The organism is Streptomyces sp. NPDC051041 (assembly GCF_044456065.1).
Lineage (GTDB): Bacteria > Actinomycetota > Actinomycetes > Streptomycetales > Streptomycetaceae > Streptomyces > Streptomyces glaucus.
Genome location: NZ_JBITFM010000006.1, coordinates 57,672 through 115,342 on the forward strand (window position 1 = coordinate 57,672; position 57,671 = coordinate 115,342).

A 57,671-nucleotide genomic window follows, 5' to 3' on the forward strand; every position below is an offset into this window, starting at 1 on the left:
GGTCCGGGTGGAAGACGGCCCCGGGCTCAGTGGTGGACCACGGTCCGCTGGTCGGCGGGCACGGAACCCGCGACGACCGCGCCGGGTGCGTTGTCGCGCCGTTCGAGAGCGGCCGAGAGGACGGCCAGGACCAGCGCGGCCGCGGCGAGGACGGCACCGACCCAGTTCGGGGCGGTGTAGCCGAGACCGGCGGCGATGACGAGGCCGCCGAGCCAGGCGGACAGCGCGTTGCCGAGGTTGAAGGCGCCGATGTTCACGGCCGAGGCCAGCGTCGGGGCACCGTGCGCCTGGTCGAGGACGCGCTTCTGCAGCGGCGGGACGGTGGCGAAGCCGAGGGCGCCGATCAGCGCGATGGACACGGCTGACGCGATCTTGTCGTGTGCGGTGACGGTGAAGAGCGCGAGCACGAGGGCGAGGGCGCCGAGGGAGACGTACAGCATGGGCATCAGGGCACGGTCGGCGAACCGGCCGCCGACGAGGTTGCCGCCGACCATGCCGAGCCCGAAGAGGACCAGCAGCCAGGTGACCGAGCCGTCGGCGAAGCCGGCGACGTGGGTCATCATCGGCGCGATGTAGGTGATGGCCGCGAAGACACCACCGAAGCCGAGCACGGTCATCGCCATGGCCAGCAGGACCTGGACGTTCTTGAAGGCGGCCAGTTCGTGCCGCAGTCGCACGCCCTCCGGCTTGGGCATGTCGGGGACCAGCTTGGCGATGCCCGCCAGGCCGATGACGCCGAGGGCCGCGACGATGCCGAAGGTGACGCGCCAGCCGACGGACTGTCCGACGAGCGTGCCCAGCGGCACACCGACGACATTGGCGACGGTCAGGCCGGTGAACATCATGGCGATCGCGCCGGCCTTCTTGTCCGGGGCGACCAGCTCGGCCGCGACGACCGAGCCGATGCCGAAGAAGGCGCCGTGGGCGAGGGAGGCGACCACGCGGCCGATCAGCATGACGGCGAAGGCCGGGGCGAGGGCGGACAGCAGATTGCCCGCGATGAACAGACCCATCAGCAGCATCAGCATCCGCTTGCGGGAGATCTTGGTGCCGAGCACGGTCATCAGCGGGGCACCGAACATGACGCCGAGCGCATAACCGGTCACCAGGAAGCCGGCAGTGGGAATGGAGACCCCGAAGTCACCCGCGACCTCGGGCAGCAAGCCCATGATCACGAACTCGGTCGTTCCGATCCCGAAGGCCCCGATCGCGAGGGCCAGAAGCGCGAGAGGCATAGGGGGTACACCTTCCCAAACGATTGCAGTAGCTCTTTTGCTGCGCCAACAATAGTTGCAGACGCGGGATACATGCAACCACAGACTATTGCGCCCCTGCTCTATCCTGGTATCAGCTGCCCCGGGACGGAGGAAACGCCAATGACAGCGACGGACCCCGCGCTCACCGCCCTCGCCCAGGGCTGGTGCGCCCTCTCCCTGCTGCACGGGAGGATCGAGGCCCACATCGAGCGCGCCCTGCAGGCGAAGCACGACCTGAGCGTGCGCGAGTACTCCCTGCTGGACGTGCTCAGCCGCCAGCACGACGGTGACGGGGGCCATCTGCAGATGAAGCAGGTCGCCGACGCGGTCGTTCTCAGCCAGAGCGCCACGACACGCCTGGTCACCCGGCTCGAGGACCGGGGCCTGCTGGAGCGCTACCTGTGCCCCACCGATCGCCGCGGCATCTACACCAACGTCACCGAGACGGGCCTGAAGCTCCTGGCGGAGGCACGGCCCACTAACGACACCGCCCTGCGGGAAGCCCTCGACGAGGCCGCCAAGAACCCCGACCTGGCCCCGCTGGTCCGAGCCGTGGAGACGTTGAAGGCGCCGATGCCCGCGTAGGGTGCGGACATGGACGATCTTGAGATACGCGCAGCCGTCGCCGACGATCTTCCCGCGATCGTCGGCATGCTCGCTGACGACCCCTTGGGCGCACAGCGCGAGTCACCGGACGACCTCACCCCGTACCTGGCCGCACTGGAGCGGATCGACGCCGACCCGAACCAGCATCTGGTCGTCGCGGTCCGTGCCGGCCGCGTCGTCGGCACCCTCCAGCTCACGATCGTCCCCGGGCTGTCCCGGCGCGGCGCCACCAGATCGATCATCGAAGGGGTGCGGATTCACGCCGATGAGCGTGGCAGCGGCCTGGGAACACGGCTGATCAGGTGGGCGATCGACGAATCCCGGCGTCACGAGTGCCAACTGGTCCAGCTGACCTCGGACAACACGCGCACCGACGCCCACCGCTTCTACGAACGACTCGGTTTCACACCGTCGCACGTCGGCTTCAAACTCCCGCTGTGAGTATGCGTACGGGTCTCCGTTTCACGTGAAACGGAGACCCGTACGCATACCGCTGTCTAACCGATACCGCGCCACCCCTCGGGATCGACCCCACCCGGTACAGGCGCTCCCTCGTCGTACGGCTGACGTGTGAGCACGAACGACCCGAGGTCGAGATGGCTCACGGTCCCGTCCGGGTGCCGTACGGCCTGCAGCAGCTCTCCGGCGTAGTAGCCCTCCAGACCGGTCCAGGTGCCGTCGCCGTTCGCCCGGAAGCGCGAACGCCGGCCGTTCCCGGACAGGGGCTCCAGCGACAGACCTCCGTCGGCCGTCAGCCGCAGTCCGAACGCGTACGTCCCCCAGTACCACTGCCCGGCCAGCTCCAGAACGGATGGATCGACTGCGGGCAGCGGTCGCCATGGCTCCGGAATCCGCGGCTCGGCCTCGGCGACGATGCGGACCAGATCGGCGCTCACCGCCGACACCGGAGGCCCCGAGGTGCAGTTGACCAGCACCACCGCAGCCACATCGTCCGCCACGCTGATGGTGAGGCCGGCCAGAAAGCCCGGCAGCGACCCGGAGTGCCCCACGAGCAGCCGCCCGTCCCGGTGCTGGATCTGCAGCCCGAGGCCGTAGGACACCCCGTCCGCGACATCCGCCGCCTCGGCCGGCGCCGCGGGCGCCCTCATCTCCCGTACCGTCTCCACGCCGAGCACCCGGTCGTCGCCGTGCGTCAGGAAGACGGCGAACCGCGCCAGGTCGCCGGTCGTGGACCAGAGCTGGCCGGCGGAAGCCATCCGTCCCAGGTCCTCCGCCGGCTCGGGCAGCAGCACATCGGCCCACGGATGCACCGCCCAGCCATCGGCGTGCGGTGCCTGCGGCCGCGGACTCGTACGGTTCAGGCCCAGGGGGTCCAGTACTTCCCGGCGCAGGACATCCTCCCAGGGCGCGCCGCGCAGCCGCTCGACCAACGCCCCCAGCAGCGCATAACCGGGATTCGAGTAATGGAAGCGGCGGCCCACCGGGTGCAGCCGAGGCTGCTTGCCCAGTACGTCGGCGAGTTCCGGGCGCAGTGCCCCCGGGGTCCGCTCCCACCACGGCGCGGGCGACTCGGCCGCCAGCCCTCCGGTGTGTGCGAGCAGTTCCGCGATGGTCGCCTCGCCCACACCGGTGCCCGGCAGATGCTTCTCCAACGGGTCACCGAGGTCGAGCACCCCCTCGTCCCGGAGCCTCAGCACGAGAACGGCCGTGAAGGTCTTGGTGATCGAGCCGATCCGGTACTGCACGTTCTCGTCCGGTCCGTGTCCGTCCACCGAGGTACGGGCTCCCTGCCACACGGTCCGTCCGTCCCGTACGACCGCGGCGGCCAGCGACGGCGCGCGCCCTTCGGCCTGGGCGACGGCGATCCGGTGCAGCAGCGCGCGGCGGGTGCTCGGCAGCAGCTCTTCCTGAGGTGTCGTCATGATCCCAGTCCACCCGGCCGTGCGTCCCTCGTCGAGCCGTTTTCCCGCAGGCGGCGGTCGAGTCGCTCAGGTCTGCGCCATGTCCACGAACCGCGAGTAGTGTCCCTGGAAGGCGACCGTGATCGTCGCCGTCGGGCCGTTCCGGTGCTTGGCGACGATCAGGTCGGCCTCACCCGCGCGCGGCGACTCCTTCTCGTAGGCATCCTCGCGGTGCAACAGGATGACCATGTCGGCGTCCTGTTCGATGGAGCCGGACTCACGCAGATCGGAGACCATCGGCTTCTTGTCGGTGCGCTGCTCGGGGCCGCGGTTCAGCTGTGAGAGCGCGATGACCGGGATCTCCAGCTCCTTGGCGAGCAGCTTGAGGTTACGGGACATGTCCGAGACCTCCTGCTGGCGGCTCTCGGCGCGCTTGGAGCCGCCGGACTGCATCAGCTGGAGGTAGTCGATGACCACCAGTTTCAGGTCGTTGCGCTGCTTGAGCCGGCGGCACTTGGCGCGGATCTCCATCATCGACAGGTTCGGGGAGTCGTCGATGTAGAGCGGCGCGGCCGAGACGTCCGGCATCCGGCGGGCCAGGCGCGTCCAGTCCTCGTCGGTCATCGTGCCGGACCGCATGTGGTGCAGGGCGACCCGCGCCTCGGCGGACAGCAGACGCATCGCGATCTCGTTGCGCCCCATTTCGAGCGAGAAGATGACGCTCGGCAGATTGTGCTTGATCGCCGCTGCTCGCGCGAAGTCCAGCGCGAGCGTCGACTTGCCCATGGCGGGACGCGCGGCGATGACGATCATCTGGCCCGGGTGCAGGCCGTTGGTGAGCGAGTCGAAGTCCGTGAAACCGGTGGGCACACCGGTCATCTCGCCGCTGCGCGAGCCGATCGCCTCGATCTCGTCGAGAGCGCCCTCCATGATGTCGCCGAGCGGCAGGTAGTCCTCGCTGGTGCGCTGCTCGGTGACCGCGTAGATCTCGGCCTGGGCGCGGTTGACGATCTCGTCGACGTCGTCGTCCGCCGCGTATCCCATCTGCGTGATGCGCGTGCCCGCCTCGACCAGGCGGCGCAGGATGGCACGCTCATGGACGATCTCGGCGTAGTACGCCGCGTTCGCCGCCGTCGGAACGGTCTGGACGAGCGTGTGCAGATACGCCGCGCCGCCGACCTTGTTGATCTCGCCGCGCTTGGTCAGCTCGGCGGCGATGGTGATGGGGTCGGCCGGCTCGCCCCTGGCGTACACGTCGAGGATCGCCTGGTAGATCGTCTCGTGGGCCGGCTTGTAGAAGTCGTGGCCCTTGAGGATCTCCACGACGTCGGCGATCGCGTCCTTGGACAGGAGCATGCCACCGAGGACGGACTGTTCGGCCTCGATGTCCTGCGGCGGTACCCGCTCGAACGACGGGCCGGCGCCGTCCCACGCGCCGCTGTCCGGACCCCGGTCGTGCTGTTCGTCACGGCTTCGGGTCCCGTTGCCGCGCCACCGGGAGGCGGGCAGACGATCACTGGGCCCACTGTCGGCCCACGGCTCGTCCAAGGGCTCGGAAATGCTCACCGAGCCACCTCCTCCCGTCCGCCGAGCGGACCTCGCCGTGCCCTCTTTTCTACGGCACGGCACTGACAACCAAGAGGCCCAACTCCGCTTGCGGCACGTCGGTTTTGCGGTGGCTTCAGAGCCTGTGCAGGGAGCGGGCGCCGGACCACGGTAGGCCCGTCGGCACCGTCAGCCAATCTGGTTATCCACAGGCCGTGTGGACAACGGCCCAGATGCTGTGGAGAACCCCGCGAAACCTGTGCACAAGCCAGTGGACAGCCCTGTGAACAAGACCTCGATCTCTCCTGGACAACCACTCTGAGCTGCTGGTTTACCATCCACTGTCTGTGCAGAAGAAAAACTTTCCCAGTCGGCTCAAGATCGCTGTGGACAACACGCGGAAGCATCCGCAGCAAGACAGGAAGTAAGAGTCAAAAAGGCTTTGCACTTCTTACCTGTGGACGACTAGATTGGTGGTCATGACACAGGCTCCCGCGCGCTCCCGGTCCGTACGTCGGCGGCACGACCGAGAGATCGTCGCGCTGGCCGTCCCGGCCTTCGGCGCACTCGTCGCCGAGCCCCTCTTCGTCCTGGCCGACAGCGCGATCGTCGGCCATCTCGGCACCGCGCAGCTCGCCGGACTCGGCGTCGCCTCGGCCCTGCTGACAACAGCCGTCAGCATCTTCGTCTTCCTCGCCTACGCCACCACCGCGGCCGTCGCCCGGCGCGTCGGCGCGGGCGAGCTGCAGGCCGCCATCCGTCAAGGAATGGACGGCATCTGGCTCGCCCTCCTGCTCGGCGCCGCCGTCATCGCCGTCGTCCTCCCCACGGCGCCGGCCCTGGTGAGCCTCTTCGGCACCTCGGACACCGCGACCCCCTACGCCACGACCTATCTGCGGATCTCCGCGCTCGGCATTCCGGCCATGCTCGTCGTGCTCGCTGCCACAGGCGTCCTGCGCGGGCTTCAGAACACGAGGACACCGCTCTACGTCGCGGTGGCGGGCTTCATCACCAACGCCGCCCTCAACGCCGGGCTCGTCTACGGCGCCGGTCTCGGCATCGCCGGTTCCGCCTGGGGCACGGTCATCGCCCAGTGCGGCATGGCTGCCGTCTATCTCGTGGTGGTGGTCCGCGGAGCACGCCGGCACGGTGCCTCTCTGCGGCCCGACACCGCCGGGATCAAGGCCTCCGCCCAGGCCGGTGTGCCGCTGCTGGTCCGTACCCTCTCGCTCCGGGCGATCCTGATGATCGCAACGGCTGTCGCGGCCCGCCTCGGCGACGCCGACGTCGCCGCACACCAGATCATTCTGTCGCTGTGGAGTCTGCTCGCCTTCGCCCTCGATGCCATCGCCATCGCGGGACAGGCCATCATCGGCCGCTGTCTGGGAGCGGGCGACGCGCAGGGCGCGCGGGACGCCTGTCGCCGCATGGTGGAATGGGGCACAGCGGTCGGAGTCGTACTCGGCGCCCTGGTCGTGGTGGCCCGTCCGGTCTTCCTGCCGCTCTTCACGAGCGACTCCCTGGTGAAGGACGCAGCCCTCCCCGCACTGATCGTGGTGGCGCTCTCCCAGCCGATCTCCGGCGTCGTCTTTGTTCTGGACGGCGTTCTGATGGGTGCGGGCGACGGACCGTACCTCGCCTGGGCGATGCTGCTCACCCTGGCCGTCTTCACCCCCGTGGCACTGATTGTCCCGACGCTCGGCGGCGGACTCACCGCGCTCTGGGCGGCCATGGCGCTGATGATGGCGGTGCGCCTGCTGACCCTGTGGTTGCGCGCACGCTCGGGCCGCTGGATCGTCACGGGTGCGACGCGCTGACCGTTCCACGTGAAACAGGCGTCCCGCCCGGAGTAGGAGGGGCGGCATCCGCACGGAACAGAAGGCCCTTCACGGGCCGTGCGGACCGGTACCCGGCACACCCGCCTCCCCACGGGCGTCGCCCGTCCGGCGAGCACGCGAAAAGGGGCCGCACACCAGTGGGTGCGGCCCCTTCTCACAGCAGTTCCAGCCGAGTTCCCCCGGCCGTTCCAGCCGAGCGCTGCGTCAGGCGGCGACGACCTCGATGTTGACCTTGGCGGCAACCTCGGGGTGCAGACGCACGGACGTCTCGTGGGCGCCCAGGGTCTTGATCGGCGTGGCGACCTCGATGCGGCGCTTGTCGACCTCGGGGCCACCGGCGTCCTTGATCGCCGAGGCGATGTCGGCCGGGGTGACGGAACCGAAGAGACGACCGGCGTCGCCGGCGCGGACGGCCAGGCGGACCTTGACGCCCTCGAGCTGGGCCTTGATCTGGTTGGCCTGCTCGATGGTCTGGATCTCGTGGATCTTGCGAGCACGACGGATCTGCTCGACGTCCTTCTCGCCGCCCTTGGTCCAGCGGATCGCGAACTTCCGCGGGATCAGGTAGTTGCGAGCGTAGCCGTCCTTGACCTCGACGACGTCGCCCGCAGCGCCGAGGCCGGAGACCTCGTGGGTGAGGATGATCTTCATGAGTCGGTCACCCTTCCCTTAGCGCGCGGTGGAGGTGTAGGGCAGCAGCGCCATCTCACGGCTGTTCTTCACGGCCGTGGCGACGTCACGCTGGTGCTGGGTGCAGTTGCCGGTCACGCGGCGGGCACGGATCTTGCCGCGGTCGGAAATGAACTTCCGCAGCATGTTCGTGTCCTTATAGTCCACGTACGTGACCTTGTCCTTGCAGAACGCGCAGACCTTCTTCTTCGGCTTGCGCACAGGCGGCTTCGCCATGGTGTTTCTCCTGTGTGATCAAGAAGTTGGGGTGCGCCCCGCTCCCGACCCGGCCGGACCCGAGGGCCCGGCTCGAGGGCCTAGAAGGGGGGCTCGTCCGAGTAGCCGCCACCGCCGCCGGAGCCGCCGCCCCAGCCGCCGCCCTGGTTGCCGCCGGCAGGAGCGCCGGTCGCCCACGGGTCGTCGGCGGGGGCACCGCCCTGCTGGCCACCGCCGGAGCCGCCGCCCCAGCCGCCGCCCTGGTTGCCGCCGCCGCCGTAACCGCCCTGGCCACCGCGACCGGTGGTCTTGGTGACCTTGGCCGTGGCGTTGCGCAGGCTGGGGCCGACTTCCTCAACGTCCAGCTCGTAGACCGTGCGCTTGACGCCCTCACGGTCCTCGTAGGACCGCTGCTTCAGCCGGCCCTGCACGATGACGCGCATGCCTCGCTGGAGCGACTCGGCGACGTTCTCCGCCGCCTGGCGCCAGACCGAGCAGGTCAGGAAGAGGCTCTCGCCGTCCTTCCACTCATTGGTCTGGCGGTCGAAGGTGCGGGGGGTGGACGCGACACGGAACTTCGCGACGGCCGCACCGGACGGGGTGAAGCGCAGCTCGGGGTCGTCGACAAGATTGCCGATGACCGTGATGACGGTCTCGCCTGCCATGGGGGAACCTCTCGGCGGGTTTGCTGCTGGCTGCTGGTGGTGCTACTCGAGTCCCGGGATCAGCTGAGCGGAAGGGCTCAGTGGGTCTCGGGACGGAGGACCTTGGTCCGGAGAACCGACTCGTTCAGGTTCATCTGGCGGTCGAGCTCCTTGACGACCGCAGGCTCGGCCTGCAGGTCGATGACCGAGTAGATGCCCTCGGGCTTCTTCTTGATCTCGTACGCGAGACGACGACGGCCCCAGGTGTCGACCTTCTCGACCTTTCCGCCACCGTCACGGACGACGGAAAGGAAGTTCTCGATCAGCGGGGAGACAGCGCGCTCCTCGAGATCGGGGTCGAGGATGACCATCACCTCGTAGTGACGCATGTGGAACCCACCTCCTTTGGACTCAGCGGCCACGGTCGTTCCGTGGCAGGAGGGTTGTGATGCGTACGCAACGGTATCGGCCGCCACTGACAATCGGGGTCGGTCGGCGGTTTCCCCAGGTGGCCCGGAAGGGTTCCGGCCCTCTCCCGACCACGCCCGGGCAGACACCGGTGCAGACGGTACAGAGTACCCGCACGGCGGCTTCCGGTTGAAATCCGGTCGCGAAGGCCGTCAATCTGTACGCATCGGGTGTGTACGGCGCTACGATGCGCCGCCTCTCGCAGGAGGTGCCCTATGGCACAGGCAATGCGACCCAATGCCGCCGGCGGCCTTTTCGCCACGGACGGCAAACCCCACCCCCTCCAGGACACCCTGCTCGCGGTGACCCTGGTCCTGGGCATCACGGCGTTCGTCACGGCACTGGTCGACGACGGCCTGCACCTGCTGAGCTCCTGGACCGGCCTGGTGGGCATCGTCACCGGCGCGTACGGCCAGTGGATCTCGGAGACGACCCGCGAACGCTTCGGCCTGATCCTGGGTCTGGGCGCCGCGGGGGTCGGCTTCTTCCTGGGCATGGCGCACGGCGGCCTCTTCGGTGGGCTCGTCGACTGACGCCACGGACACCGTCCTTCCCGCACCGTCCACAGCACCGCGCAACGCCCCGGCCACCGGCGGGCCGGGGCGTAAGGTGCCGTACGCCCAGTCGGGGCGCCCGCGAGGCGCAGTAGGCTTCGGCGCGAGAGCCGGAGCCCCTGTATCCATGGGGACACACCAGCCCGAGGAGCGCCCCGAATGAGCCTGACCCTGAGGACCATCAGTCGCGAGCAGCATCTGGCCTACATCCAGAGCCTGCCGTCGGCGAGCCACATGCAGGTCCCGGCCTGGGCGGACGTCAAGGCGGAATGGCGCTCGGAGAACCTCGGCTGGTTCGACGACCGGACCGGCGAGCTGGTCGGTGTGGGTCTGGTCCTCTACCGCCAGCTGCCCAAGATCAAGCGCTATCTCGCGTACCTGCCCGAGGGCCCGGTCATCAACTGGTTCGCGCCGAACCTCCAGGAGTGGATCGAGCCGATGCTGGCGCACCTCAAGCAGCAGGGCGCCTTCTCGGTCAAGATGGGCCCGCCGGTGATCATCCGGCGCTGGGAGGCCAACACCATCAAGAAGGGCATCCAGGACCCGGACGTGAAGCGTCTGCGCGACCTGGAGGCCGACTTCATCGAGCCCCGCGCCTTCGAGGTGGCCGACAAGCTGCGCCGTATGGGCTGGCAGCAGGGCGAGGACGGCGGTGCCGGCTTCGGCGACGTCCAGCCCCGCTACGTCTACCAGGTGCCGCTGGCCAACCGCTCCCTGGAAGAGGTCCACAAGAACTTCAACCAGCTGTGGCGCCGCAACATCAAGAAGGCCGAGAAGGCCGGCGTCGAGGTCGTCCAGGGCGGCTACCAGGACCTGGCGGAATGGCAGCGGCTGTACGAGATCACGGCGGTGCGCGACCAGTTCCGGCCCCGCCCGCTGTCGTACTTCCAGCGCATGTGGACGGCCCTCAACAGCGAGGACCCCAACCGCATGCGGCTGTACTTCGCCCGCCACAACGGCGTGAACCTGTCGGCGGCGACGATGCTGATCGTCGGCGGGCACGTCTGGTACTCCTACGGCGCCTCCGACAACATCGGCCGGGAGGTCCGCCCCTCGAACGCGATGCAGTGGCGGATGCTGCGCGACGCCTACGCGCTCGGCGCCACCGTCTACGACCTGCGCGGCATCTCCGACTCGCTGGACGAGACCGATCACCTCTTCGGCCTGATCCAGTTCAAGGTGGGCACGGGCGGACAGGCCGCCGAGTACCTCGGCGAGTGGGACTTCCCGCTGAACAAGCTGCTCCACAAGGCGCTCGACATCTACATGTCGCGCCGCTGACGACGCCGTTCGTTCTCCCGCAGCGTCGTCCATCACCCCGACAGCTCCCATCCCTCTGACACACCGCAGCCACGAGAAAGGTTCCAGGTCCGGCCATGGCGCTCACGCTCTACGTCGACACCGCGCGCTGGCGGGCGCACCACAAGCACGTGCAGGAGCAGTTCCCGGGGCTCGTCCCGGTCTGCAAGGGCAACGGCTACGGCTTCGGGCACGAGCGGCTGGCGGAGGAGGCCACACGGCTGGGCGCGGACATCCTCGCCGTGGGCACCACGTACGAGGCCGCACGCATCAAGGACTTCTTCAGCGGTGACCTGCTGGTGCTGACGCCGTACCGGCGCGGCGAGGAGCCCGTGCCGCTGCCCGACCGGGTCGTCCGCTCGGTGTCGTCGGTCGACGGCGTGTACGGCCTCGTGGGCGCCCGCGTGGTCATCGAGGTGATGTCCTCGATGAAGCGGCACGGGATCAGCGAGCAGGACCTGCCGCAGTTGCACGCCGCCATAGAGAACGTCCGGCTGGAGGGCTTCGCCATCCATCTGCCGCTGGACCGCACCGACGGCTCCGACGCCGTCGAGGAGGTCATCGGCTGGATGGACCGGCTGCGCGCCGCCCGGCTGCCGCTGCACACGATGTTCGTCAGCCACCTCAAGGCCGAGGACCTGGCCCGGCTGCAGCAGCAGTTCCCGCAGACCCGCTTCCGCGCCCGCATCGGCACCCGGTTGTGGCTGGGCGACCACGAGGCCACCGAGTACCGCGGCTCGGTCCTGGACGTCACGCGCGTGGCCAAGGGCGAGCGCTTCGGCTACCGGCAGCAGAAGGCGGCCTCCGACGGCTTCCTGGTGGTCGTCGCGGGCGGCACGTCGCACGGGGTGGGCCTGGAGGCCCCCAAGGCCCTGCACGGCGTCATGCCGCGCGCCAAGGGCGTCGCCCGCGCGGGCCTCGCCACGGTCAACCGGAACCTCTCCCCGTTCGTCTGGGGCGGCAAGCAGCGCTGGTTCGCGGAGCCGCCGCACATGCAGGTGTCGATCCTGTTCGTGCCCGCGGACGCGCCGGAGCCGAAGGTCGGCGAGGAGCTGGTGGCCCACCTGCGGCACACCACCACGCAGTACGACCGGCTCGTCGACCGCTGACCGGGGCGACACGACAAGGCCCGTACACGGTCTCCCGTGTACGGGCCTCCCTCATGCTCCCCGGCCGACGCCGTGCGCGGGATCCGGCCGGCGGGACGCCCAGGACCTGGCCGACGCGACACGCGCGATCCGGTCGTCGCCGCTCCCGTGACCCGGTCGCCGCCACGGCCTCGGTCCGTCGGCCCCTCGTTCGCTCAGAGCGAACCGTCGCTCGCCCTCCGCGCACCCCACTCGACCCTGGGCCCGTCGAAGTGGACCGCGTCCCGCTCGGAACGGGCCGCGGCCGCGCCCAGCACGAAGACGTCCTCCGCGCCGTCGAGCACGCCCCCCGAGGGATCGTCGTCGCCGGACCGGCGTACCACGTCGTGCTCCGGCATGAGGATGTCGCGGACCACCACGACGCACAGGTACAGCGTCCCCAGCAGGTGCACGCCGATCGCCCAGTGGTAGCCGTCGGTGGGCAGGCCCTTGTGGGCGTCGCCGCTGGTCGTGTACGCCAGGTACATCCAGATGCCCAGGAAGTACGCCACCTCGCACGCCTGCCAGATCAGGAAGTCCCGCCACTTCGGGCGGGCCAGCGCGGCCAGCGGCACGAGCCACAGCACGTACTGCGGCGAGTACACCTTGTTGGTGAGGATGAACGCCGCGACGATCAGGAAGGCCAGCTGCGCGAAGCGCGGACGCCGGGGGGCGGTCAGCGCGAGTGCCGCGACGCCCGCGCAGCACAGCAGCATCAGCAGGGTGGCGAGCGTGTTGACGGTGTCGGTGCTGAGCGGATCGGTGGAGTTCTGGGCCAGGATCAGCCAGAAGGAACCGAAGTCGACGCCCCGTTCCTGGCTGAAGGTGTAGAACTTCGACCAGCCCTCGAAGGCGAAGAGCATGACCGGCGCGTTCACCACGAGCCAGGCGACGACCGCGCCTCCGAGAGCCGTCCCGTACTCCCGCCACCTCCCGGCCCGCCAGCACAGCACCAGCAGAGGGCCGAGCAGCAGGAAGGGATAGAGCTTGGCGGCCGTGGCGAGCCCCAGCAGCACGCCGAAGGCGAGGGAGCGCCCCCGCGACCACATCAGCATCGCCGCGGCCGTCAGAGCGACCGCCAGCAGGTCCCAGTTGATCGTCGCGGTCAGGGCGAAGGCGGGCGCCAGGGCGACCAGCAGACCGTCCCAGGGACGCCGGGCGTGCGTGCGGGTCACGCAGACGGCGATGACGGCCGTGCACACCATGAGCATCCCGGCGTTGACCATCCAGTACCACTGCTCCTGGTCCTGGATGCTTCCGCTGCCGGGCGTCAGCCAGGCGGCCACCTCCATGAACACGCCGGTCAGCACCGGGTACTCGAGGTACTGCATGTCGCCGGGAAGCCGGTCGAAGTAGGGCACCAGCCCGTCGGCGAAACCGCGTCCCTGGTAGAGGTGGGGGATGTCCGAGTAGCAGGCGTGCGTGTATTGCGAGCTGGCGCCGAAGAACCAGGCGCCGTTGTAGCAGGGCGCCTTCTGGACCAGGCCGAGGGCGAACACGCCGATCGCCACGAGCGCGACCACCCGCACGGGCGTCCACCAGGACGTCCCGAGCAGGGCGTGCCGGCCGAGTGGGCCGCCGATCAGCTCACTGCCGCGTGCGGCGACCTCGTCCTCCTGGGTCGGCCGCACCGGCTCCGGCTCACATGCGCTCGCTTGCGTCGATTCTGCGCTGGGCATGCCGCCATCCTGCCGTACGAGCCTGGCAATACGCCGAGGGCCGCCGCACCTGCGTGGGTGCGGCGGCCCTCGTTTCACGTGAAACATACGCATGTTTCACGTGAAACGCCCGTACCGGGCAATGCGGCGGTTACTCGGCCGGCCCTCCGAAGAGGCCGCCTCCGTTCTCGTTTCCTCTGCTGTTGCCTTCCTCTTCCGTCGACGTGGCCGTCGGTGTCGAGGTCTCCTCCTCGCCCGTGCCGCCGTTCTCCTGCCCACCGTCCTCGTCCTCGCACCGGAAGCCGAGGCAGGGGGACTCGCTCACCGACGGCGACGGGGTGGACTCCTCCGTCTCACTGGCCGTCGGGCTCGGCGTCGGAGTGGGCTCCTCCTCGGTCTCGGTCGGCGTGGGCGTGGGCGTCGGGCTCGGGACGTCGTTGACGATCTCGCCGATGGGCTCAGGGGTCGGGAACTTCTTCGCCGGCTCGCCCTTCAGCGCCTGCTCCATGTAGTCGTGCCAGATCTCGGCCGGGAACGAGGCGCCGTGGATCGACTCCTGGCCGCCCGTTCCGTACATCTCCAGGAACGTGCGGTTCTTCATGGTCTCGTCGTCGGGGTACCGGAACATGCTGATCGCCGTCGACAGCTGCGGCGTGTACCCGACGAACCATGCGGACTTGTTGCCGTCGGTGGTACCGGTCTTGCCGGCCACCTCACGACCGGGCAGCTGGGCGTTGGTACCCGTGCCGTCCTCGACCACGGTCTTCAGGACGTCGGTGACGTTGTCGGCGACCTTCGCCTCGAACGCCTGCTCGGTCTGCGTCTTGTGCGTGTAGACCGTCCCGTCCTGGCTGGTGACCTTCTGGACGGAGTACGGATCGCGCTGCTTGCCGCTGGCCGCGAAGGTGGCGTAGGAGCCGGCCATCCGGATCGCGCTGGGGTCGGAGATGCCGATCGAGAAGGACGGGTAGTTGGTGCCGGTCAGGCTGCTCTCCAGCAGACCCGCGTCGACCGCGGCCTCCTTCACCTTGTCCAGTCCGACGTCCATGCCCAGCTGCACGAAGGCGGAGTTCACCGAGAACTGCATGGCCTCACGGAGGTCGATCTTGTAGTCCGGCGGGGTGCCGCGCGATTCGTCACCGTCGTTGGTCTGCAGCCACTCCTTGCCCTCCTCGTTGTGCCAGACCGTCCCGTCGTACTCCTTGATCTTGAGCTTGTTCTTGCCGCTGTACAGGCTCTCCGGGGAGACGACGGTGCGCTGTTCCAGCGTCTGGGTCGGTCCCAGGTCCGGGTTGCGCACGCCCCACTTCATGGCCGCCGCGAGCACGAACGGCTTGAAGGTCGAACCCACCTGGGCGCCGGTGACGTCGGCGTTGTTGGTGAAGTGCTTCGTCGCGTCCTCGCCGCCGTAGATGGCCTTGATGGCGCCGGTCGCCGGATCCACCGAGGCGCCGCCGAACTGGACATGGGTGTCCTTATCCGGGCGTTCCTCGGGTTTGATGTTCGCCTTCTGGACCTTCTGGACCGCCTTTTCCAGCTCCGCGACCTTCTTCTTGTCGAAGGTCGTGTAGATCGAGTAGCCGCCCTGCTGCAGCTTCTCCTGGGTGATCCCGGTCTTCTCGCTGTTGTTGACCAGGTAGGCGTTGGCGAGGTCGACGAGGTAACCGATCTGACCGCTCAGCTGGGTGTTCGACCGCGGGTTCTGCCACTTGGGCAGCGTGGTGTACTTGGCCCGCTCCGCGGCGCTCAGGTGGCCGTACTCGACCATCTTGTCGAGTGTGTCCTGCATCTGCCTCAGGGCCCGCTTCGCGTTGTCCTCCGGACTGGCCGCCGGGTCGATGGACTGCGCGCCCGCCGGGTCGTAGTACGTGGCGCCCTTGAGCATCGCCGACAGGAAGGCGCACTCACCGGGGTTCAGGTCGATCGCGTCCTTGTTGAAGTACGCGCGTGCGGCCGCCTGGATGCCGTAGGCCCCGCGGCCGTAGTACGCGGAATTCAGATAGCCGGAGAGGATGTCCTTCTTGTCGACGGTGGTGCCCACCTTGATCGCGACGAAGATCTCCTTGAACTTCCGCGAGATCGTCTGCGACTGGTCCTCCAGCATCGCGTTCTTCACGTACTGCTGGGTGATCGTGGAACCGCCCTGCGTCTGACCGCCCCTGGCCATGTTGAACAGGGCGCGGGCGATGCCCCTCGGGTCGATGCCGTTGTCGCTGTAGAAGCTCTTGTTCTCCTGCGAGATGACCGCCCACTGCATCGCTTCGGGGATCTGCGAGAGGTTGATGTTCTGCCGGTTCCGCTCGCCGCCCGTGGCGACCATCTGAGTGTTGTCGGACCAGTAATAGACGTTGTTCTGCGCCGTCGCCGTCTTGGCGACGTCCGGAACGCCCACCATGGCGTACCCGATGCCCGCCACGGCCACCAGGCTTCCGAAGAACCCGATGCACAGTCCGGAGACCAGCTTCCAGGACGGCACCCAGCGCTGCCACCCGTACTTGCCGGCTCGCGGGTAGTCGATGAACCGCTTCCGGTCGGAAACGGCGGCGCGCCCCCTGCCGCGCCCGGGCCCGGTCGGACCGCCCGGAGCGGCGCGCCGGCCCCCGCGGCCCGCATCGGCCGCTCTGCGACGCCCGCCCCCGCTTCTCTGGGCCGCACGCCGGGCTTCGGCACGCCCGCCGTACGGGCGCTCCTCACCTCCCGGCCCGTAGGAACCGGATGCAGACTCGGTGGCGCCTCGCGGTGCCGCACGGCGGCCGGAGGACGAGCCGGTCTGGCCGCGTCGGGCCGCGGCACGTCCGCCTCCCTGCGGCTGCGGCGGTTTGCGACGGTGCTCGCTCATCGAACGACTACTCCTCGGGCAGGCGCACCCTTGCGCGCCTGGAAACGGCGGCTGGTTTCCGGTCCCCCCGAAGTACGGATGTGGCCGTTTTCGCATTCACCCGTACTGCACCAGGGACGGAGACGTCCCCGGGCGTCACTCGGTTCCCGGTGGTGTGCATGGCGCACAGACTACGCACCGTCAAAACCTGTTGAGTCCCGGAGTTCACCCCATTTCAGGCAACTTGCCTCCCATGAATCGCTGATGTGATCCCGTTCACGTTCCCCCCTCTTGTCGCACCCGGAGCACCGTTCTATCGTCGTGATGTATCGAGTCGATACATCAGCGCGGCATAAAGACCCCACCAGAGCCCGTCACGGCACGTCCGCGGCAGAGAGGAGGCGACGATGAGCCGGCGTTCCGGGATCCTCGAGTTCGCCGTACTCGGTCTGCTCCGCGAATCTCCGATGCACGGCTATGAGCTGCGCAAACGACTCAACACGTCACTGGGTGTGTTCCGCGCCTTCAGCTACGGGACGCTGTATCCCTGCCTGAAGACGCTGGTCGCCAACGGCTGGTTGATCGAGGAGCCGGGGAACACCGCCGAGGCCACCGCCCCCCTCACCGGACGTCGCGCCAAGATCGTCTACCGGCTGACGGCGGAAGGTAAGGAGCACTTCGAGCAGCTGCTGTCGCAGACGGGGCCCGACGCGTACGAGGACGAGCACTTCGCCGCCCGGTTCGCCTTCTTCGGGCAGACGTCGCGCGACGTCCGCATGCGCGTGCTCGAAGGCCGCCGCAGCCGGCTGGAGGAGCGCCTGGAGAAGATGCGCGCCTCCCTGGCCCGCACCCGGGAGCGCCTCGACGACTACACGCTTGAGCTCCAGCGCCACGGGATGGAGTCCGTGGAGCGCGAAGTGCGCTGGCTGAACGAGCTCATCGAGAGCGAGCGGGCCGGGCGGGACCTTCGGGGCTCCGCCACCGAGGGGTCCGCTCAGCAGGACACCACTTCTGGAGCGCCGGGCGGCCTGCCCCGGCCCGGGGACGAGCCCCGGCCGGATACGCCCGACGACACCGCCACGTGAGGGCCGCCGAAGGACCTCACTCGTACACACAGGGAGCAACCGCCAATGGGTTCGGTTCGCGTAGCCATCGTCGGTGTGGGCAACTGCGCCGCATCGCTGGTGCAGGGCGTCGAGTACTACAAGGACGCCGACCCGGCGTCCAAGGTCCCGGGCCTGATGCACGTCCAGTTCGGCGACTATCACATCCGTGACATCGAGTTCGTCGCCGCCTTCGACGTGGACGCCAAGAAGGTCGGCCTCGACCTCGCGGACGCCATCGGCGCCTCGGAGAACAACACCATCAAGATCTGCGACGTCCCCCGCACCGGTGTGACGGTGCAGCGCGGCCACACCCTCGACGGTCTCGGCAAGTACTACCGCGAGACCATCGAGGAGTCCGCCGAGGAGCCGGTCGACGTCGTCCAGGTCCTCAAGGACAAGCAGGTCGACGTCCTCGTCTGCTACCTGCCGGTCGGCTCCGAGGACGCGGCGAAGTTCTACGCCCAGTGCGCCATCGACGCGCGTGTCGCCTTCGTCAACGCCCTCCCGGTCTTCATCGCCGGCACCAAGGAGTGGGCGGACAAGTTCACCGAGGCGGGCGTCCCGATCGTCGGCGACGACATCAAGTCCCAGGTCGGCGCGACCATCACGCACCGTGTCATGGCGAAGCTGTTCGAGGACCGCGGCGTCATCCTGGACCGCACGATGCAGCTGAACGTCGGCGGCAACATGGACTTCAAGAACATGCTCGAGCGGGACCGCCTCGAGTCGAAGAAGATCTCCAAGACGCAGGCCGTCACCTCCCAGATCCCCGACCGGGACCTCGGCGAGAAGAACGTCCACATCGGCCCGTCCGACTACGTCGCCTGGCTCGACGACCGCAAGTGGGCGTACGTCCGTCTGGAGGGCCGCGCGTTCGGCGACGTGCCGCTGAACCTGGAGTACAAGCTGGAGGTCTGGGACTCCCCGAACTCCGCCGGCGTCATCATCGACGCCCTGCGCGCCGCGAAGATCGCCAAGGACCGCGGCATCGGCGGCCCGGTCCTGTCCGCTTCCTCGTACTTCATGAAGTCCCCGCCGGTCCAGTACTTCGACGACGAGGCCCGCGAGAACGTCGAGAAGTTCATCCGCGGCGAGGTCGAGCGCTAGCAGGACAAGGCGCCACACGCTAACCGCGCGCCTTCTGCGGGCAGTTGAGGGTCTCCGGGTCGCACGGCCCGGAGACCCTCCTCGTATGTGAGGCTGTGCCCCATGGCCGTCGTCCGTGACCTGCGCGTCCTGCTGCGTCTGAAGGGCTTCCGCCGCCTGCTCGCCGTGCGCCTGCTCTCCCAGGGCGCCGACGGCGTGTACCAGGTCGCGCTCGCCGCCTACGTCGTCTTCTCGCCGGAGAAACAGACCTCGGCCGCCGCGATCGCCTCCGCGATGGCGGTGCTGCTGCTCCCGTACTCCCTGGTGGGTCCTTTCGCCGGTGTCCTGCTGGACCGCTGGCGCCGTCGCCAGGTGTTCCTCTACGGCAATCTGCTGCGCGCCCTGATGGCGTCGGCGACAGCCGTCCTGATCGTCGCCCAGGTCCCGGACTGGCTCTTCTACGTCTCCGCCCTGTGTGTCACCGCCGTCAACCGCTTCGTGCTCGCGGGTCTGTCCGCAGCGCTGCCGCGCGTGGTCGACGCCGAGCGCCTCGTGATCGCCAACTCCCTCTCCCCGACCGCCGGAACGCTCGCCGCGACCGCGGGCGGAGGCCTCGCCTTCGTCGTACGCCTCGTGGTCGTGGACTCGGACGCCGCCGTGGTGCTGCTGGGGGCGTGCCTGTACCTGTGCGGGGCGCTGGCCTCCCTGAGCATGGCGGTGGACCTGCTCGGGCCCGACCGGGCGCTGGTGCGGCCACGGCTGACGACGGCGCTCACCGGCACCGCCCGCGATCTGGTGGCCGGTGTCCGGCACCTCGCCGCACCGCCGCGCCGGGAGGCGGCCTGGGCGCTGGCCGCGATGTCGCTGATGCGATTCTGCTACGGCGCCCTGCTCGTCATGCTGCTGATGCTGTGCCGGTACGCCCTGACCTCCTCCACCGACGAGGGTCTCGCCTTGCTGGGGCTGGCCCTGGGAGTGTCCGGCGCCGGCTTCTTCGTGGCGGCGGTGGCGACGCCCTGGGCGGCGGGGTGGCTGGGGCCCGGCCGCTGGATCGTCGTGTGCGCAGCGGCCGCCGCCGCACTGGAGCCGGCGCTCGGGCTGTCGTTCGCCACCGTGCCGCTGCTGGCCGCGGCGTTCGTCCTGGGACTGACGACCCAGGGCGCGAAGATCGCCACGGACACGGTCGTGCAGTCCTCGGTGGACGACGCCTTCCGCGGCCGGATCTTCTCCGTCTACGACGTGCTGTTCAACGTCGCCTTCGTCGGTGCCGCCGCGGTCGCCGCCCTGATAATGCCGCCGGACGGCCGTTCGGTGTCTTTGGTGGTCACGACCGCCGTCATCTACGGGGCGGTGGCTGCCGCCATGTTCCGTTTCGAACGCCGGTGAGTGTCACACCGATGCCGTGGAAGTCGCCCTTCGACTGCACACCTGTCAGTGGGACCCGACAGCTCACAGTCGCCTCACTCGCGCCGTGATCGCGCGTCGGGGCCGTGTCACGTGCCCGCTGTTTCCCGCCTCCGCCGGGGACGGCTCCGTCCCAGGACCGACAGCCTCACACCGGACCTCGTACCCGCGCCAGGAAGGCTTCCCCGGCGGCCCGGCGTTCCCCGCAGGGCGCCGTTCGCTTCGCCCCCTCCACCGCGAAACGGCCGCAAGCTCAGCTTCAAGGGATCGAGAACACCGCCACCCAAGGACTTCCCGCACCCCTCTGCCGGTAGGGGTGACGGCAAAGACGTCCCGCCCTCTCCGAAAGACAAGGAGGACAGAAGCCTCAAGGGGCGATGTTTCACGTGAAACACCGCCCCTCGGCACACCCAGCCGGGTGGTGTTTCACGTGAAACACCGCCCCCGCTCCACAGCCTCAGTCCTGCTGCTCGGTCCACCACTCCTTGAGGGCTGCCACCGCCGCGTCGTGCTCCATGGGCCCGTTCTCCAGGCGGAGTTCCAGCATGTGCTTGTACGCGCGTCCCACGATCGGACCGGGACGGACACCGAGAATCTCCATGATCTGATTGCCGTCGAGGTCGGGACGGATCGCGTCCAGCTCCTCCTGCTCCTGCAACTGCGCGATCCGCTCCTCCAGACCGTCGTACGCGCGGGAGAGCGCGGCCGCCTTGCGCTTGTTGCGGGTCGTGCAGTCGGAGCGGGTCAGCTTGTGCAGGCGGTCGAGCAGCGGTCCCGCGTCCCGCACATAGCGACGGACGGCCGAGTCCGTCCACTCACCGGTGCCGTACCCGTGGAAACGCAGGTGGAGCTCGACCAGACGCGAAACGTCCTTCACCAGCTCGTTGGAGTACTTGAGCGCCGTCATGCGCTTCTTGGTCATCTTCGCCCCGACCACCTCGTGGTGGTGGAACGAGACCCGGCCGTCCTTCTCGAAGCGCCGCGTGCGCGGCTTGCCGATGTCGTGCAGCAGCGCGGCAAGGCGAAGGGTCAGATCGGGACCGTCCTCCTCCAGCGCCATCGCCTGCTCCAGGACGATCAGCGTGTGCTCGTAGACGTCCTTGTGCCGGTGGTGCTCGTCGCTCTCCAGGCGCAGCGCCGGCAGCTCGGGCAGCACATGGTCGGCGAGGCCGGTGTCGACCAGCAGTGTCAGCCCCTTGCGCGGGTGGGCGGAGAGGATCAGCTTGTTCAGCTCGTCCCGCACCCGCTCGGCCGAGACGATCTCTATCCGTCCGGCCATCTCCTTCATCGCCGTGACGACCTCGGAAGCCACCTCGAAGTCGAGCTGCGCCGCGAACCGCGCGGCCCGCATCATGCGCAGCGGATCGTCCGAGAAGGACTCCTCGGGGGTGCCCGGGGTGCGCAGCACACGTGCCGCTAGGTCGTCGAGTCCGCCGTGCGGATCGATGAACTCCTTCTCCGGAAGTGCGACGGCCATCGCGTTCACGGTGAAGTCACGCCGAACGAGATCCTCCTCGATGGAGTCGCCGTACGATACCTCGGGCTTGCGCGAAGTGCGGTCGTAGGCCTCCGACCGGTAGGTGGTGATCTCGATCTGATAACCGTGCTTCTGCGCCCCGACCGTGCCGAAGGCGATCCCGACCTCCCAGACGGCGTCCGCCCACGGTCGCACGATCTTGAGAACGTCCTGCGGACGGGCATCGGTCGTGAAGTCCAGGTCATTGCCGAGCCGGCCCAGCAGCGCGTCCCGGACCGAGCCGCCGACCAGGGCGAGTGAGAACCCGGCCTCCTGGAAACGGCGGGCGAGGTCGTCGGCGACCGGGGCGACCCGTAGCAGTTCGTTCACCGCGCGGTGCTGCGCCTGGCTCAGGGCACTGTGGTTGTCTTCGTTGGCGTTCGGCACAACAGAAGAGGGTACGTGGCCCGGGCAGTGACAGACGTCTCCGTCGAGCGGGCACCGGCGTCTCCGCCGATACGTGCACAAGGGATGCCTTCGAGGCGTACGAAGACGCTCCTCTTCATAGAGGAACATAGAGGACAAGCCGGTGGGTCCGCCCGATCCCGTGGAGCGGTCCGCGGCACTTCCCCTCAGCGCACATCGTTACCATGCCTGGACGCACATTCCGACGACCACTGACGACCACTGACGACGAGGGACGGGCGAGCGCGTGGCCGAGGCGGCAGACTTCCAGGGGACCAGTCCCTCACCTGCCCGTCGGTGGCTACGGCGCACCGCGGCGCTGCTCGCCGGCGTACCGCTGCTGACCGGTTTGGTCCAGCTGCCCGCGGCCGGCTCCGCGCACGCCGACGTCCCGGACTCCGCCAAGGCCGCCTCCGGCTCGGGCACGGTGTCCGTGGCCCTCGACTCGCTCAGCCCCAGCGCGCCCACCGACGGGGACACGCTGACCGTGTCGGGCACGGTGACGAACAACGGCAAGCAGAAGATCACCGACGCCCAGGTGGACCTGCGCGTGGGGCCCCGGCTCTCCACCCGCTCGGCCATCGACACCGTCGCCAGGGACGGCGACGAGGTCCGGAGCTCCCTCGGCTCCGAGGTCGGTGGCAAGTACGTCGAGAAGTTCCCCGAGCTCAGTCCGGGTGTCGCCGAGCACTTCGACATCTCCGTACCGGTCGACGAGCTGGACCTCGGGCAGAACGGGGTCTACCAGCTCGCCGTCGCCCTCTCCGGGCAGACGTCCGCGCAGCCGTGGGAACAGGTCCTCGGCGTCCAGCGGACGTTCCTGCCCTGGCAGCCCGACGAGGCCGGCACCCGGACGAAGACGACGTACCTGTGGCCGCTCGTCTCCACCGTCCACATGACGGCCGAGACGGAGTCGAACGAACAGCAGACGCCGGTCTTCCTCGACGACGACCTGGCCGAGGAGATCTCCCCGGGCGGCCGCCTCGACCAGATGGTGCAGCTGGGCAAGGACCTCGACGTCACCTGGGTGATCGACCCGGGCCTGCTCGCCTCGGTCGACGAGATGACGCGCGGCTACCGGATCCAGGGCGAGGGCGACACCACCACCGCCGGCACGCACCAGGCGGTCGCCAAGCAGTGGCTCGCCGACCTGCAGGAGGCGGTCGCGGGCAAGGAAGTGGTCGCGCTGCCCTTCGCCGACCCGGACCTGGCCTCGCTCGCTCACAACGGCACGGGCGTCACCGGCTCGCTCAGCCAGCTCAAGACCGCCACCGACGTCGTCGCCAACACCGTGGAGCCGATTCTCCATGTGAAGCCGACCACCGACTTCGCCTGGCCCGTGGACGGCGCGATCGATCCGTCGATCGTGAAGGTCGCCACCTCCGCGGGTGCCGACAAGATCATCACCCGTAGCGACAGCCTGCGGGAGACCGGCGACCTGCCCTACACGCCGTCCGCGGCGCGTCCCATCGGCGGTGGCACGACGGCGGTCGTCGCGGACGCCCGGTTGTCGACGGCGTTCCAGGGCGACCTGACGAAGGCCTCCGCGTCCACGCTCGCCGTGCAGCACTTCCTCGCCCAGAGCCTGATGCTCGGCCGCCAGACCGACAAGCAGCGCAGCGTCGTCGTCGCCCCGCAGCGCATGCCGTCCGCGAGCCAGGCCCTGACGATGGCCGAGGCCGTGGCGGCCCTCGAGGACGGGACTTGGTCCGAGTCCCAGAATCTGACGGAGGCCGCCGCGGCCGAGCCCGACCCGGGTGCCACCACGAAGGTGCCGCCGTCCTCCTCGTACCCCTCCGCGCTGCGCAAGCAGGAACTGCTGCGGGAGGCGTTCGATCAGATCGCCAGGACGCAGGCCAAACTCGACAAGTTCAAGGTGATCCTGAGCGACGAGTCCCGGGTGGTGACTCCGTTCGGACGGGCCATGAACCGCGAGATGTCCACGTCGTGGCGCGGCCGGACCACCGCGGCGGCGAGCTTCCGCAACGACGTGGAGTGGTACCTCAACGACCTGATCGGGCAGGTCAGGCTGATCGACAAGTCGGAGACGAAGCTCTCCGGCCGCAGCGCCACGATCCCCGTGACCGTGCAGAACAACCTGGTGCAGGGCGTCGACCGTCTGGTGCTGCGGCTCTCCTCGAGGAACCCGACCCGTCTCACGATCGGCGGCGAGGACTACCAGGAGCAGCCCGTCACGGTCTCCGGCGGCCACAGCCAGTCGGTGAAGTTCACCACGTCGGCCAACGCCAACGGCCGGGCGACCGTGGTCGCCCAGCTGTACACGCAGGACGGCCAGAGGTACGGCGAGCCCGTCGTCTTCGACGTGAAGGTCACCGAGATCACGGCCACGGTCATGCTGGTCATCGGCGGCGGTGTGCTGCTGCTCGTCCTCGCCGGCTTCCGGATGTACACCCAGCGCAAGCGGGCGGCTGCCCGTGAGACCGCGGAGGACGGCTCCGGACGGGCCGGCGACGGAGCGGAGAACCCGGAGGGCACCGCGGCCCGCCCTGCCGGGGAGTCCGGCGCCGGCTCCCGGGGAGGCGACCGGGACGACCGGGAGCAGCCGAGTGACCCGGCACCGGACACCGCAGCGGAAAGCGCCGACCCGTCCGGCGCGGGTGAGAGAGTGGACCGTTGAGGATGTCGTGGCCGGTGGGCCCGGGACGATGAGGTGGGGTAACCATGAACGCGCCGTACGACGGTGACCGCGGCCAGGGCGCGGGCGACTCGGGCTACCCCGAGGTCCCGCCCGAGCACGGCCAGGTACCGCCGCAGCCCCCGGCGGACATGTACCTCCAGGACGCCTACACCCAGGACCCGTACCGGGAGCAGGACCTGTCCGCGCAGGACCCGGTCGCCGAGGCGCTCTACGACCGCGCCGCGCACCCCCCGCCGCCTCCGGGCTCGTACCAGCCGCAGCAGCCGCTGTACGCCCAGCCGCAGCAGTCGCCGTACGCTCCCGACCCGCGCGTGTGGGCGCGGCCCCCGGCGCCCGAGCCGGAGGGCCCGACGCGATACCTGCCGTACGGTGACGACCCCCGGACGACGCAGTACGTGGGTGTGGACGACCTCGTGACGCAGGCGGGCGAGGAACGCCACGAGCCGGACGCCTTCGCGCACCTTTTCAAGGACCAGCAGCAGAGCGGCGGGCATCCCTCGTACGAGTCCGCGCCTTCGGTCCCCGGCCCCGCACCGGCGCCGAACCCGTACGCGGCGACGCCGCCCGCGGACGTGCCTCCCGCCCCGGCGCCCGCCCCCGCCGCGAAGAAGGGCGGCAAGGCGGCCGGGCTGCTGAAGTCGAGCGCCGTGATGGCGGCGGGCACGATGGTCTCCCGCCTCACCGGCTTCATCCGGTCCGCGATGATCGTGTCGGCGCTGGGTCTCGGCCTGCTGGGCGAGTCGTTCCAGGTGGCGTACCAGCTGCCGACGATGATCTACATTCTGACGGTCGGCGGTGGCCTCAACTCGGTGTTCGTCCCCCAGCTCGTCCGCTCCATGAAGGAGGACGAGGACGGCGGCGAGGCGTACGCCAACCGCCTGCTGACCCTCGTGATGGTGGCCCTGGCCGCCCTGACCGCGCTCGGGATGTACGCCGCGCCGTTCCTGGTCCGTGCATTGTCGAACTCGGTGGCCAACGACCCGGCGGCCAACGAGACCGCGGTCACCTTCACCCGGTACTTCCTGCCCTCCATCTTCTTCATGGGCATCCATGTGGTGATGGGGCAGATCCTCAACGCCCGCGGCCGGTTCGGCGCGATGATGTGGACGCCGGTCCTGAACAACATCGTCATCATCGTCACGCTCGGCATGTTCCTGTGGGTCTACGGCACCGCGGCCGAGTCCGGGATGACCGTCGAGACCATTCCGCCGGAGGGCGAGCGGCTGCTCGGCGTCGGCATCCTCCTCGGCCTCGTCGTCCAGGCCCTGGCGATGATCCCGTACCTGCGCGAGACCGGGTTCCGGCTGCGGCTGCGGTTCGACTGGAAGGGCCACGGCCTGGGCAAGGCCGCGATGCTCGCCAAGTGGACGATCCTCTTCGTCCTCGCCAACCAGGCGGGCGCACTCGTGGTGACCCAGCTGGCCACCGCGTCGGTCGCGGACACCGACATCTCCGGCACCGGTTACAGCGCCTACGCCAACGCCCAGCTGATCTGGGGCCTGCCGCAGGCCATCATCACCGTCTCCCTGATGGCCGCCCTGCTGCCCCGCATCTCGCGCTCGGCCGCCGAGGGCGACGGCGGTGCCGTCCGTGACGACATCTCCCAGGGGCTGCGCACGACGGCCGTCGCGATCGTGCCGATCGCCTTCGGCTTCGTCTCGCTCGGCATCCCGATGTGCACGCTGATCTTCGGCTCCTCGGGCATCGGGGCCGCCACCAACATGGGCTACATGCTGATGGCGTTCGGCCTCGGCCTGATCCCGTACTCCGTGCAGTACGTCGTCCTGCGTGCCTTCTACGCCTACGAGGACACGCGCACCCCCTTCTACAACACGGTCATCGTGGCCGCGGTCAACGCGGGCGCCTCCGCCCTCTGCTACTTCCTGATCCCGGCCCGCTGGGCCGTCGTCGGCATGGCCGCCTCCTACGGCCTGGCCTACGCGATCGGCGTCGGCGTCGCCTGGCGCCGGCTGCGCAGGCGGCTGGGCGGTGACCTGGACGGTGCACGTGTCATGCGGACGTACACCCGTCTGGCCATCGCGTCCGTCCCGGCGGCGCTGCTCAGCGGCGCGGCCTGCTACGGCATCGGCCACACGCTCGGCCAGGGCGTCGTGGGCTCGTTCGCGTCGCTGCTGGGCGGTGGGGCCGTACTGCTCGGCATCTTCTACGTCGCCGCCCGCCGCATGCGCATCGAGGAACTCAACTCGCTGGTCGGCATGGTCCGCGGGCGCCTGGGACGCTGAGACGGGGAGGTACGCGCACAACCATCGTCCGCCGCCGCGTGTCGTGCATAGCGGCGGACTGTGGGCACAATTGGTGTCGGCGTCGGACGGCGCGCAACCGGTGTCGGACAGCGCGCAACGGATGGGGAGGCAGGAACGACGGTGGCGGAACGGAGCACAGCTGCCGTCGACGTGGCAGACAGCAGCGGCGAGCAGTCGCTGACCGCGCAGGCGGACCAGTCCACGGCCGACGGGGTGGCCAAGAACCGGGAGCGGGACACGGAACACGACGACGCACAGGAGAGCGCCGAAGCGGACGATCCCGGGAAGGCCTCGCCTCCCGAACTGCACAGCGGCCACAAGCTCGCCAGGCGCTACCGCCTGGAGGAGTGCGTCACCCGTCTGGACGGGTTCAGCAGTTGGCGAGCCGTCGACGAGAAGCTCCGTCGCGCCGTCGGCATCCATGTCCTGCCCGCGGACCACACCCGCGCCCGCTCCGTGCTGGCCGCGGCCCGCTCCTCCGCGCTGCTCGGTGACCCCCGTTTCGTCCAGGTCCTGGACGCGGTCGAGGAGAACGACCTCGTCTACGTCGTCCACGAATGGCTCCCCGACGCCACCGAACTGACCGCCCTCCTCGCCTCCGGGCCGCTGGAGGCGTACGACGCCTACCAGATGGTCAGCCAGGTCTCGTCCGCCATGGCCGCCGCCCACCGCGAGGGACTCGCCCATCTGCGACTGAACCCCAACGCCGTCCTGCGCACCTCGACGGGCCAGTGGCGCATCCGCGGCCTCGCCGTCAACGCAGCCCTGCGCGGCATCAAGTCCGACACTCCTCAGCGCACCGACACCGAGGCCATCGGCGCCCTGCTGTACGCGGCGCTCACCCAGCGCTGGCCGTACGAGACCGACGCCTACGGCCTGTCCGGCCTGCCCAAGGACATCGGGCTGATCCCGCCCGACCAGGTGCGCGCCGGCGTCCACCGCGGCCTGTCGGAACTCGCCATGCGGGCCCTCGCCAACGACGGCGCCACCGCCTCCCGCCACGAGTCCCCCTGCACCACGCCGGAGGAACTGGTGAAGGCGATCGGCGAGATGCCCCGCATCCGCCCGCCGGAGCCGGCGTTCACCGCCCCGCCCGAGTACCAGCGCACGACCTACCAGCAGGGCAGCTACGGCCGCCCGGCCCCGCACCCGGGCGTCACCCAGCCGGTGGCGCCCCCGCCGCCTCCGCTGCAGAGCCGCACGGGCAAGGCGCTCAAGTGGGCCGTCTCGGCGCTGCTGATCGCCGCGCTCGGTCTGGGCAGCTGGCAGCTGGCGGACGCGCTGATGGAACAGGGCGGCAAGGCCGACGACCAGAACCAGACGCAGACCACGGACGGCAACGACAAGAACAAGAGGCCGCAGGCCCCGAAGCCGATCGCCATCCAGGGTGCGCAGGAGTACGTGGCCGAGGGCGATGCCCAGCATCCCGCCGATGTCGGCAAGACCTACGACGGCGACACATCCACCGGCTGGCGCACCAACAGCTACCTGGACGGCCCGAAGATCGTGATAAAGCCGGGCGTGGGCATCGTCTACGACCTCGGCTCCGCCAAGGAGGTGTCGGCGGCGCAGCTGTCGCTGCGGTACGGCGGCGACCACACGACGATCGAGCTGTACGCGACCGACTCACTCAGCTCCACCACGCCGCTGAGTTCGATGAAGAACCTCGGCACGGCGACGACGAGCAGCACCTCCGCCAAGGTGACCGTCGACAAGCCCGTGAGGAGCCGGTACGTCCTGGTCTGGCTGACAGCGCTGCCGTATTCCGGTGACGACCCCGCCAACTACAGCAACCCGGGCTACAAGCAGGCCATCACCGAAGTGAAATTCACGGGCTGAGAGCCGGCCGAGGGGAGGGGCCCGATGGCGGACCGCGCTGAACACAGCAGTGCAAGCGATCAGGAACTTCTCACCCGCCATGTCGACGGCGACCCCGACGCCTTCGGCGAGCTCGTACGCCGCCACCGCGACCGCCTCTGGGCCGTGGCCCTGCGGACGCTCGGCGACCGCGAGGAGGCCGCTGACGCCGTTCAGGACGCCTTGGTCTCCGCCTACCGGGCCGCCCACACCTTCCGCGGTCAGTCGGCCGTCACGACATGGCTGCACCGCATCACGGTGAACGCCTGCCTGGACCGTGCTCGCAAGGCCGCTTCCCGGAAGACCGCTCCCGTCGACGACACCGAACGCCTGGAGCAGCTGCTGGAGCCGCACGAGTCGGCGTCGGCTCCCGCGGAGCGCAACGATCTGCACCGCCAGCTGCTGGCGGCCCTGAGCACTCTGCCGCCCGACCAGCGGGCGGCGCTCGTCCTGGTCGACATGCAGGGCTATCCGGTCGCCGAGGCAGCCCGCATCCTCGACGTGCCGACCGGCACGGTGAAAAGCCGGTGCGCCCGGGGCAGGGCCAGACTCCTGCCGCTGCTGACCCATCTGCGGCCGGGCAGCGGCGATGACGGCAAGAAGCCGGGCGAGGAACGGAACCGGACGCAGGAGGCATCCGTCCCACCCGCAGCGGGACCGCCGCGGGCGGAACCGCCGCGTGCAGGGCCGAGCGATTCAGCTGCAGTGAAGGGCGGAGGTGGGCGAGCGTGACGTCACAGACAGACATGGCCGGACACCCGGACGTGGCGGAGATCTCCGACCTCACCGAGGGCCTTCTCCCCCCGGCGCGGACCGCGGAGGTACGGCGGCACCTGGACGAGTGCGCGCTGTGCGCGGACGTCCACGCCTCGCTGGAGGAGATCCGGGGACTGCTCGGCACCCTCCCGGGCCCGCCGCGCATGCCCGCTGATGTCGCCGGCCGTATCGACGCGGCTCTCGCCGCCGAGGCCCTGCTCGACGCCGCGGCGCCCGGGCCCACGGACGCCGCGTCGGCCGGCGTGTCCCGTGCCGCTCCGGACGGGGACGACGGTGGGCATGTTTCACGTGAAACATCGGTCACGGCAGGTCGCCCGGCCGGACGGGCACGCGTTTCCACCACCGGCCCGGGGCGCAAGGGCCGCAAGCGGGACGGACGCCGCCGGATCGCCGCCTTGGGCGCTGTGTTCGCGGCTGCTGCTCTGGGACTCGGCTCCGTGCTCGTGTCGTCCCCCCAGGACGGCGAGCCGTCCGACGGCACGGCGCACGGGCGGCAGTCCGCCTCCGCGGACACCTTCTCCGAGGGAGAGCTGGAGCAACAGGTCGCCGATCTCCTCGCCGCGAAGCGGGGCGAAGGAAACCGCTCCGGCACACCGCACGGCCTCGGTATCGAGTCCGGTCCGGACCGGCCCAGCCTCCTCGCGGAGACAGTCCCGGACTGTGTCCGGGCGGGCATCGGCCGCAGCGACGCGGCACTCGCCACCGAGAAGGGAACCTACAAGGGGACCGAGGCGCTGCTCGTGGTACTTCCCGACGCCTCCGACGTCAACCGGGTCACCGCCTACATCGTCGAGGCGACCTGCGCGGATCAGCCGTCGTCCCCCAAGGCCAAGGTGCTGCTGCAGCACTCCTACCCGCTCCCCGGACGCTGAGGCTTCTTCTTCCCTCTGCGTGGTATCCCGTAGGTGTCCGCTCTCCGTGTGCCCGGGCACAGCGGGAATGCGCGCCCCTTAGGATCCGTTGGGTGGGGTGAGAGTTCTGAGAAAGGCTCCACCGATCCTGACGACGCAGTCCAGAGACGAGGAATCAAGCCGTGAGCGACGTCCGTAACGTGATCATCATCGGCTCCGGGCCCGCCGGCTACACGGCGGCGCTCTACACCGCGCGCGCGTCGCTGAAGCCACTGGTGTTCGAGGGCGCCGTCACCGCCGGCGGCGCGCTGATGAACACCACCGAGGTGGAGAACTTCCCCGGCTTCCAGGACGGCATCATGGGCCCCGAGCTCATGGACAACATGCGCGCCCAGGCGGAGCGCTTCGGTGCCGAGCTCGTTCCGGACGATGTCGTCGCGGTCGACCTGACCGGAGAGATCAAGACCGTCACGGACACCGCGGGCACGGTCCACAAGGCGAAGGCCGTGATCGTCGCCACCGGCTCGCAGCACCGCAAGCTCGGCCTGCCGAACGAGGACGCCCTCTCCGGGCGTGGTGTCTCCTGGTGCGCCACCTGTGACGGCTTCTTCTTCAAGGACCAGGACATCGCCGTGATCGGTGGCGGTGACACCGCGATGGAGGAAGCCACCTTCCTCTCGCGGTTCGCCAAGTCCGTGACGATCGTCCACCGCCGCGACACCCTGCGCGCCTCCAAGGCGATGCAGGAGCGTGCCTTCGCCGACCCGAAGATCACCTTCGTCTGGGACAGCGAGGTCGCCGAGATCCAGGGTGATCAGAAGCTGTCGGGTCTGAAGCTGCGCAACGTCAAGACGGGTGAGCTTTCGGATCTGCCGGTGACCGGCCTGTTCATCGCGATCGGCCACGACCCGCGCACCGAGCTCTTCAAGGGCCAGCTCGAGCTGGACGAGGAGGGTTACCTGAAGGTCGACGCGCCCTCGACCCGCACGAACCTGCGCGGTGTCTTCGGCGCCGGAGACGTGGTCGACCACACCTACCGTCAGGCGATCACCGCGGCCGGCACCGGCTGCTCCGCCGCGCTGGACGCCGAGCGTTACCTTGCCGCGCTGGCCGACCTGGAGCAGGCCGAGCCCGAGAAGACCTCCGTCTGATTCCCATTCGCCCCACGCACCAACCAGTTAAGGAGCCCGTAGTGGCCGGCACCCTGAAGAATGTGACCGACGACTCCTTCGAGCAGGACGTCCTCAAGAGCGACAAGCCCGTCCTGGTGGACTTCTGGGCCGCTTGGTGCGGTCCGTGCCGCCAGATCGCTCCCTCCCTTGAGGCGATCGCCGCCGAGTACGGTGACAAGATCGAGGTCGTCAAGCTGAACATCGACGAGAACCCGGGTACGGCCGCCAAGTACGGCGTCATGTCCATCCCGACCCTGAACGTCTACCAGGGTGGCGAGGTCGCCAAGACCATCGTCGGTGCGAAGCCGAAGGCCGCGATCGTGCGCGACCTGGAGGAGTTCATCGCCGAGTGAATCGGCTGAGCCGTCCCGACGACGGCTTATGTTTCACGTGAAACACGAATGGGCCAGCCCGCCAGGGCTGGCCCATTCGTTTGGCCCAGGAGTCCGCTGTTGTCAGAGGGGCCGCAACGCGGGCTCCTTCTGCACGGCCCCGAGCAGCCGGTCGAGTGCCATTTCCACGTCTTCCTTCCAGGAAAGCGTCGACCGCAGCTCCAGCCTCAGCCGCGGGTACATGGGGTGGGGCCGTACCGTCTTGAACCCCACGGCCAGCAGATGATCAGCGGGCAGGACACAGCCCGGTTCCTTCCAGTGGGCGTCACCGAATGCCTCGATCGCCTTGAAGCCCCGCCGCAGCAAATCCTTGGCGACCGTCTGGACCATCACGCGGCCAAGCCCCTGCCCCTGGTAGCCGGGCACGATGAAGCCGGTCATCAGCTGCACGGCATCCGGTGAGACGGGACTGGTGGAGAAGGCCGTGGAGCGGGGCACATAGGCGGGAGGGGCATAGAGCACGAAGCCCACCGGTACGTCGTCGACATAGACGACTCGCCCACAGGATCCCCAGTCCAGCAGGACAGCGGAGATCCAGGCTTCCTTCTCCAGCGCGGACGTGCCGGCCTTTACCGCGGCCTCACCACTGACCGGGTCGAGCTCCCAGAAGACGCACGAGCGACAGCGCTGGGGAAGGTCCTGAAGGTTGTCCAGCGTGAGCGGTACGAGCCGACGCCCCATGAAGGCTGTTCCTCGCTTCCTTCGCCCGCCGCATCGCGAGCGGCTGTCAGAGCGCTCCGTTCCCTGAGCAGGCTGCCGATGAACCCACCGACCGCGCCCAGTCCCAGACCTGCGGTCAGCAGTCCGGCGCGGCTCATCGTTCGCATGGCACCGGCCTCCCGAGGGGTGCTTTCAGGTGGATCGCCATACTCGAACGCATCGTATCCATGATGCGTTTCCATCGATACCGGCTCAAAGCAAAGAGCGGGCCGTGTTCCGGTACACACCGGACACGTCCCGCTCCTTTCGCAGACGAAGCGGTCCGAGCGCCCCGCTGCCCGAGACTCAGGACTCCGTCTCCTCGGGATCCCCCTCCAGAAGACTCTTCTGCAGGACGGGTCCCTCACCGGGAGCGAGGGTGCTGAGGATTCGCTCCAGATCTTCCATGGAAGCGAACTCGACGGTGATCTTGCCCTTCTTCTGTCCCAGGTCAACCTTCACCCGTGTCTCGAAGCGGTCCGACAGCCGGGTGGCGAGATCCGACAACGCCGGGGAGACACGAGTGCCGGCACGTGGTCCCTTGGGACGCTGAGCCTTCTGAGGCCGTGACCCCATGAGCGTCACGATCTCCTCGACGGCCCGCACGGAGAGTCCCTCGGCCACGATCCGATGCGCCAGCCGGTCCTGCTCCTCGGAGTCCTCCACGGAGAGCAGAGCCCGCGCATGCCCGGCGGAGAGCACTCCTGCGGCCACCCGACGCTGGACCGCCGGTGAGAGCTTCAGCAGACGCAGGGTGTTGGAGACCTGCGGACGGGAGCGGCCGATCCGGTCCGCCAGCTGGTCGTGTGTGCAGTTGAAGTCCTTCAGCAGCTGGTCGTAGGCCGCCGCCTCCTCCAGCGGGTTCAGCTGTGCCCGGTGCAGGTTCTCCAGGAGTGCATCCAGGAGGAGCTTCTCGTCCTCCGTGGCCCGTACGATCGCCGGAATCGTCTCCAGGCCCGCCTCTCGGCAGGCACGCCAGCGTCGCTCGCCCATGATGAGCTCATAGCGCGCGGGACCCACCTGGCGTACGACGACCGGCTGGAGGAGGCCGACCTCTTTGATGGAGGTGACAAGCTCGGCCAGCGCATCTTCGTCGAAGACCTCACGCGGCTGGCGCGGGTTCGGCGTGATGGAGTCCAGGGGGATCTCGGCGAAGTGGGCGCCCATAGGAGGCGGGGGCGTTTCCACGGCACCGCTGGCCGATGGCTCCTTTGTTTCACGTGAAACAGGTGGCAGCCCGGCGACCCTCGCCGCAGCCACACCGCGATCGGTCGCCAGGGCCGGGATCACGGGTGGCGACGCGGGAGCGGTTCCCCCCACCACGGCCGGAGCCACCGTCTTCTCCGTCGGAGCTGCAGGGATCAGTGCGCCGAGACCGCGTCCCAACCCTCTCCGTCGCTCGCTCACTGAGTCCCCTCCACCATGCTCGGATCGTTTGGTGCGCTGATGTGGGCGTGCGCGGCGTCGTAGCTGACGCCTACGCCCTTCAGCGCGATTTCTCGTGCTGCCTCAAGATAAGAGAGAGCACCACTTGATCCTGGATCGTAGGTCAATACCGTCTGCCCGTAGCTCGGCGCCTCGGAGATACGGACCGAGCGGGGAATGCTCGTCCGCAGCACCTCGTCACCGAAGTGGCTGCGCACCTCTTCCGCGACCTGGGACGCGAGCCGTGTCCGGCCGTCGTACATGGTGAGCAGGATGGTCGACACATGCAGGGTGGGGTTGAGGTGCCCCCGCACCAGGTCGACGTTACGCAGCAGCTGTCCCAGGCCCTCCAGCGCGTAGTACTCGCATTGGATCGGGATCAGGACCTCCTGCCCGGCCACCAGCGCGTTGACCGTCAGCAGGCCGAGCGAGGGTGGGCAGTCGATGAGAATGTAGTCCAGCGGCTGCTCATATGCCTGGATGGCCCGCTGCAGCCGGCTTTCCCGCGCCACCAGCGACACCAGCTCGATCTCCGCACCAGCGAGATCGATGGTGGCGGGTGCGCAGAAGAGGCCTTCAACGTCAGGAACCGGCTGGACGACCTCCGAGAGCGGCTTGCTGTCGATCAGTACGTCATAGATGGACGGAACCTCGGCGTGATGGTCGATACCCAAGGCGGTGGACGCATTGCCCTGAGGGTCGAGGTCGATCACCAGGACGCGGGCCCCGTGCAGAGCCAGCGATGCGGCAAGGTTGACGGTTGTCGTCGTCTTGCCCACGCCGCCTTTCTGGTTGGCGACCACGATGATTCGTGTCCGCTCGGGCCGGGGCAGGCCCTCGCCGGCGCGGCCGAAAGCCTCCACCGCCAGTTGGGCCGCGCGACCGATCGGAGTGTCGTCCATCGGAGGCGGTGTTTCACGTGAAACATCCGCTCCCGTCGACTCGGCACGGGGACCGGGGACCGGATCGGTCATCGGTCCCGCGATGTTGGCGTCGGACCGCAAGGATTCACTCTCCTCGACATCAGGCTCGCGATGAACAGAGCCTCCCATGTCTTCGGGGTCGCGAACCAGTGAGGTCCGGTGTTCTGTGGAGAAATCCACCTCTGTGGACAACTCCGTGCCTCCCTGGAGGGATGGGAACAGGGCTCCGTCAGGAACGGGCCGCTCTCCGAGCGACCCGAGAGGCTTGGGGTCGCGGGGTTCGACCGCGGCGCGACCGCGACTGATGATGCCGTGCAGCAGTGAGCGACGTTTCACGTGAAACACGATGCACAGCGGCCCTGCCCGGACTGTCGCGACACTCCGGCCCGCATGGGTTCGGCAGCTTGTGTGGAGTACGTCTCGCCGTCAGGACGGATCAGCGCCGCCGATGCGGGTCCCGAAGGTGGACCGCGTCGACGACGCCATGATCGTCCCTCCCGTCACCGGCGCCGACGGGTCCGTCCCGTCCTGGCCGCCTTCGCCCGCTTGGCCGCGAAGCGCACGCCTCCGGGGCTTTCCCCGACTTCGACCCGGACGACCGTGGACATGGGGTCCACGATGCCCTCACCGACGTGCAGGATGGAGGTCTCCACGGCGCCCAGCTTGCTCAGCGCGGTGGCCGCGCTCTTGAGCTCTTCCTCGGCCGTGTCTCCCTTGAGCGCGAGCATCTCCCCGTACGGGCGCAGCAGCGGGATGCCCCAGGCGGCCAGGCGGTCCAGCGGGGCCACGGCACGGGCCGTCACCACATGGACCGGCGGCATCTTGCCCATGACCTCCTCGGCGCGTCCGCGGACGACCGTGACGTGGTCCAGGCCGAGCAGTTCCACGACCTCGGTGAGGAAGTTCGTGCGCCGCAGCAGTGGCTCCAGCAAGGTGATCCTCAGGTCGTCCCGCACGAGCGCCAGTGGGATGCCGGGCAGGCCCGCACCGGAGCCGACGTCGCACACCGTCACCCCCTCGGGCACGACCTCCGAGAGCACCGCGCAGTTCAGCAGGTGCCGCTCCCACAGGCGGGGCACTTCACGCGGGCCGATCAGGCCACGCTGCACGCCCGCCTCAGCGAGCAGCTCCGCGTATCGGACCGCATCAGCGAAGCGATCTCCGAACACCTTGTGCGCCTGCTCGGGAGCAGGAGGAAGCTCAGCTGCCTCCGTCACGGGGGACCGTCCTTCCCTACCACGTCAGCGCACCGGGCGCCGACGCCAGAACCACCAGAACTATCAGGCTGACAAAGTTCGGCCCCGCCTGCGCAACAGACGGGGCCGGAGGAACGTGTGGACCGATCAGGCGGGGAGTACGACGACGAAGCGCTGCGGCTCCTCGCCCTCGGACTCGCTGCGCAGGCCCGCGGCCTTGACCGCGTCGTGCACGACCTTGCGCTCGAAGGGGGTCATCGGCTTCAGCCGTACGGGCGCACCGCTGCTCTTGGCCTCGGCGACGGCCTTCGCGCCCAGCTCGGAGAGCTCGGCGCGCTTCCTGGCGCGGTAGCCCGCGATGTCGAGCATCAGCCGGCTGCGGTCGCCGGTCTCCCGGTGCACCGCCAGACGTGTGAGTTCCTGCAGCGCCTCCAGCACCTCACCGTCCCGGCCGACCAGCTTCTGCAGGTCACGACTGCCCGTGTCGCTGATGATCGAGACGGAGGCACGGTCGGCCTCGACGTCCATGTCGATGTCGCCGTCGAGGTCGGCGATGTCGAGCAGACCCTCCAGGTAGTCCGCCGCGATCTCGCCCTCCTGCTCCAGGCGGGTCAGGGTGTCTGCACCCTCGGCAGCGGCGGAGGTGGTGCCTTCCGTCACGGGATGGACTCCTTCTTACTTCTTCGACGGGGACTTGGGCCGCTGCGGACCCTTGCGCTGGCCGGACTGGGCCTTGCTGCGGGTGCCGTTGCCGGGCTTCGGGGCGGCCTTCTTGGCAGCGGCGGCGGGCTTGGCGTCCTCGGGCTCGTCGGACTTGCTCAGCGAGGGCGAACCCCCGGCCGGCTTGGCCGCCTGACGCTGGGCCTTGGTCTGCCGCCTGGGCTGCTGACGCCTGGGGGTGGCGGCGGTCGTGGCCGACGTGCCGTCCTCGGTCTGGGCGGCGACGGCGGTCTCGCTCTTGACCACGGTGCCGTCGGACTGGGCGGCCAGTCCCGCCTTGTTCAGCCCGTTGATGAACTTGCGCTCGTACTCGTTGCGGTCGCGGCCCTTGGCGACGATGGCCTTGATGATGACCTTGTCCCGGCGCCGGGAGACCTTGCCGCGGTGCGTGACGTGCTTGTACAGGCGCTCCAGGTAGGCGGCCTGGGCCTTGGAACCCGGGGTCGGGTTGTTGTGAATGAAGTACATCTGCTGGCCCATGGTCCACACGTTGGTGGTCAGCCAGTAGACGAGGACGCCGACCGGGAAGTTGATGCCGAAGACCGCGAAGATGACCGGGAAGACGTACATCAGCATCTTCTGCTGCTGCATGAACGGCGTCTTCACCGTCGTGTCGACGTTCTTCGTCATCAGCTGGCGCTGCGTGTAGAACTGCGACAGCGACATCAGGACGATCATGATCGCGGTGACGATCCGCACGTCGGTCAGCGAGGCCTGGAGCGCCTCGACCTTGGACGAGTTGTCCGTGAACTTCGCGGCCAGCGGAGCGCCGAAGATGTGCGCCTTCTGCGCGCTCTCCAGCAGGCTCTTGTTGATCACGCCGATGGTGTCGTTCGACGCGATGCTGTTGAGGACGTGGTAGAGGGCGAAGAAGAACGGGGACTGCGCCAGGATGGGAAGGCACGAGGAGAGCGGGTTGGTGCCCGTCTCCTTGTACAGCTTCATCATCTCTTCCGACTGGCGCTGCCGGTCGTTCTTGTAGCGCTCCTGGATCTTCTTCATCTCCGGCTGGAGCGTCTGCATCGCGCGCGTCGCCTTGATCTGCTTCACGAAGAGCGGGATCAGGCAGATGCGGATCAGGATCACGAGGGACACGATGGACAGGCCCCAGGCCCATCCGGTGTCGGGGCCGAAGAGAGCGCCGTACACCTTGTGGAACTGGACGATGACCCAGGAGACGGGCGTTGTGATGAAGCTGAAGAGGCTGGCAATCGTGTCCACTAATCATGCTCCTTGGGCATGGGACGAGGTCTCTGCGGCCGGGCTCGAAGCAGAATTCTCTTCGGTGGCCGGTTCGGCGGCGGAGGGCCCGCCCTTGCGTGCGCGCCATGCGTCACGCAGCAGTTCGTGCCACCGCGGACGCTTGCGCGGGGGGACGTGGTCCACACCGCCCGGCGACCACGGATTGCACCGCAGGATGCGCCAGGCCGTGAGGGCCGTTCCCTTGACGGCCCCGTGCCGGTCGATGGCCGTGTAGCCGTAGTGGGAACACGACGGGTAGTACTTGCACACCGGCCCGAGCAGCGGACTGATCGTCCACTGGTACAGCTTGATCAGGGCCAGCAGTGGGTACTTCATCGCGCGCCCCCTCCCAGCAGCCGCTGGAGGGCGGCGTCCAGGTCTCGGGCCAGCTGTGCATGGTCGGCGTCACCCGCTCCGGGCAGCGCTCGTACGACTACCAGGCTACCGGGGGGAAACAGGTCGACTCGGTCGCGCATCAGATGGCGAAGGCGGCGCTTCACCTTGTTGCGCACGACCGCACCGCCCACGGCCTTGCTCACGACGAAACCCGCACGCGTCGGGGGAGCGCTCTCCCCAGGCGCGTGCGGGTCCGTGGCACCGCTACGAAGGTGGACGACGAGGGTCGGGCGGCCTGCCCGGCGACCTCGTCGGACCGCGGTCGCGAAGTCCTCGCGCCGCCTCAGCCGGTTCTCGGTGGGCAGCACGACGTCATGACCTGACCGGGATCAGGCGGACAGACGGGCGCGACCCTTGCTACGGCGGGACGCGAGAATCGCGCGGCCGGCACGGGTGCGCATACGCAGCCGGAAGCCGTGGGTCTTCGCGCGACGACGGTTGTTCGGCTGGAAGGTGCGCTTGCTCACTCGGGGGCTCCAGTAATGAATAGAGGGTGGCGGGGTGCCGTCCTGGCTGTCACCGTGCGCCCACGAGGAGTAGCTCGCGTTACGCCCGAGTGCACCGCTTACCGATCACCTGACGCGATCCGTGCCCATCGGAGGCAGGCGGCAGCAGCCATCGACAACTCGACCTGGTTACGGTACGCGCGGCTGCGCCATCCGGTCAAACCAGGGTCCGGAGGGGGACACTTGTCCACAGCCTGGGGACAACAACTTGAACCGCACCGGTCGCCCTGACTACCGTGGCTGAACTCCGATTCGTTCCCTTATCCCTGCCCGACCCGATTTACATCCCGACCCGTCCCCGAACCACACGTTCGAGGGACCTGTGAGAGAGCGTGCCCTGTGGCTGATGTACCTGCCGATCTTGCCGCAGTGTGGCCACGCGTTCTGGAACAGCTCCTCGGGGAGGGTCGCGGCCAGGGTGTGGAGGCGAAGGACGAGCACTGGCTCCGGCGCACCCAGCCGCTGGCGCTGGTGGCCGACACCGCCCTGCTCGCCGTGCCGAACGAGTTCGCGAAGGGCGTGCTGGAGGGCCGTCTCGCTCCGGTCGTGAGCGATTCCCTGAGCCGTGAGTGCGGCCGTCCGATCCGTATCGCGATCACCGTCGACGACTCCGTCGGCGAGCCCCCGACCCCGCCGGCGCCTCCCGTCCGCCCCCAGCCGCGCTACGAGGAGCCCGAGCTCCCGTCCGCCGGCCAGGGCCGCGACGACTACGAGGGGTACGGCCGCCACCGCGCCGACCCGCTTCCCACGCCCCGTCCCGCCTACCCGTCGGAGTACCAGCGCCCCGAGCCGGGCTCCTGGCCGCGCCCGGGGCAGGACGACTTCGGCTGGCAGCAGCAGCGGCTCGGCTTCCCGGAGCGGGACCCGTACGCGTCGCCCCCGCAGGAGCCGTACGGACCGCCGTCCCAGGACGGCTACCCCCAGACCGGCCAGGACGGATACGCCCCGGACGCGTACGGGGCACCGGACTACCCGCCGTCGCAGGACTACCGCCCGCAGTCGCTGGAGCGTCCGTCGTACGACGCCCAGCGCACCGACTACGAGCAGCCGCGCACCGACTACGACCAGCGTGACGGGCGCCGCGAGCTGCCCGAGCCGCCGTCCGGTTCCGGGCACGTGCACCGCGGCGGCCCGGTCGGCCCGAACCTGCCCACCACGGGCGCCCCCGGCCCGCTGGCCGCGCAGCCGGCGCCGGCGACCGGCCCGGGCGAGCCGACCGCGCGCCTGAACCCGAAGTACCTCTTCGACACGTTCGTCATCGGCGCCTCCAACCGCTTCGCGCACGCGGCCGCGGTCGCCGTCGCCGAGGCGCCCGCGAAGGCGTACAACCCGCTGTTCATCTACGGGGAGTCGGGGCTCGGCAAGACGCACCTGCTGCACGCGATCGGGCACTACGCGCGCAGCCTCTACCCCGGCACGCGCGTGCGGTACGTGAGCTCGGAGGAGTTCACCAACGAGTTCATCAACTCCATCCGCGACGGCAAGGGCGACAGCTTCCGCAAGCGGTACCGCGAGATGGACATCCTGCTCGTCGACGACATCCAGTTCCTGGCGGACAAGGAGTCGACGCAGGAGGAGTTCTTCCACACCTTCAACACGCTGCACAACGCCAACAAGCAGATCGTGCTGTCCAGCGACCGGCCGCCCAAGCAGCTGGTCACGCTGGAGGACCGGCTGCGGAACCGCTTCGAGTGGGGTCTCATCACCGACGTCCAGCCGCCCGAGCTGGAGACGCGGATCGCGATCCTGCGCAAGAAGGCGGTGCAGGAGCAGCTCAACGCCCCGCCGGAGGTGCTGGAGTTCATCGCGTCGCGGATCTCGCGCAACATCCGCGAGCTGGAGGGCGCGCTGATCCGGGTGACGGCGTTCGCGTCGCTCAACCGGCAGCCGGTGGACCTGGGCCTGACGGAGATCGTCCTGAAGGACCTGATCCCCGGCGGCGAGGACACGGCCCCCGAGATCACCTCCACGGCCATCATGAGCGCGACCGCCGACTACTTCGGGCTCACGGTCGAGGACCTGTGCGGCACCTCGCGCGGCCGGGCCCTGGTCACCGCCCGCCAGATCGCCATGTACCTGTGCCGCGAGCTGACGGACCTGTCGCTGCCCAAGATCGGCGCGCTGTTCGGCGGGCGCGACCACACGACGGTCATGCACGCCGACCGCAAGATCCGCAATCTGATGGCCGAGCGGCGCTCCATCTACAACCAGGTCACGGAGCTCACCAACCGCATCAAGAACGGCTGACGGCCACCGTCCGCACCGCCGAGGGCGCCCCTGGAGGAGATCCGGGGGCGCCCTTCGCGTATGCGACGGCCGCGGACCGCGCCACCCGCTGTTCGATTTCATGCCGGGTCACGGCCGTCCTCCACAGATTCGGCGACTTTCTCCCGTCCACACCCTGGGGACCGGAAAGTTGTCCCGACGCTGTCCACAGGGGGAGCCGTTGAGAGATCATCGGGCCAGGTCATCCACGTGTGGATTGGTGGACAAACTTTTTCCACAGCCTGTGGACAACGAATCGGCCCACAGGGCGCGCGCCGAGTTGTCCACGGGCAACCCACAGGCTGGGGGCGGTTGTCCCCAGCGTTCCCCAGCTTCTCCACAGGCCTGTCCACTGTTCGGCAACGCGCCGCGCTTTCCCACTCCGTCGAGTGAAAGGCGTCACACCGAGGTACAGGGTTGGGCTGTGGGAAAGAGGGGTAAAACTGGGGACGGCGCTGGGGAGAAGTCGCCTCACCCTGTGCACGGGGTGTGCAGAACTTTCCGTTCTCCACAGAGGGCCCCGGTTGTCCACGGCCGCCGCCCACAGGCCCCGTGGACAAAATCACCGTGCTGAGCTGGGCAAACGTGGTTATCCACGGTATCCACAGGCCCTACTACTACTCCCGACCAGAGAGAGCGCGGAATTCGTTTCGAAGCGGGCCCTGTGCACAACTGGCCCTCGCCTGCCCGGCTGCCCCTCGTCACGACTTGACCCCGAGGGGCACCTACTGTCAGTGCCGTGCGTCAGACTGGTTCCCGGTGTCCTTCCTCCACAGGGACGGCGGCACCGAGTCAGACGACGCAGGCGAAGCAGGGCGAGAACGCCGGCAACAGCAGGAGGCGGCTTACGGTGAAGATCCGGGTGGAACGCGACGTACTCGCGGAGGCAGTGGCCTGGGCGGCGCGCAGCCTCCCGGCCCGTCCGCCGGCGCCTGTCCTCGCCGGCCTGCTGCTGAAGGCCGAGGACGGCCAGCTGAGCCTGTCCAGCTTCGACTACGAGGTCTCCGCGCGCGTCAGCGTCGAGGCCGAGGTCGAGGAGGAGGGCACGGTGCTCGTCTCCGGCCGTCTCCTCGCCGACATCTCCCGCGCCCTGCCCAACCGCCCGGTGGAGATCTCCACAGACGGTGTACGGGCGACGGTCGTCTGCGGATCCTCGAGGTTCACCCTCCACACCCTGCCGGTGGAGGAGTACCCGGCCCTGCCCCAGATGCCGAACGCGACCGGCGCGATCCCCGGCGAGGTCTTCTCCTCCGCCGTGCAGCAGGTGGCCATCGCCGCCGGCCGGGACGACACGCTGCCCGTCCTCACCGGTGTGCGCATCGAGATCGAGGGCGACACGGTCACGCTGGCCTCCACCGACCGCTACCGCTTCGCGGTCCGCGAGTTCCTGTGGAAGCCGGAGAACCCGGACGCCTCCGCGGTCGCCCTGGTGCCCGCCAAGACGCTCCTGGACACCGCCAAGGCGCTGGGCGCCGGTGACAGCGTGACGCTGGCGCTGTCCGGCTCCGGCGCGGGCGAGGGCCTGATCGGTTTCGAGGGCGCCGGCCGCCGTACGACCACGCGGCTGCTGGAGGGCGACCTCCCGAAGTACCGCACCCTGTTCCCGACCGAGTTCAACTCGATCGCCACCATCGAGACCGCCCCCTTCGTGGAGGCCGTCAAGCGCGTGTCCCTGGTCGCCGAGCGCAACACCCCGGTGCGGCTCAGCTTCGAGCAAGGCGTGCTCGTCCTGGAGGCCGGCTCCAGCGACGACGCACAGGCTGTGGAGAGGGTCGACGCCCAGCTGGAGGGCGACGACATCTCGATCGCCTTCAACCCGACGTTCCTGCTGGACGGCCTCAGCGCGATCGACTCCCCGGTGGCGCAGCTGTCCTTCACGACGTCCACCAAGCCGGCGCTGCTCAGCGGCAAGCCCGCGGCGGACGCCGAGGCGGACGAGGCGTACAAGTACCTGATCATGCCGGTGCGGCTGAGCGGCTGAGTCCTCGGGACGGTTCCCGGTGGACGAGGCCGGGCGTGCGGGGAGCGTTCCCCGCACGGCCGCGGCAGGTCGGCGCGGCCGCCCGGCCGGGTGCCGCCGGGGGTTGTCCACAGGGTGAGGAAATCCGCAGGTGGGGGGCGTACGCCTGAGCGCGTATGCCCACAGCTGTGCATCGGCGCCCGGGTTTAGGCTCGGACGCGAGTACGAACGTGATCCGGCAGGTTTGCGCCGGGCGCGGACGTGCCGTCACGCCACCTCGGACACCTAAGGAACACAACTGATGGAGCTCGGTCTCGTCGGCCTCGGCAAGATGGGCGGCAACATGCGCGAGCGGATCCGCCGCGCCGGCCACACCGTCATCGGATACGACCGCAACCCGGACCTCGCCGACGTCCACAGCCTGCGGGAACTGGTGGACAAGCTCACCGGCCCGCGCGTGGTGTGGGTGATGGTCCCGGCCGGCGAGCCCACCCAGTCCACGATCGACGAGCTGGCCGAGCTGCTCCAGCCCGGCGACATCGTGGTGGACGGCGGCAACTCGCGCTGGACGGACGACGAGAAGCACGCCGAGCAGCTGGCGGCCAAGGGCATAGGCTTCGTCGACTGCGGCGTCTCCGGCGGCGTGTGGGGCCTGGAGAACGGCTACGCGCTGATGTACGGCGGCGACGAGGAGCACGTCGCCCGGGTGCAGCCGGTCTTCGACGCGCTCAAGCCGGAGGGCCCGTACGGCGCGGTGCACGCGGGCAAGGTGGGCGCCGGGCACTTCGCGAAGATGGTCCACAACGGCATCGAGTACGCCATGATGCAGGCCTACGCCGAGGGCTGGGAGCTGCTGGAGAAGGTCGACTCCGTGGAGAACGTCCGCGAGGTCTTCCGCTCCTGGCAGGAGGGCACCGTCATCCGCTCCTGGCTGCTGGACCTGGCGGTCAACGCCCTCGACGAGGACGAGCACCTGACGGGGCTGCGCGGCTACGCGCAGGACTCCGGTGAGGGACGATGGACGGTGGAGGCCGCGATCGACCACGCGGTGCCGCTGCCCGCGATCACCGCCTCCCTCTTCGCGCGGTTCGCCTCCCGCCAGGAGGACTCGCCGCAGATGAAGATGATCGCCGCGCTGCGCAATCAGTTCGGCGGCCACGCGGTCGAGAAGAAGTAAGCAGTCACCCGAACAGCTGGGGGAGGTCGGCGAAACGACCATGCACGTCACGCATCTGTCGCTGGCCGACTTCCGCTCGTACCCCCGGGTCGAGGTCCCGCTCGATCCGGGGGTGACGGCCTTCGTCGGCCCCAACGGGCAGGGCAAGACCAACCTCGTCGAGGCGGTCGGCTACCTGGCCACCCTGGGCAGCCACCGCGTCGCCTCCGACGCCCCCCTGGTCCGCATGGGCGCCGACCGCGCGATCATCCGGGCGCAGGTCCGGCAGGGCGAGCGGCAGCAGCTGATCGAGCTGGAACTGAACCCGGGCCGCGCCAACCGCGCCCGGATCAACAGGTCCGCGCAGGTCCGGCCCCGGGACGTGCTCGGCATCGTGCGGACCGTGCTGTTCGCGCCCGAGGACCTCGCCCTGGTCAAGGGCGACCCCGGCGAGCGGCGCCGCTTCCTCGACGAGCTGATCACCGCCCGCTCCCCGCGCATGGCCGGCGTCCGCTCCGACTACGACCGGGTGCTCAAGCAGCGCAACACCCTGCTGAAGTCGGCCGCGCTGGCCCGCCGCCACGGCGGCCGCGCCATGGACCTGTCCACCCTCGACGTGTGGGACCAGCACCTCGCGCGCGCGGGCGCCGAGCTGCTCGCCCAGCGCCTGGACCTGATCGCCGCCGTCCAGCCGCTGGCCGACAAGGCGTACGAGCAGCTGGCCCCCGGCGGCGGCCCGGTCGTCCTGGAGTACAAGCCGTCGGCGCCGGGCGAGGCGCACACGCGCGAGGACCTCTTCGAGCAGCTGATGGCCGCGCTCGCCGACGCCCGCAAGCAGGAGATCGAGCGGGGCGTCACCCTCGTGGGACCCCACCGGGACGATCTGCTCCTCAGACTCGGTCAGCTGCCCGCCAAGGGGTACGCCTCCCACGGCGAGTCCTGGTCCTACGCGCTGGCCCTGCGTCTGGCCTCCTACGACCTGCTGCGCGCCGAGGGCAACGAGCCGGTGCTCGTCCTCGACGACGTCTTCGCCGAGCTGGACACCCGCCGCCGCGAGCGGCTGGCCGAGCTGGTCGCGCCCGGGGAGCAGGTCCTGGTGACCGCCGCGGTCGACGACGACGTACCGCATGTGCTGTCGGGGACACGGTTCACCGTGTCCGAGGGGACGGTGGAACGCGTATGAACGACGACGGACCGGCTTCCGGGAGGACTCCCGAGCCCTCCGGGGTCGACCTCGCGCGCGTGGCGCTGCGGGCGGCGAAGGAGGCGGCGCGCGCGCGGGGGGACGCCGCGTGGCAGAAGCGGCAGGTACGGCGCGGCGGCGGCCTGCGTTCCGGCGCGCGGGCCGACGGACGCGACCCCATGGCGCTCGGCGCGGCGATCAACCGCCTCATCACCGAGCGCGGCTGGGAGGCGCCGGCCGCGGTGGGCGGCGTGATGGGCCGCTGGCCGCAGATCGTCGGCGAGGACGTGGCCAAGCACTGCGTGCCGGAGAAGTACGACGAGGAGGAGCGCGTGCTGACCGTGCGCTGCGACTCCACCGCCTGGGCGACCAACCTGCGCCTGCTCGCCCCGACCCTGGTCGCCCGGCTCAACGAGGACCTCGGTCACGGCACGGTCCGGCTGATCAGGGTGCAGGGCCCCGGCGGTCCCGCCCGCCGCTACGGCCCGCTGCGCGCCCCCGGCAGCACGGGTCCCGGCGACACCTACGGCTGACGCGGTCCCGGGCCCGGCGACCGGACGTGACCGCGTCCGGTCACCTGGCCGGTGACCGCGCCCGGGCCGTGCGGCCGGTCCCTCTCCCGCCCGCCGCCGGGGCCCGGGAAGTCTTCATCCACACCTGTGGACGGCAGGTGACTGACATCACATCAGGAGGTGTCGGCGGCGTTTCCGGACCGTCGGCGCCCTCCCCGCCGCGCCCTCGCACGCGGGTGCGAATCGCGCCCTCCCTCCTGTTGGGCCACGGGTTGACGGCCGGAAGCGCTGAGTGCCGTCGTGAGCCTCTTGGGGACCCCACCCGCATATCGGGAGTCGGCCGAGCACGGTTCAGGGCGGCACATGCGGACTCAGGTACCGGCAAACCCCCATCGATGTCAGTGCTACCGGTAGACTGGAAGACAATCCCGCCCCAATCGTGGGGACCGTCCGGGAAAAGCTGAGCAACGCTGATCAAGGCTTACCAACGCAACATGCCGCAGCCGCTCCGGCAACCCGCCGACGAGCCCGGCTCGTGCTGTGCCAGAAAGGGCGCTTCGTGGCCGATTCCGGCAACCCCAACGAGAACATCCCGTCCATCGACGCCGGTCAGAGCGGCGCGGCGACCTCGTCGAACGGTGAGGTCACCGCCTCGTACGACGCCAGTGCCATCACCGTCCTCGAGGGTCTGGACGCGGTCCGCAAGCGACCCGGCATGTACATCGGCTCGACCGGCGAGCGCGGACTGCACCACCTCGTGTACGAGGTCGTCGACAACTCCGTCGACGAGGCGCTGGCCGGCCACGCGGACACCATCGACGTGACGATCCTCGCCGACGGCGGCGTCCGCGTCATCGACAACGGCCGCGGCATCCCCGTGGGCATCGTGCCCTCCGAGGGCAAGCCGGCCGTCGAGGTCGTGCTGACGGTGCTGCACGCGGGCGGCAAGTTCGGCGGCGGCGGCTACGCGGTCTCCGGCGGTCTGCACGGCGTGGGCGTGTCCGTCGTGAACGCCCTGTCCAGCAAGGTGTCCGTCGAGGTCAAGACCGACGGCTACCGCTGGACGCAGGACTACAAGATGGGCGTGCCGACGGCGCCGCTGGCGAAGCACGAGGCGACGCAGGAGACCGGCACCTCGGTCACCTTCTGGGCCGACCCGGACATCTTCGAGACCACGGAGTACTCCTTCGAGACGCTGTCGCGGCGTTTCCAGGAGATGGCGTTCCTCAACAAGGGCCTGACGATCAGGCTCACCGACGAGCGCGAGTCGGCGAAGGCCACCGCCGGGGCGGACGAGGCGGGCGCCGACGAGAAGGGCGAGGCGAAGTCCGTCACGTACCACTACGAGGGCGGCATCGTCGACTTCGTGAAGTACCTCAACGCCCGCAAGGGCGAGGTCGTCCACCCCACGATCATCGACCTGGAGGCCGAGGACAAGGACAAGAGCCTGTCCCTCGAGGTCGCGATGCAGTGGAACAGCGGCTACAGCGAGGGCGTGTACTCCTTCGCCAACATCATCCACACCCACGAGGGCGGCACCCACGAGGAGGGCTTCCGCGCCGCGCTGACCTCCTTGATCAACAAGTACGCGCGCGACAAGAAGCTGCTGCGCGAGAAGGACGACAACCTCACCGGTGACGACATCCGCGAGGGTCTGACCGCGATCATCTCGGTCAAGCTGAGCGAGCCGCAGTTCGAGGGCCAGACCAAGACCAAGCTGGGCAACACGGAGGCCAAGACCTTCGTGCAGAGGGCGGTCTACGAGCACCTCAACGACTGGCTGGACCGCAACCCGAACGAGGCCGCGGACATCGTCCGCAAGGGCATCCAGGCGGCCACCGCGCGCGTGGCGGCCCGCAAGGCGCGTGACCTGACCCGCCGCAAGGGCCTGCTGGAGTCGGCGTCCCTGCCGGGCAAGCTGGCCGACTGCCAGTCCAACGACCCCGCCAAGTGCGAGATCTTCATCGTCGAGGGCGACTCCGCCGGCGGCTCGGCCAAGTCCGGCCGCAACCCGGAGTACCAGGCGATCCTCCCGATCCGCGGCAAGATCCTCAACGTCGAGAAGGCGCGCATCGACAAGATCCTGCAGAACCAGGAGATCCAGGCGCTGATCTCCGCGTTCGGCACGGGCGTGCACGAGGACTTCGACATCTCCAAGCTCCGCTACCACAAGATCATCCTGATGGCGGACGCCGACGTCGACGGCCAGCACATCAACACCCTGCTGCTGACCTTCCTGTTCCGCTTCATGCGGCCGCTGGTCGAGGCCGGGCACGTGTTCCTCTCCCGCCCCCCGCTGTACAAGATCAAGTGGGGCAAGGACGACGTCGAGTACGCCTACTCCGACCGCGAGCGCGACGCGCTGCTGGAGATGGGCCGCCAGCGCGGCAAGCGCGTGCGCGAGGACTCGATCCAGCGCTTCAAGGGCCTCGGTGAGATGAACGCCGAGGAGCTGCGCGTGACCACGATGGACCAGGAGCACCGGGTCCTCGGCCAGGTCACCCTCGACGACGCCGCGCAGGCGGACGAGCTGTTCTCGGTCCTGATGGGCGAGGACGTCGAGGCCCGCCGCGCGTTCATCCAGCGCAACGCCAAGGACGTCCGCTTCCTCGACATCTGAGTCGGTCTCAGCTGACCGCACCAGGAAGGACCTTCACCAGCAATGACCGACGAGAACACCCCCGCCACGCCTGAAGAGGGCGGCCAGGCCGGCCTGCGCGTCGAGCCCGTCGGGCTCGAGACGGAGATGCAGCGCTCGTACCTCGACTACGCGATGTCCGTCATCGTCTCGCGTGCGCTGCCGGACGTCCGGGACGGCCTCAAGCCCGTCCACCGCCGCGTCCTGTACGCCATGTACGACGGCGGGTACCGCCCCGAGCGCGGCTTCTACAAGTGCGCCCGCGTCGTCGGCGACGTCATGGGCAACTACCACCCCCACGGCGACAGCTCCATCTACGACGCGCTGGTCCGCCTCGCCCAGCCGTGGGCGATGCGGATGCCGCTCGTGGACTCCAACGGCAACTTCGGCTCGCCGGGCAACGACCCGGCGGCGGCCATGCGCTACACCGAGTGCAAGATGGCGCCGCTGTCGATGGAGATGGTCCGCGACATCGACGAGGAGACCGTCGACTTCACGGACAACTACGACGGCCGCTCCCAGGAGCCGACCGTCCTGCCGTCCCGCTTCCCGAACCTGCTGATCAACGGCTCGGCGGGCATCGCGGTCGGCATGGCGACCAACATCCCGCCGCACAACCTGCGCGAGGTCGCGGCCGGCGCCCAGTGGTACCTGGAGAACCCCGAGGCCTCCCACGAGGAGCTGCTGGACGCGCTCATCGAGCGCATCAAGGGCCCCGACTTCCCGACCGGCGCGCTCGTCGTCGGCCGCAAGGGCATCGAGGAGGCCTACCGCACCGGGCGCGGCTCCATCACCATGCGCGCGGTCGTCGAGGTCGAGGAGATCCAGAACCGCCAGTGCCTGGTGGTCACGGAGCTGCCGTACCAGGTCAACCCCGACAACCTCGCGCAGAAGATCGCCGACCTGGTGAAGGACGGCAAGATCGGCGGCATCGCCGACGTCCGCGACGAGACGTCCTCGCGCACCGGCCAGCGGCTGGTCATCGTGCTCAAGCGGGACGCGGTCGCCAAGGTCGTCCTGAACAACCTCTACAAGCACACCGACCTGCAGACCAACTTCGGCGCCAACATGCTGGCGCTGGTGGACGGCGTGCCGCGCACCCTCTCCCTGGACGCGTTCATCCGCCACTGGGTGAGCCACCAGATCGAGGTCATCGTCCGCCGCACGCGCTTCCGCCTGCGCAAGGCCGAGGAGCGCGCCCACATCCTGCGCGGTCTGCTGAAGGCCCTGGACGCCATCGACGAGGTCATCGCGCTGATCCGGCGCAGCGAGACCGTCGAGATCGCGCGCGGCGGCCTGATGAGCCTCCTGGAGATCGACGAGATCCAGGCCAACGCCATCCTGGAGATGCAGCTGCGCCGCCTGGCCGCCCTGGAGCGCCAGAAGATCGTCCAGGAGCACGACGAGCTCCAGGCGAAGATCGACGAGTACAACGAGATCCTCGCCTCCCCGGTCCGCCAGCGCGGCATCGTCAGCGAGGAGCTGGCCGCGATCGTCGAGAAGTACGGCGACGACCGCAAGACGAAGCTGATCCCCTACGAGGGCGACATGTCCATCGAGGACCTGATCGCCGAGGAGGACATCGTCGTCACGGTCACGCGCGGCGGCTACATCAAGCGCACCAAGACCGACGACTACCGGGCGCAGAAGCGCGGCGGCAAGGGCGTGCGCGGCGCGAAGCTGAAGGAAGACGACATCGTCGACCACTTCTTCGTCTCCACGACCCACCACTGGCTGCTGTTCTTCACCAACAAGGGCCGGGTCTACCGCGCCAAGGCCTACGAGCTGCCCGAGGCCGGCCGGGACGCGCGCGGCCAGCACGTGGCGAACCTGCTCGCCTTCCAGCCGGACGAGGCGATCGCCGAGATCCTCGCGATCCGCGACTACGAGGCGGCGCCGTACCTGGTCCTGGCCACCAAGTCCGGCCTGGTGAAGAAGACGCCGCTGAAGGACTACGACTCCCCGCGCTCGGGCGGCGTGATCGCCATCAACCTCCGGGAGCGGGAGGACGGGACCGGCGACGAACTGATCGGAGCCGAGCTCGTCTCCGCCGACGACGATCTTCTGCTGATCAGCAAGAAGGCGCAGTCGATCAGGTTCACCGCCTCGGACGACACCCTGCGCCCCATGGGCCGTGCCACCTCGGGTGTCAAGGGCATGAGTTTCCGCGAGGGCGACGAACTGCTCTCGATGAATGTCGTCCGACCCGGTACGTTCGTGTTCACTGCCACTGACGGTGGATACGCGAAGCGGACCGCCGTCGACGAGTACCGCGTCCAGGGTCGCGGCGGCCTCGGCATCAAGGCCGCCAAGATCGTGGAGGACCGCGGATCGCTCGTGGGCGCGCTGGTGGTCGAGGAGACCGACGAGATCCTCGCCATCACGCTGTCCGGCGGTGTGATTCGTACGCGAGTCAACGAGATCAGGGAGACGGGCCGTGACACCATGGGCGTCCAACTGATCAATCTGGGCAAGCGCGATGCCGTGGTCGGCATCGCACGCAACGCCGAGGCGGGACGCGAGGCGGAGGAGGTCGACGGCGACGTGGCCGTCGACGAGACCGCCGAGGATGCCGCGGCCACCGGCACGGACGAGGGTGAGGCGCCCTCGGCCGAGTAGCACGAGGAGTGAGTCAGCGTGAGCGGAGCCACGGGCGCCGGATCGGCCGGTACCTCGACGGGTACGGAAACGGACGGCGGCGGCCGTGGCTCCGCCGCGCAGGCGAGCGACCCGCACACGACCAACCTGAAGGCGATCAAGTCGCCCGCGAAGGGCTCGCCCTCGCCTGACACGCACGGATCCCAGGGGGGAACGGTGACGGACACCCGGGGCCCGCAGGCCCAGCAGTACGCGGCCGGAGCGGGCCCGGCCGCTCCGGGCGGCCAGCCGCAGACCTCGGACCAGCCGGCCTCCCCGCTGCCCGGGGAGCGGCAGGCACAGCAGCCCTCCGGGCCCTACCACCCGCCGCAGGCCTACCAGCCGTCCGCTCCGGCGGACGGGGCACGCCGGCCGCGCACCACCGGGGCGCGTACGACGCCCCGCGTCCGCAAGGCGCGGCTGCGGGTGGCGAAGGCCGACCCCTGGTCGGTGATGAAGGTCAGCTTCCTGCTCTCCATCGCCTTGGGCATCTGCACGATCGTCGCGGCCGCCGTGCTGTGGATGGTCATGGACGCCATGGGCGTCTTCTCCACGGTCGGCGGCACGATCTCCGAGGCGACCGGCTCCAACGAGTCGAACGGCTTCGACCTCCAGTCGTTCCTGTCGCTGCCCAACGTCCTGCTGTTCACGACGATCATCGCGGTCATCGACGTCGTCCTGGCGACGGCTCTCGCGACGCTCGGGGCGTTCATCTACAACCTGTCCGCGGGCTTCGTGGGCGGCGTCGAGCTGACGCTCGCGGAGGACGAGTGACGTGCCGCCGACGGGCGGGTTCCCGCCCGTCGGCGGTCCCCCGGCAGCCGATTTTGGGACTGCGCACGTCGTGCGCTAATCTTCAGGAGTCAGCGCGCGGGACACACACCGCAGAGCGCGGCGGGGCTATAGCTCAGTTGGTTAGAGCGCATCCCTGATAAGGATGAGGCCACAGGTTCAAATCCTGTTAGCCCCACCAGCGGAAAGACCCCCAGCCGATCGTGGTTGGGGGTCTTCGGCGTTCCCGGGTGACATCGGCCGTCGGGGTTCTGCCGGATGGCGTGCTCGGCCCGGGCGCCGGGGAGCACGTCCGCTCCACGGTGCGGGGACGGCGGCGGGCGGGGCGGAAGCCGGGACGGGCAGGGGAAGGGCGGGGCCTTTGTGACGCCGGCGGGGCGGCACCGGTTTCGCGGCATACGCCGCCGTACCGCCCCGGCGCTGCCTAAGCTCTGGCTCCATGACGGCAACGCATACCTACGACGTCACGGTCGAGTGGACGGGCAACCTCGGATCGGGCACGGACAGTTACCGGTCCTTCAGCCGGAATCACGAAGTGTCGGCGGTCGGCAAGGCCGGGATCGCGGCTTCCTCGGATCCGGCGTTCCGCGGCGATCCCGCGCGGTGGAACCCTGAGGAGTTGCTCGTCGCCTCGGTCGCCCAGTGCCACATGCTCTGGTACCTCCACCTCTGCGCTGTCGGCGGGGTCACCGTCACCGACTACGAGGACCACGCGCACGGCGTCATGACCATGGACGACAGCGGTGGAGGAGGCCAGATCACCGAGGTCGTCCTGCGTCCCGAGGTGACCGTCGCCGACGCGTCGATGGTGGAGAAGGCGCGCTCGCTGCACGGTGATGTGCCCGCCCTGTGCTTCATCGCCCGCTCGGTGAACTTCCCCATCACCCACCTTCCCGTGATCCGTGTCCAGGGGGACTGAGCGGCGTTCCCGCAGCACCCCGCTCCGGAAGAGCCGGCGGGCGCCCCTGCCCGGGCTTCCGCGGAGCGGCCCCGGCTCGGCGGGCCGCGTCTGCCGGGGTGCCCTGAAAGCCCGGTCTCGGCGTCCGGCACCCGCACCGGGAAACAGCGCACGAGGCGTTCGAGCAGCGAACGACAGGAAGGCCCGGCGGCTCCTTCGAGCGGCCGGGCCCGGCGGTGGGCGGTGCTGTACGCAAGTTCGCCGTGACGACAGGGTGGCGGGGGATGAGGGTTGCTGCTGGTGTCAGCGATGACGGTGGGGCCGGGATGGGCCGGGGACGGTGCGCGGGGCGTGCCGGGCCGTCAGCGCTGGAGGGGGACCGCGGGCGTGCGGGGTGCTGGGAGCGTGAGCGGGGCGCACGCGACGGCAGGGGCGGCTTCGGCCGCGTGCGTCAGCGGGCTGTGGCGGCACCTGGGGGCCTTGCCGTGGGCCTCGGCGCGGATGCGTTGCTTCATCGTGGGGGGCAGGGACCTGAGGGAGGGCCGGGGGGAGATCGCCGGTGCGGTCGTCAGCGGCGTGCTGTCGCTGTTGCGTGCCGTCTCGGTCTGCGGTACGGCCGCGGTGGCGGTCGTCGTGGCGATTCCGAGCGCCGCGCACAGCGCGAGGAAGGCGGTGACGACGACGGTCCACAGCTTCATGACCTTGTTGCGGGCCATGGCCCCTCACTTTCGGTTCTCATTCGGGTCGGGCGATTTGCGTACTTCCTCATGATGTGCAGGAGGGCTGCGAAGTGGTGGACCGACGCCCGTGGCGCGTCGATCTTCGGATGAACACCACTCGGATGGGTGCAAGGCGGGCGAAAAGCCGAGGAAGCGGGTGATTGCCGGTCGAAGTGACCGTCCGTGAGAGCGTGATCACCCTCTGGTCGAAACGGTTTCATCCGTTCCTACTGCGCTCCGTTCGCCCGGAGTTGAGCGGCCACGCAGATCACCGATCGATATCGGTCGGTGTGTATAGTCGGGCGCCAGAGGTCCCCTACGTCAAGGAAAGACGAGGTCGCGCGGTGAAGAAGCTTCTCCTGGTCGCACTGGCCGCCATCGGCGGGCTCCTCGTGTACCGCCAGATCCAGGCGGATCGCGCCGAGCAGGATCTGTGGACGGAGGCGACCGACTCCGTGACCACGGGTTCGTGAGCATCGACATCCGATTCTGAGCAGACCCCGGCCGTCGTTTCGGTCGGGGTTTTGTGTTGTGCGGATGGCACCGGGAGCGGCGGGGCAGGATGGGCCACGGTTCCGCGATTCGGGTCGTCGGCGTTGGGGCCGCCCCGACGGTTCCCGGTCCGGTTCGGCATGTCTCCGGTCCGGGACGGTCAACTCCGCTCCGGTCCGGTCGGCTCCGGTCCGGGCGGGCGGTCCGGCGGTGCGGCTCGTGGTGCGGTGCGGCTCGTGGAGCGGTGCGGCTCGTGGAGCGGTGCTGTTCCGCTTCGTGTTGTGGTTCGCTTTTCGGTCCGTGTTTCGGTGCGTGGTCCGGCTGGTGTTCCGGATGGTGACGAGGGGGCGCGTGATGGGGCGGCATACGGCGTGGTGGTGCGCGGGGGCGAGGCGAGGGGGTGCGCCGGGGCGCCGTCCGGCGATCGCCCGTGCGCCCGCGGCCCTGCGGCGTCTGGGGGTCGTGGCCGCGGTGCTGTGCACGACGGCCGTCCTGCCGGGGCAGGCCGCCCGCGCGGCCGGGACGGCGAGCGGCGGCTACGCCTTCGCCGAGGACGCCCGGCGCGTCGACGGGTCCGGGAGCACCGCGGACGCCGTGCGTCTGGAGCCCGGCGCCACGTACCGGAGTTCCCTGCCCAGGAGCGGCAAGGTCCACTACCGACTCGAACTGGACGCCGTCCAAAGCGCGTACGTCTCCGTCACCGCCGTTCCCCGGCCCGGCAGCACGATCTCCGCCGTGGACGGGATCCGGGTCGCCGTACAGGACGCCGGCAGCCAGTCCTGCTCCTTCGACACCACGACGTTCGGGGCCGCGCGCAGCCCGCACCCGATCGCGGCCTGGGGCATGCGCGAGATCTCCCCCGCCAGGTCCCTGTGCCAGGACGCCGGCACCTACTACGTCGCCGTCGAACGCGTCGACCCGGAGGCCTCCTCGCCGGACGCCTGGGACCTGGAGATCGCCGCCGTGACCGAACCGCGCCCGGAGCGGGCCGGCGGGACCGACGCGCCCGAGGTCTGGGACTCCGCCTCGCCGGAACCCCTCATGGACGAGCCCGTACGCCGGCGGGGCGGCGCGGGCTTCGCCGACGCGACCACCGTGGGGCAGGGCGTCTGGCGCGACGACATCGAGCCCGGCCGGACGCTCTTCTACAAGGTGCCGGTCGACTGGGGCCAGCAGCTGTACGCCACCGCCGAGCTGGGCAGTTCCAGCGGCGGCTCCGGGTACGCGACGGGCGCGCTGGACCTGTCCCTGTACAACCCCGTGCGCGGGCAGGCGCAGGACGTCGGCGCCGGTTACGACGGCGGTCAGCAGACGGTCGCGCTCGCTCCCGGGCCGCCGGTCGCGTACCGCAACCGGTACGCCGCCGCCGAACAGATCCGCGCGATGCGGTTCGCCGGTTCCTACTACCTGGTCGTGCATCTGGCGGAGCAGGTGGCCGACGGGTTCGGTGCCGGCCCGTTCGGGCTGACGCTGCGCGTGCGGGTCGAGGGGGCGGCGCAGGAAGGCCCCCGATACGCGGGGGAATCCGTGCCGCGGGGCGTCTTCGAGGTCACCGAGGAGGACCGGGAGGCGGTGTCGGAGGGGGGAGCCGGGGGCGGCCTCGCGATGAAGGTGGTCGCGGTGAGCGGGATCGGCGCCGGGAGCGTGCTGCTGGCGGGGCTCGGGGTGTGGACGGTGGTGGCCCGGCGGAGGGCGGCGGGGCCGTCGTAGACCGCTCGGGCCGGTGAGCCGATGGGCGGCGGGCCGACGGATCGGTGGGCGGGGCCGGCTCGCCGCCGGGCGGCTCGGGCGTGATCGGGAGCCGGTCGGACACGGACCGGATGCGGTTCGGGCACGGACCGGATGCGGGTCAGACGCGGGTCAGGGCCCAGAACCCCACGGCGTAGCAGGCCAGCGCCAGCAGGAGGAGCGGGACCGCCACCTTGGCCGGGGGGCCGGGGCGGCGGGGCCGCGCCGCGCGGTGCCGTGGAACCTGCGGGGCCTGGGCGGTGTACGAGGCGGTGGAGGCGTCGGCGCGGTGCTGCGGCGCGGGGGTGAGGGACCGGTCGGGGCGCGGCGGTGTGTGCGGCCGGGGGGAGGACAGCACCTGGGTGTGGGCATCGGGGGAGACGCCCGGGGCCGGGGACGGCCGGGGGTGCGGCTGTGCCTGCGCCGGTGGCTGTGGGCGTGGTTGCGGCTGGGCCGGGTGGGGCCGCACGGCGGGTGGGCGGAAGACGGCGCCGGTCGCCTGCGGGGGCGGCAGGTGGAAGCTGCCGGTGTCCGACATGGCGGACGGTCCGGCGGGGGAGGCCGGCTCCGGGATGCCGGGGGGCGGGACGGGAACGGGCCCGGACGGGCCGGCGTCCGGTGCCGGGAGGGAGCCGGGTCCGTGCGGCGGACCGAAGCCGTGGCGTGGGTCGGCCGGTACGACACCGGCGGCGGACCCCTCGGCTCCGCCGGATTCCCCGAATTCGCCGGCCCTGCCGGATTCCCCGACCGTACCGGACTCGCCGGATTCCCCGGCCCCGCCGTCCCGGCCCTGCCGGGCGGGACCGCTCCCCTCCTCGGCCTCGGCCCGGGACGGCCCTCCGCCGCCGCTCGCGGGAGAGCCCTCCGCCTCAAGGCCCTCCGGCCGGGAGCTCCCCGCCCGGGAACCTCCCGCCCCGGGTCCCCCCACGGCCACGCCCGGCGCGGGCCTGAGCGGCCCGTCGGGTCCGAAGCCCGGGGGCAGGGGACCGAGCTGGTCGAAGATCTCGATCAGTTCGTCGTCGGGGCCGGGCTCCGGCAGGAGTTCGACGGCGGCGGCGAGCGCCTTGCGCGCGCCCGTCGCGGTGCGGAACCGCGCCGCGGGATCCGGCTGCAGCAGCGTCGCCACGACCTGCCACAGCGGCTCGGGGACGCCGCGGGGCGCGCCCGGCGTCCCGTGTTCGGCGAAGTACTGGACGAGTGCCTTGGTGTCCGGCTTGGCGCCCTCCAGCAGGTAGAGCGCGACCAGTCCGACGGCGAAGAGGTCCGCGGGGAAGTCGGGTTCCGCGCCCATCATCTGCTCGGGCGCGATGTACCCGGGCGTCCCCACCACGAGGTTGGTCTCGGTCAGCCGCGGCTCGCCCAGCCGCATCGCGATGCCGAAGTCCGACAGCCGCAGCCGCGGCCGGCCGGTGCCGGTGGCTTCCAGCAGGACGTTGGCGGGCTTGATGTCGCGGTGCACGACGCCTTCCGCGTGCACCGCGGCCAGCCCGGCCAGGAGCTGGTCGAGCAGGGTGCAGACGAAGGCCGGTGGCAGC

The 57,671-nt window shown here is 69.7% G+C and carries 48 protein-coding genes and 1 tRNA gene (1 of these 49 only partly in view); 28 read left to right on the plus strand and 21 right to left on the minus strand.

Annotation, left to right across the window (positions count from 1 at the left end; genetic code table 11):
• Positions 1-26: 26 nt before the first annotated feature.
• Positions 27-1,235 carry an MFS transporter gene (locus ACIBAI_RS12685; protein ID WP_399033551.1) on the minus strand — a complete coding sequence of 403 codons (1,209 nt, stop codon included), beginning with the start codon at positions 1,233-1,235 and terminating at the stop codon, positions 27-29.
• Between the two features lie 141 nt (positions 1,236-1,376).
• On the opposite strand from ACIBAI_RS12685, the gene ACIBAI_RS12690 reads away from it, so the two are divergent.
• Together ACIBAI_RS12690 and ACIBAI_RS12695 are read left to right on the plus strand one after the other, a co-directional pair.
• Complete coding sequence (locus tag ACIBAI_RS12690; RefSeq protein WP_344600689.1) at positions 1,377-1,841, plus strand: MarR family transcriptional regulator; 465 nt, start codon at positions 1,377-1,379, stop codon at positions 1,839-1,841.
• Positions 1,842-1,850: 9 nt separating this feature from the next.
• Positions 1,851-2,303 carry a GNAT family N-acetyltransferase gene (locus tag ACIBAI_RS12695; RefSeq protein ID WP_399033553.1) on the plus strand — a complete coding sequence of 151 codons (453 nt, stop codon included), beginning with the start codon at positions 1,851-1,853 and terminating at the stop codon, positions 2,301-2,303.
• 56 nt (positions 2,304-2,359) lie between these two features.
• Here ACIBAI_RS12695 and ACIBAI_RS12700 read toward each other — a convergent pair whose 3' ends face one another.
• Both ACIBAI_RS12700 and dnaB read right to left on the minus strand, forming a co-directional pair.
• On the minus strand, positions 2,360-3,745 hold the full coding sequence (locus ACIBAI_RS12700) for a serine hydrolase domain-containing protein (RefSeq protein WP_399033555.1): 1,386 nt from the start codon (positions 3,743-3,745) through the stop codon (positions 2,360-2,362).
• A gap of 66 nt (positions 3,746-3,811) precedes the next feature.
• Positions 3,812-5,290, minus strand: a complete 1,479-nt coding sequence (dnaB, locus tag ACIBAI_RS12705) for a replicative DNA helicase (protein ID WP_344600683.1) — start codon at positions 5,288-5,290, stop codon at positions 3,812-3,814.
• A 458-nt stretch (positions 5,291-5,748) separates the two neighbouring features.
• On the opposite strand from dnaB, the gene ACIBAI_RS12710 reads away from it, so the two are divergent.
• Positions 5,749-7,086 carry an MATE family efflux transporter gene (locus ACIBAI_RS12710; protein WP_399033557.1) on the plus strand — a complete coding sequence of 446 codons (1,338 nt, stop codon included), beginning with the start codon at positions 5,749-5,751 and terminating at the stop codon, positions 7,084-7,086.
• A gap of 225 nt (positions 7,087-7,311) precedes the next feature.
• Here the strand turns inward: ACIBAI_RS12710 and rplI are convergent, their stop codons facing one another.
• From rplI to rpsF, 4 genes are all read right to left on the minus strand, one after another.
• A complete protein-coding gene (gene rplI, locus ACIBAI_RS12715) occupies positions 7,312-7,758 on the minus strand; it encodes a 50S ribosomal protein L9 (RefSeq protein WP_344600679.1) in 447 nt (148 codons plus the stop codon).
• 18 nt (positions 7,759-7,776) lie between these two features.
• Entirely contained in the window at positions 7,777-8,013 is a 237-nt protein-coding gene (gene rpsR, locus ACIBAI_RS12720) for a 30S ribosomal protein S18 (RefSeq protein ID WP_003949403.1), read from the minus strand.
• Between the two features lie 80 nt (positions 8,014-8,093).
• The gene (locus tag ACIBAI_RS12725; protein ID WP_344600677.1) at positions 8,094-8,657 is read right to left on the minus strand and encodes a single-stranded DNA-binding protein; all 564 of its coding nucleotides are present in this window, start codon (positions 8,655-8,657) and stop codon (positions 8,094-8,096) included.
• A 77-nt stretch (positions 8,658-8,734) separates the two neighbouring features.
• Positions 8,735-9,025 (minus strand): 30S ribosomal protein S6, encoded by a 291-nt coding sequence (gene rpsF, locus ACIBAI_RS12730; RefSeq protein WP_014673750.1) that lies wholly within the window; start codon positions 9,023-9,025, stop codon positions 8,735-8,737.
• A 294-nt stretch (positions 9,026-9,319) separates the two neighbouring features.
• Between rpsF and ACIBAI_RS12735 the strand changes: the two genes are divergently transcribed.
• The 3 genes from ACIBAI_RS12735 (at position 9,320) to ACIBAI_RS12745 (ending at position 12,066) form a co-directional block, all read left to right on the plus strand.
• Complete coding sequence (locus tag ACIBAI_RS12735; protein WP_344600675.1) at positions 9,320-9,637, plus strand: hypothetical protein; 318 nt, start codon at positions 9,320-9,322, stop codon at positions 9,635-9,637.
• 180 nt (positions 9,638-9,817) lie between these two features.
• Complete coding sequence (gene femX, locus ACIBAI_RS12740) at positions 9,818-10,939, plus strand: peptidoglycan bridge formation glycyltransferase FemX (RefSeq protein ID WP_399033560.1); 1,122 nt, start codon at positions 9,818-9,820, stop codon at positions 10,937-10,939.
• Between the two features lie 95 nt (positions 10,940-11,034).
• The gene (locus ACIBAI_RS12745; RefSeq protein WP_344600671.1) at positions 11,035-12,066 is read left to right on the plus strand and encodes an alanine racemase; all 1,032 of its coding nucleotides are present in this window, start codon (positions 11,035-11,037) and stop codon (positions 12,064-12,066) included.
• Between the two features lie 194 nt (positions 12,067-12,260).
• Here ACIBAI_RS12745 and ACIBAI_RS12750 read toward each other — a convergent pair whose 3' ends face one another.
• Together ACIBAI_RS12750 and ACIBAI_RS12755 are read right to left on the minus strand one after the other, a co-directional pair.
• Entirely contained in the window at positions 12,261-13,763 is a 1,503-nt protein-coding gene (locus ACIBAI_RS12750; RefSeq protein WP_399033562.1) for a glycosyltransferase family 87 protein, read from the minus strand.
• Between the two features lie 130 nt (positions 13,764-13,893).
• Positions 13,894-16,581, minus strand: coding sequence for a transglycosylase domain-containing protein (locus ACIBAI_RS12755; protein WP_399033564.1), 2,688 nt, complete (start codon positions 16,579-16,581; stop codon positions 13,894-13,896).
• A gap of 386 nt (positions 16,582-16,967) precedes the next feature.
• On the opposite strand from ACIBAI_RS12755, the gene ACIBAI_RS12760 reads away from it, so the two are divergent.
• The 3 genes from ACIBAI_RS12760 (at position 16,968) to ACIBAI_RS12770 (ending at position 20,138) form a co-directional block, all read left to right on the plus strand.
• On the plus strand, positions 16,968-17,645 hold the full coding sequence (locus ACIBAI_RS12760) for a helix-turn-helix transcriptional regulator (RefSeq protein WP_399033566.1): 678 nt from the start codon (positions 16,968-16,970) through the stop codon (positions 17,643-17,645).
• A 45-nt stretch (positions 17,646-17,690) separates the two neighbouring features.
• Positions 17,691-18,773 (plus strand): inositol-3-phosphate synthase, encoded by a 1,083-nt coding sequence (locus tag ACIBAI_RS12765; RefSeq protein WP_399033567.1) that lies wholly within the window; start codon positions 17,691-17,693, stop codon positions 18,771-18,773.
• A 102-nt stretch (positions 18,774-18,875) separates the two neighbouring features.
• Positions 18,876-20,138, plus strand: a complete 1,263-nt coding sequence (locus ACIBAI_RS12770; RefSeq protein ID WP_399033570.1) for an MFS transporter — start codon at positions 18,876-18,878, stop codon at positions 20,136-20,138.
• A 475-nt stretch (positions 20,139-20,613) separates the two neighbouring features.
• On the opposite strand, the gene ACIBAI_RS12775 is transcribed toward ACIBAI_RS12770, so the two are convergent.
• Entirely contained in the window at positions 20,614-22,059 is a 1,446-nt protein-coding gene (locus ACIBAI_RS12775) for a CCA tRNA nucleotidyltransferase (protein ID WP_399033572.1), read from the minus strand.
• A 265-nt stretch (positions 22,060-22,324) separates the two neighbouring features.
• Between ACIBAI_RS12775 and ACIBAI_RS12780 the strand changes: the two genes are divergently transcribed.
• From ACIBAI_RS12780 to trxA, 7 genes are all read left to right on the plus strand, one after another.
• Positions 22,325-24,715, plus strand: a complete 2,391-nt coding sequence (locus ACIBAI_RS12780) for a DUF6049 family protein (protein WP_399033574.1) — start codon at positions 22,325-22,327, stop codon at positions 24,713-24,715.
• 44 nt (positions 24,716-24,759) lie between these two features.
• A complete protein-coding gene (gene murJ / locus ACIBAI_RS12785) occupies positions 24,760-26,979 on the plus strand; it encodes a murein biosynthesis integral membrane protein MurJ (protein ID WP_399033576.1) in 2,220 nt (739 codons plus the stop codon).
• Between the two features lie 141 nt (positions 26,980-27,120).
• Positions 27,121-28,839 (plus strand): serine/threonine protein kinase, encoded by a 1,719-nt coding sequence (locus ACIBAI_RS12790; protein ID WP_399033577.1) that lies wholly within the window; start codon positions 27,121-27,123, stop codon positions 28,837-28,839.
• A 24-nt stretch (positions 28,840-28,863) separates the two neighbouring features.
• The gene (gene sigM, locus ACIBAI_RS12795) at positions 28,864-29,589 is read left to right on the plus strand and encodes an RNA polymerase sigma factor SigM (RefSeq protein ID WP_399033578.1); all 726 of its coding nucleotides are present in this window, start codon (positions 28,864-28,866) and stop codon (positions 29,587-29,589) included.
• The gene (locus ACIBAI_RS12800; RefSeq protein WP_399033580.1) at positions 29,586-30,506 is read left to right on the plus strand and encodes an anti-sigma factor family protein; all 921 of its coding nucleotides are present in this window, start codon (positions 29,586-29,588) and stop codon (positions 30,504-30,506) included. The genes sigM and ACIBAI_RS12800 overlap by 4 nt, the downstream gene beginning before the upstream one ends.
• A gap of 161 nt (positions 30,507-30,667) precedes the next feature.
• The gene (gene trxB, locus ACIBAI_RS12805; protein ID WP_344600647.1) at positions 30,668-31,636 is read left to right on the plus strand and encodes a thioredoxin-disulfide reductase; all 969 of its coding nucleotides are present in this window, start codon (positions 30,668-30,670) and stop codon (positions 31,634-31,636) included.
• Positions 31,637-31,677: 41 nt separating this feature from the next.
• Entirely contained in the window at positions 31,678-32,010 is a 333-nt protein-coding gene (gene trxA / locus ACIBAI_RS12810; protein ID WP_344600645.1) for a thioredoxin, read from the plus strand.
• A gap of 102 nt (positions 32,011-32,112) precedes the next feature.
• Here the strand turns inward: trxA and ACIBAI_RS12815 are convergent, their stop codons facing one another.
• From ACIBAI_RS12815 to rpmH, 9 genes are all read right to left on the minus strand, one after another.
• Positions 32,113-32,730 (minus strand): GNAT family N-acetyltransferase, encoded by a 618-nt coding sequence (locus ACIBAI_RS12815; RefSeq protein WP_399033583.1) that lies wholly within the window; start codon positions 32,728-32,730, stop codon positions 32,113-32,115.
• A gap of 324 nt (positions 32,731-33,054) precedes the next feature.
• Positions 33,055-34,155, minus strand: a complete 1,101-nt coding sequence (locus ACIBAI_RS12820) for a ParB/RepB/Spo0J family partition protein (protein WP_399033584.1) — start codon at positions 34,153-34,155, stop codon at positions 33,055-33,057.
• Entirely contained in the window at positions 34,152-35,225 is a 1,074-nt protein-coding gene (locus tag ACIBAI_RS12825; protein ID WP_399033966.1) for a ParA family protein, read from the minus strand. Before ACIBAI_RS12825 ends, ACIBAI_RS12820 begins: the two co-directional genes overlap by 4 nt.
• 371 nt (positions 35,226-35,596) lie before the next feature.
• Positions 35,597-36,313: a 16S rRNA (guanine(527)-N(7))-methyltransferase RsmG gene (rsmG, locus tag ACIBAI_RS12830; protein WP_344600639.1), complete on the minus strand. Its 717-nt coding sequence runs from the start codon at positions 36,311-36,313 to the stop codon at positions 35,597-35,599.
• 126 nt (positions 36,314-36,439) lie between these two features.
• Positions 36,440-36,952 (minus strand): protein jag, encoded by a 513-nt coding sequence (locus tag ACIBAI_RS12835; protein WP_399033586.1) that lies wholly within the window; start codon positions 36,950-36,952, stop codon positions 36,440-36,442.
• A 15-nt stretch (positions 36,953-36,967) separates the two neighbouring features.
• Positions 36,968-38,233 (minus strand): membrane protein insertase YidC, encoded by a 1,266-nt coding sequence (yidC, locus tag ACIBAI_RS12840; RefSeq protein ID WP_399033587.1) that lies wholly within the window; start codon positions 38,231-38,233, stop codon positions 36,968-36,970.
• A 3-nt stretch (positions 38,234-38,236) separates the two neighbouring features.
• Positions 38,237-38,590 carry a membrane protein insertion efficiency factor YidD gene (yidD, locus tag ACIBAI_RS12845; RefSeq protein WP_399033588.1) on the minus strand — a complete coding sequence of 118 codons (354 nt, stop codon included), beginning with the start codon at positions 38,588-38,590 and terminating at the stop codon, positions 38,237-38,239.
• Positions 38,587-38,958, minus strand: coding sequence for a ribonuclease P protein component (rnpA, locus tag ACIBAI_RS12850; RefSeq protein WP_344600631.1), 372 nt, complete (start codon positions 38,956-38,958; stop codon positions 38,587-38,589). Before rnpA ends, yidD begins: the two co-directional genes overlap by 4 nt.
• 21 nt (positions 38,959-38,979) lie before the next feature.
• Entirely contained in the window at positions 38,980-39,117 is a 138-nt protein-coding gene (gene rpmH, locus ACIBAI_RS12855) for a 50S ribosomal protein L34 (protein ID WP_003956500.1), read from the minus strand.
• Positions 39,118-39,495: 378 nt separating this feature from the next.
• Between rpmH and dnaA the strand changes: the two genes are divergently transcribed.
• The 10 genes from dnaA (at position 39,496) to ACIBAI_RS12905 (ending at position 53,218) form a co-directional block, all read left to right on the plus strand.
• Positions 39,496-41,403: a chromosomal replication initiator protein DnaA gene (gene dnaA, locus ACIBAI_RS12860; RefSeq protein WP_399033590.1), complete on the plus strand. Its 1,908-nt coding sequence runs from the start codon at positions 39,496-39,498 to the stop codon at positions 41,401-41,403.
• A gap of 868 nt (positions 41,404-42,271) precedes the next feature.
• On the plus strand, positions 42,272-43,402 hold the full coding sequence (dnaN, locus tag ACIBAI_RS12865; protein WP_399033592.1) for a DNA polymerase III subunit beta: 1,131 nt from the start codon (positions 42,272-42,274) through the stop codon (positions 43,400-43,402).
• Between the two features lie 280 nt (positions 43,403-43,682).
• Complete coding sequence (gene gnd / locus ACIBAI_RS12870) at positions 43,683-44,558, plus strand: phosphogluconate dehydrogenase (NAD(+)-dependent, decarboxylating) (protein WP_399033594.1); 876 nt, start codon at positions 43,683-43,685, stop codon at positions 44,556-44,558.
• A gap of 40 nt (positions 44,559-44,598) precedes the next feature.
• Positions 44,599-45,720 carry a DNA replication/repair protein RecF gene (gene recF / locus ACIBAI_RS12875; RefSeq protein WP_399033596.1) on the plus strand — a complete coding sequence of 374 codons (1,122 nt, stop codon included), beginning with the start codon at positions 44,599-44,601 and terminating at the stop codon, positions 45,718-45,720.
• Positions 45,717-46,253: a DUF721 domain-containing protein gene (locus ACIBAI_RS12880; RefSeq protein WP_399033598.1), complete on the plus strand. Its 537-nt coding sequence runs from the start codon at positions 45,717-45,719 to the stop codon at positions 46,251-46,253. The genes recF and ACIBAI_RS12880 overlap by 4 nt, the downstream gene beginning before the upstream one ends.
• Before the next feature lie 514 nt (positions 46,254-46,767).
• Positions 46,768-48,852, plus strand: a complete 2,085-nt coding sequence (gene gyrB / locus ACIBAI_RS12885) for a DNA topoisomerase (ATP-hydrolyzing) subunit B (protein ID WP_399033600.1) — start codon at positions 46,768-46,770, stop codon at positions 48,850-48,852.
• A gap of 42 nt (positions 48,853-48,894) precedes the next feature.
• Complete coding sequence (gene gyrA / locus ACIBAI_RS12890; protein ID WP_399033602.1) at positions 48,895-51,489, plus strand: DNA gyrase subunit A; 2,595 nt, start codon at positions 48,895-48,897, stop codon at positions 51,487-51,489.
• A gap of 18 nt (positions 51,490-51,507) precedes the next feature.
• Positions 51,508-52,281, plus strand: a complete 774-nt coding sequence (locus ACIBAI_RS12895) for a DUF3566 domain-containing protein (protein ID WP_399033604.1) — start codon at positions 51,508-51,510, stop codon at positions 52,279-52,281.
• A 122-nt stretch (positions 52,282-52,403) separates the two neighbouring features.
• A tRNA-Ile gene (locus ACIBAI_RS12900) sits at positions 52,404-52,480 on the plus strand.
• A 258-nt stretch (positions 52,481-52,738) separates the two neighbouring features.
• A complete protein-coding gene (locus ACIBAI_RS12905) occupies positions 52,739-53,218 on the plus strand; it encodes an OsmC family protein (RefSeq protein WP_399033606.1) in 480 nt (159 codons plus the stop codon).
• Between the two features lie 341 nt (positions 53,219-53,559).
• Here ACIBAI_RS12905 and ACIBAI_RS12910 read toward each other — a convergent pair whose 3' ends face one another.
• Positions 53,560-53,913 carry a DUF6344 domain-containing protein gene (locus ACIBAI_RS12910; protein ID WP_399033608.1) on the minus strand — a complete coding sequence of 118 codons (354 nt, stop codon included), beginning with the start codon at positions 53,911-53,913 and terminating at the stop codon, positions 53,560-53,562.
• 347 nt (positions 53,914-54,260) lie between these two features.
• Here ACIBAI_RS12910 and ACIBAI_RS12915 point away from each other — a divergent pair, with 347 nt between their 5' ends.
• Positions 54,261-54,389 carry a DLW-39 family protein gene (locus tag ACIBAI_RS12915; protein ID WP_217649982.1) on the plus strand — a complete coding sequence of 43 codons (129 nt, stop codon included), beginning with the start codon at positions 54,261-54,263 and terminating at the stop codon, positions 54,387-54,389.
• A 373-nt stretch (positions 54,390-54,762) separates the two neighbouring features.
• The gene (locus ACIBAI_RS12920; protein ID WP_399033610.1) at positions 54,763-56,118 is read left to right on the plus strand and encodes a hypothetical protein; all 1,356 of its coding nucleotides are present in this window, start codon (positions 54,763-54,765) and stop codon (positions 56,116-56,118) included.
• A gap of 139 nt (positions 56,119-56,257) precedes the next feature.
• Here ACIBAI_RS12920 and ACIBAI_RS12925 read toward each other — a convergent pair whose 3' ends face one another.
• A protein-coding gene (locus ACIBAI_RS12925; protein ID WP_399033612.1) for a protein kinase crosses the window boundary here: on the minus strand, positions 56,258-57,671 show its 3' portion. The gene runs 293 nt beyond the window's last position; only the last 1,414 of its 1,707 coding nucleotides appear in the window; its start codon lies beyond the right edge, outside the window; it ends in the stop codon at positions 56,258-56,260.

Coding starts and splice junctions, on each gene's coding strand:
- ACIBAI_RS12770 (WP_399033570.1), top strand. CDS start 18,876: ATGGCCGTCGTCCGTGACCTGCGCGTCCTGCTGCGTCTGAAGGGCTTC.
- rpsR (WP_003949403.1), bottom strand. CDS start 8,013: ATGGCGAAGCCGCCTGTGCGCAAGCCGAAGAAGAAGGTCTGCGCGTTC.
- ACIBAI_RS12745 (WP_344600671.1), top strand. CDS start 11,035: ATGGCGCTCACGCTCTACGTCGACACCGCGCGCTGGCGGGCGCACCAC.
- yidD (WP_399033588.1), bottom strand. CDS start 38,590: ATGAAGTACCCACTGCTGGCCCTGATCAAGCTGTACCAGTGGACGATC.
- ACIBAI_RS12910 (WP_399033608.1), bottom strand. CDS start 53,913: ATGGCCCGCAACAAGGTCATGAAGCTGTGGACCGTCGTCGTCACCGCC.
- ACIBAI_RS12760 (WP_399033566.1), top strand. CDS start 16,968: ATGAGCCGGCGTTCCGGGATCCTCGAGTTCGCCGTACTCGGTCTGCTC.
- ACIBAI_RS12735 (WP_344600675.1), top strand. CDS start 9,320: ATGGCACAGGCAATGCGACCCAATGCCGCCGGCGGCCTTTTCGCCACG.
- ACIBAI_RS12700 (WP_399033555.1), bottom strand. CDS start 3,745: ATGACGACACCTCAGGAAGAGCTGCTGCCGAGCACCCGCCGCGCGCTG.
- ACIBAI_RS12690 (WP_344600689.1), top strand. CDS start 1,377: ATGACAGCGACGGACCCCGCGCTCACCGCCCTCGCCCAGGGCTGGTGC.
- ACIBAI_RS12815 (WP_399033583.1), bottom strand. CDS start 32,730: ATGGGGCGTCGGCTCGTACCGCTCACGCTGGACAACCTTCAGGACCTT.
- ACIBAI_RS12695 (WP_399033553.1), top strand. CDS start 1,851: ATGGACGATCTTGAGATACGCGCAGCCGTCGCCGACGATCTTCCCGCG.
- sigM (WP_399033578.1), top strand. CDS start 28,864: ATGGCGGACCGCGCTGAACACAGCAGTGCAAGCGATCAGGAACTTCTC.
- murJ (WP_399033576.1), top strand. CDS start 24,760: ATGAACGCGCCGTACGACGGTGACCGCGGCCAGGGCGCGGGCGACTCG.
- gnd (WP_399033594.1), top strand. CDS start 43,683: ATGGAGCTCGGTCTCGTCGGCCTCGGCAAGATGGGCGGCAACATGCGC.
- ACIBAI_RS12750 (WP_399033562.1), bottom strand. CDS start 13,763: ATGCCCAGCGCAGAATCGACGCAAGCGAGCGCATGTGAGCCGGAGCCG.
- rplI (WP_344600679.1), bottom strand. CDS start 7,758: ATGAAGATCATCCTCACCCACGAGGTCTCCGGCCTCGGCGCTGCGGGC.
- ACIBAI_RS12905 (WP_399033606.1), top strand. CDS start 52,739: ATGACGGCAACGCATACCTACGACGTCACGGTCGAGTGGACGGGCAAC.
- ACIBAI_RS12920 (WP_399033610.1), top strand. CDS start 54,763: ATGGGGCGGCATACGGCGTGGTGGTGCGCGGGGGCGAGGCGAGGGGGT.
- ACIBAI_RS12755 (WP_399033564.1), bottom strand. CDS start 16,581: ATGAGCGAGCACCGTCGCAAACCGCCGCAGCCGCAGGGAGGCGGACGT.
- ACIBAI_RS12765 (WP_399033567.1), top strand. CDS start 17,691: ATGGGTTCGGTTCGCGTAGCCATCGTCGGTGTGGGCAACTGCGCCGCA.
- ACIBAI_RS12685 (WP_399033551.1), bottom strand. CDS start 1,235: ATGCCTCTCGCGCTTCTGGCCCTCGCGATCGGGGCCTTCGGGATCGGA.
- rpsF (WP_014673750.1), bottom strand. CDS start 9,025: ATGCGTCACTACGAGGTGATGGTCATCCTCGACCCCGATCTCGAGGAG.
- ACIBAI_RS12825 (WP_399033966.1), bottom strand. CDS start 35,225: ATGGGAGGCTCTGTTCATCGCGAGCCTGATGTCGAGGAGAGTGAATCC.
- femX (WP_399033560.1), top strand. CDS start 9,818: ATGAGCCTGACCCTGAGGACCATCAGTCGCGAGCAGCATCTGGCCTAC.
- ACIBAI_RS12725 (WP_344600677.1), bottom strand. CDS start 8,657: ATGGCAGGCGAGACCGTCATCACGGTCATCGGCAATCTTGTCGACGAC.
- recF (WP_399033596.1), top strand. CDS start 44,599: ATGCACGTCACGCATCTGTCGCTGGCCGACTTCCGCTCGTACCCCCGG.
- gyrA (WP_399033602.1), top strand. CDS start 48,895: ATGACCGACGAGAACACCCCCGCCACGCCTGAAGAGGGCGGCCAGGCC.
- ACIBAI_RS12880 (WP_399033598.1), top strand. CDS start 45,717: ATGAACGACGACGGACCGGCTTCCGGGAGGACTCCCGAGCCCTCCGGG.
- ACIBAI_RS12710 (WP_399033557.1), top strand. CDS start 5,749: ATGACACAGGCTCCCGCGCGCTCCCGGTCCGTACGTCGGCGGCACGAC.